The 57,671-nt window shown below is 38.2% G+C and carries 43 protein-coding genes, 1 tRNA gene and 1 pseudogene (2 of these 45 only partly in view); 17 read left to right on the top strand and 28 right to left on the bottom strand.

Going from position 1 to position 57,671, the window contains the following annotated elements; translation table 11 throughout:
- From dnaX to proQ, 11 genes are all read right to left on the bottom strand, one after another.
- On the bottom strand, positions 1–1,286 hold the 5' portion of the coding sequence (gene dnaX, locus KP712_RS01605) for a DNA polymerase III subunit gamma/tau (protein ID WP_111407272.1). It extends 781 nt beyond the left edge of the window; only the first 1,286 of its 2,067 coding nucleotides appear in the window; the start codon lies at positions 1,284–1,286; its stop codon lies beyond the left edge, outside the window.
- Positions 1,287–1,297: 11 nt separating this feature from the next.
- Positions 1,298–1,840, bottom strand: a complete 543-nt coding sequence (gene apt / locus KP712_RS01600; RefSeq protein WP_065264653.1) for an adenine phosphoribosyltransferase — start codon at positions 1,838–1,840, stop codon at positions 1,298–1,300.
- Positions 1,841–1,999: 159 nt separating this feature from the next.
- Complete coding sequence (gene odhB / locus KP712_RS01595; RefSeq protein WP_111407271.1) at positions 2,000–3,229, bottom strand: 2-oxoglutarate dehydrogenase complex dihydrolipoyllysine-residue succinyltransferase; 1,230 nt, start codon at positions 3,227–3,229, stop codon at positions 2,000–2,002.
- Between the two features lie 120 nt (positions 3,230–3,349).
- A complete protein-coding gene (gene sucA / locus KP712_RS01590) occupies positions 3,350–6,157 on the bottom strand; it encodes a 2-oxoglutarate dehydrogenase E1 component (protein ID WP_215770488.1) in 2,808 nt (935 codons plus the stop codon).
- Between the two features lie 200 nt (positions 6,158–6,357).
- Entirely contained in the window at positions 6,358–6,981 is a 624-nt protein-coding gene (locus KP712_RS01585) for a helix-hairpin-helix domain-containing protein (RefSeq protein WP_048954033.1), read from the bottom strand.
- A 91-nt stretch (positions 6,982–7,072) separates the two neighbouring features.
- A complete protein-coding gene (locus tag KP712_RS01580; RefSeq protein ID WP_118845046.1) occupies positions 7,073–7,705 on the bottom strand; it encodes an MBL fold metallo-hydrolase in 633 nt (210 codons plus the stop codon).
- Between the two features lie 9 nt (positions 7,706–7,714).
- Positions 7,715–8,470, bottom strand: a complete 756-nt coding sequence (locus KP712_RS01575) for a TatD family hydrolase (RefSeq protein ID WP_215770487.1) — start codon at positions 8,468–8,470, stop codon at positions 7,715–7,717.
- Between the two features lie 52 nt (positions 8,471–8,522).
- Positions 8,523–9,083, bottom strand: coding sequence for a YcbK family protein (locus KP712_RS01570; protein WP_215770486.1), 561 nt, complete (start codon positions 9,081–9,083; stop codon positions 8,523–8,525).
- 30 nt (positions 9,084–9,113) lie between these two features.
- On the bottom strand, positions 9,114–10,580 hold the full coding sequence (locus KP712_RS01565; RefSeq protein ID WP_215770485.1) for a L,D-transpeptidase family protein: 1,467 nt from the start codon (positions 10,578–10,580) through the stop codon (positions 9,114–9,116).
- Positions 10,581–10,648: 68 nt separating this feature from the next.
- A complete protein-coding gene (prc, locus tag KP712_RS01560; protein ID WP_215770484.1) occupies positions 10,649–12,724 on the bottom strand; it encodes a carboxy terminal-processing peptidase in 2,076 nt (691 codons plus the stop codon).
- Positions 12,725–12,750: 26 nt separating this feature from the next.
- Positions 12,751–13,389, bottom strand: coding sequence for an RNA chaperone ProQ (gene proQ / locus KP712_RS01555; protein WP_181153989.1), 639 nt, complete (start codon positions 13,387–13,389; stop codon positions 12,751–12,753).
- Positions 13,390–13,568: 179 nt separating this feature from the next.
- On the opposite strand from proQ, the gene KP712_RS01550 reads away from it, so the two are divergent.
- Together KP712_RS01550 and KP712_RS01545 are read left to right on the top strand one after the other, a co-directional pair.
- Positions 13,569–14,819: a PqiA/YebS family transporter subunit gene (locus KP712_RS01550; protein ID WP_140524620.1), complete on the top strand. Its 1,251-nt coding sequence runs from the start codon at positions 13,569–13,571 to the stop codon at positions 14,817–14,819.
- Entirely contained in the window at positions 14,803–17,445 is a 2,643-nt protein-coding gene (locus tag KP712_RS01545; protein ID WP_215770483.1) for a PqiB family protein, read from the top strand. The genes KP712_RS01550 and KP712_RS01545 overlap by 17 nt, the downstream gene beginning before the upstream one ends.
- Positions 17,446–17,488: 43 nt before the next feature.
- On the opposite strand, the gene KP712_RS01540 is transcribed toward KP712_RS01545, so the two are convergent.
- From KP712_RS01540 to lptF, 3 genes are all read right to left on the bottom strand, one after another.
- Positions 17,489–18,331, bottom strand: coding sequence for a patatin family protein (locus KP712_RS01540; protein WP_215770581.1), 843 nt, complete (start codon positions 18,329–18,331; stop codon positions 17,489–17,491).
- Between the two features lie 86 nt (positions 18,332–18,417).
- Positions 18,418–19,494 (bottom strand): LPS export ABC transporter permease LptG, encoded by a 1,077-nt coding sequence (lptG, locus tag KP712_RS01535; protein ID WP_048954042.1) that lies wholly within the window; start codon positions 19,492–19,494, stop codon positions 18,418–18,420.
- A 5-nt stretch (positions 19,495–19,499) separates the two neighbouring features.
- Positions 19,500–20,594, bottom strand: a complete 1,095-nt coding sequence (lptF, locus tag KP712_RS01530; protein WP_111407268.1) for an LPS export ABC transporter permease LptF — start codon at positions 20,592–20,594, stop codon at positions 19,500–19,502.
- 107 nt (positions 20,595–20,701) lie between these two features.
- Here lptF and KP712_RS01525 point away from each other — a divergent pair, with 107 nt between their 5' ends.
- Complete coding sequence (locus KP712_RS01525) at positions 20,702–22,177, top strand: leucyl aminopeptidase (protein WP_111407267.1); 1,476 nt, start codon at positions 20,702–20,704, stop codon at positions 22,175–22,177.
- Positions 22,178–22,227: 50 nt separating this feature from the next.
- On the opposite strand, the gene KP712_RS01520 is transcribed toward KP712_RS01525, so the two are convergent.
- Positions 22,228–22,644 carry a hypothetical protein gene (locus KP712_RS01520; protein ID WP_111407266.1) on the bottom strand — a complete coding sequence of 139 codons (417 nt, stop codon included), beginning with the start codon at positions 22,642–22,644 and terminating at the stop codon, positions 22,228–22,230.
- A 106-nt stretch (positions 22,645–22,750) separates the two neighbouring features.
- On the opposite strand from KP712_RS01520, the gene KP712_RS01515 reads away from it, so the two are divergent.
- From KP712_RS01515 to KP712_RS01505, 3 genes and pseudogenes are all read left to right on the top strand, one after another.
- Positions 22,751–23,263 (top strand): DNA methyltransferase, encoded by a 513-nt coding sequence (locus KP712_RS01515; RefSeq protein WP_243583115.1) that lies wholly within the window; start codon positions 22,751–22,753, stop codon positions 23,261–23,263.
- Positions 23,264–23,380: 117 nt separating this feature from the next.
- Positions 23,381–24,899, top strand: a pseudogene (locus KP712_RS01510) (Eco57I restriction-modification methylase domain-containing protein).
- Between the two features lie 179 nt (positions 24,900–25,078).
- Positions 25,079–27,574 (top strand): DEAD/DEAH box helicase, encoded by a 2,496-nt coding sequence (locus KP712_RS01505; RefSeq protein WP_111407265.1) that lies wholly within the window; start codon positions 25,079–25,081, stop codon positions 27,572–27,574.
- Positions 27,575–27,645: 71 nt separating this feature from the next.
- Here KP712_RS01505 and modC read toward each other — a convergent pair whose 3' ends face one another.
- The 7 genes from modC to ettA form a co-directional block, all read right to left on the bottom strand.
- On the bottom strand, positions 27,646–28,701 hold the full coding sequence (modC, locus tag KP712_RS01500; RefSeq protein WP_111407264.1) for a molybdenum ABC transporter ATP-binding protein ModC: 1,056 nt from the start codon (positions 28,699–28,701) through the stop codon (positions 27,646–27,648).
- Positions 28,688–29,416, bottom strand: a complete 729-nt coding sequence (gene modB / locus KP712_RS01495) for a molybdate ABC transporter permease subunit (RefSeq protein WP_165818717.1) — start codon at positions 29,414–29,416, stop codon at positions 28,688–28,690. Before modB ends, modC begins: the two co-directional genes overlap by 14 nt.
- 134 nt (positions 29,417–29,550) lie before the next feature.
- Entirely contained in the window at positions 29,551–30,315 is a 765-nt protein-coding gene (gene modA, locus KP712_RS01490; protein ID WP_111407262.1) for a molybdate ABC transporter substrate-binding protein, read from the bottom strand.
- A gap of 121 nt (positions 30,316–30,436) precedes the next feature.
- Positions 30,437–30,610: a DUF5363 family protein gene (locus tag KP712_RS01485; protein ID WP_165818716.1), complete on the bottom strand. Its 174-nt coding sequence runs from the start codon at positions 30,608–30,610 to the stop codon at positions 30,437–30,439.
- Complete coding sequence (locus KP712_RS01480) at positions 30,607–32,451, bottom strand: tRNA(Met) cytidine acetyltransferase TmcA (RefSeq protein WP_111407261.1); 1,845 nt, start codon at positions 32,449–32,451, stop codon at positions 30,607–30,609. The genes KP712_RS01485 and KP712_RS01480 overlap by 4 nt, the downstream gene beginning before the upstream one ends.
- Before the next feature lie 3 nt (positions 32,452–32,454).
- Positions 32,455–32,796, bottom strand: coding sequence for a SirB2 family protein (locus tag KP712_RS01475; RefSeq protein ID WP_111407260.1), 342 nt, complete (start codon positions 32,794–32,796; stop codon positions 32,455–32,457).
- A gap of 61 nt (positions 32,797–32,857) precedes the next feature.
- The gene (gene ettA, locus KP712_RS01470; protein ID WP_111407259.1) at positions 32,858–34,528 is read right to left on the bottom strand and encodes an energy-dependent translational throttle protein EttA; all 1,671 of its coding nucleotides are present in this window, start codon (positions 34,526–34,528) and stop codon (positions 32,858–32,860) included.
- A gap of 328 nt (positions 34,529–34,856) precedes the next feature.
- Between ettA and zevA the strand changes: the two genes are divergently transcribed.
- Together zevA and zevB are read left to right on the top strand one after the other, a co-directional pair.
- Entirely contained in the window at positions 34,857–35,477 is a 621-nt protein-coding gene (zevA, locus tag KP712_RS01465) for a zinc transporter binding subunit ZevA (RefSeq protein WP_111407258.1), read from the top strand.
- 2 nt (positions 35,478–35,479) lie between these two features.
- The gene (zevB, locus tag KP712_RS01460) at positions 35,480–36,448 is read left to right on the top strand and encodes a zinc transporter permease subunit ZevB (RefSeq protein WP_111407257.1); all 969 of its coding nucleotides are present in this window, start codon (positions 35,480–35,482) and stop codon (positions 36,446–36,448) included.
- A 102-nt stretch (positions 36,449–36,550) separates the two neighbouring features.
- On the opposite strand, the gene KP712_RS01455 is transcribed toward zevB, so the two are convergent.
- Positions 36,551–36,626 (bottom strand) — tRNA-Asn (locus tag KP712_RS01455).
- A gap of 435 nt (positions 36,627–37,061) precedes the next feature.
- Here KP712_RS01455 and uvrB point away from each other — a divergent pair.
- Complete coding sequence (gene uvrB, locus KP712_RS01450) at positions 37,062–39,101, top strand: excinuclease ABC subunit UvrB (RefSeq protein ID WP_111407256.1); 2,040 nt, start codon at positions 37,062–37,064, stop codon at positions 39,099–39,101.
- Positions 39,102–39,131: 30 nt separating this feature from the next.
- Here uvrB and KP712_RS01445 read toward each other — a convergent pair whose 3' ends face one another.
- The 4 genes from KP712_RS01445 to aceE form a co-directional block, all read right to left on the bottom strand.
- Positions 39,132–41,057 carry an LTA synthase family protein gene (locus KP712_RS01445; protein WP_111407255.1) on the bottom strand — a complete coding sequence of 642 codons (1,926 nt, stop codon included), beginning with the start codon at positions 41,055–41,057 and terminating at the stop codon, positions 39,132–39,134.
- Between the two features lie 265 nt (positions 41,058–41,322).
- Complete coding sequence (gene lpdA, locus KP712_RS01440; protein ID WP_111407254.1) at positions 41,323–42,747, bottom strand: dihydrolipoyl dehydrogenase; 1,425 nt, start codon at positions 42,745–42,747, stop codon at positions 41,323–41,325.
- Positions 42,748–42,847: 100 nt separating this feature from the next.
- Positions 42,848–44,734: a pyruvate dehydrogenase complex dihydrolipoyllysine-residue acetyltransferase gene (gene aceF, locus KP712_RS01435; RefSeq protein ID WP_215770482.1), complete on the bottom strand. Its 1,887-nt coding sequence runs from the start codon at positions 44,732–44,734 to the stop codon at positions 42,848–42,850.
- A gap of 62 nt (positions 44,735–44,796) precedes the next feature.
- Positions 44,797–47,457, bottom strand: a complete 2,661-nt coding sequence (aceE, locus tag KP712_RS01430; RefSeq protein WP_215770481.1) for a pyruvate dehydrogenase (acetyl-transferring), homodimeric type — start codon at positions 47,455–47,457, stop codon at positions 44,797–44,799.
- A gap of 303 nt (positions 47,458–47,760) precedes the next feature.
- Here aceE and mgsA point away from each other — a divergent pair, with 303 nt between their 5' ends.
- From mgsA to KP712_RS01410, 4 genes are all read left to right on the top strand, one after another.
- On the top strand, positions 47,761–48,219 hold the full coding sequence (gene mgsA / locus KP712_RS01425) for a methylglyoxal synthase (protein ID WP_215770480.1): 459 nt from the start codon (positions 47,761–47,763) through the stop codon (positions 48,217–48,219).
- A gap of 279 nt (positions 48,220–48,498) precedes the next feature.
- Positions 48,499–49,506: a DUF1388 domain-containing protein gene (locus tag KP712_RS01420; protein ID WP_215770479.1), complete on the top strand. Its 1,008-nt coding sequence runs from the start codon at positions 48,499–48,501 to the stop codon at positions 49,504–49,506.
- Positions 49,507–49,931: 425 nt separating this feature from the next.
- A complete protein-coding gene (locus KP712_RS01415; protein WP_252346397.1) occupies positions 49,932–51,080 on the top strand; it encodes a surface lipoprotein assembly modifier in 1,149 nt (382 codons plus the stop codon).
- Positions 51,081–51,112: 32 nt separating this feature from the next.
- Entirely contained in the window at positions 51,113–51,427 is a 315-nt protein-coding gene (locus KP712_RS01410) for a hypothetical protein (RefSeq protein WP_215770478.1), read from the top strand.
- A gap of 87 nt (positions 51,428–51,514) precedes the next feature.
- Here the strand turns inward: KP712_RS01410 and KP712_RS01405 are convergent, their stop codons facing one another.
- Entirely contained in the window at positions 51,515–52,957 is a 1,443-nt protein-coding gene (locus KP712_RS01405; RefSeq protein WP_215770477.1) for a YdgA family protein, read from the bottom strand.
- Between the two features lie 268 nt (positions 52,958–53,225).
- On the opposite strand from KP712_RS01405, the gene dnaK reads away from it, so the two are divergent.
- The 4 genes from dnaK to upp form a co-directional block, all read left to right on the top strand.
- Positions 53,226–55,133: a molecular chaperone DnaK gene (gene dnaK, locus KP712_RS01400; protein WP_048954060.1), complete on the top strand. Its 1,908-nt coding sequence runs from the start codon at positions 53,226–53,228 to the stop codon at positions 55,131–55,133.
- 233 nt (positions 55,134–55,366) lie between these two features.
- Positions 55,367–55,771, top strand: a complete 405-nt coding sequence (locus KP712_RS01395; protein WP_048954061.1) for a GyrI-like domain-containing protein — start codon at positions 55,367–55,369, stop codon at positions 55,769–55,771.
- 62 nt (positions 55,772–55,833) lie between these two features.
- A complete protein-coding gene (gene dnaJ, locus KP712_RS01390; RefSeq protein WP_048954062.1) occupies positions 55,834–56,982 on the top strand; it encodes a molecular chaperone DnaJ in 1,149 nt (382 codons plus the stop codon).
- Positions 56,983–57,161: 179 nt separating this feature from the next.
- Positions 57,162–57,671, top strand: the 5' portion of a protein-coding gene (gene upp / locus KP712_RS01385) for a uracil phosphoribosyltransferase (RefSeq protein WP_215770476.1). Its footprint extends 117 nt past the window's final position; only the first 510 of its 627 coding nucleotides appear in the window; it begins with the start codon at positions 57,162–57,164; its stop codon lies off the right edge, out of view.

Genomic DNA, 57,671 nt, shown 5'->3' with positions numbered 1-57,671 from the left:
TCGAGTTGTGTTAAATGTTCAAGCGCATCTAAAGCTGAAAAACTTGCCAAATTTGGAATGCCTGTTTTATTTGATTTTGCTTGAGAATAAGCTGATTTGATACTTTGCGACAGTACTGGCACATTGACATAATTACCTGCATTTTCAACCGCACTTGGAGTTGATGGCGGTGGAATAATTGTAGTGTTAGCCTTTTGTACTGCCGTAAGGAACTTTGGGTGGAATGCCAATGCCCTCAATAATGTCATTTCTGTGCCAATTCGACGGTTTGGCGCATTTGATAAGTCTTTTCTACCAGAAACAATCACTTGATAAAAAAACTGAACATCTTCTGGAGAGATATGTTTGGCTAAAAATGAAAAATGTTCATTGTCATCTGAAGATTTTTGTGGAAGAAGTTGCATGAGTGCAATTTGATGTAATTTTTCTGCACATTCACCAAGTAATTTATCCCAATCACCTGCCGCATCTGCAACTTTTTGCAGTGTTCGCATTAATAGTTCACCATTACCCTGGTGTAAAGCGTACAAAATGTCAATAGAACAGTTATCATCAAGCAACCCTAACATATTGCTTACAACATTATTCGTAACTTGTCGGTCACCCATAGCAATGGCTTGATCGGTTAAACTTAAGCTATCACGAATACTTCCTTGCGCCGCTTTTGCAAGTTTAATTAATGCAGGCTCTTCAAAAGGAATATTTTCTTGCGTCAGAATATGGGCAAGATGCTGGGAGATTTGGGTTTCATCTAATGCTTTGAGATGAAATTGTAAACATCGAGAAAGAATAGTTACAGGTAATTTTTGTGGATCCGTTGTCGCAAGTAAGAATTTTACATATTCTGGTGGTTCTTCCAACGTCTTGAGCAATGCATTAAATGAATGACGAGATAGCATATGGACTTCATCGATTAAGTAAACCTTAAATCTTCCGACAACAGGTTTATATTGCACGTTATCCAATAATTCGCGCGTGTCTTCAACTTTTGTGCGTGATGCCGCATCAATTTCGATTAAATCAATGAAATTGCCTTGCTCAATCGCTTTACAATTTTCACATTCACCGCAGGGTGTTGCGGTTACACCATGTACGCAATTTAATCCTTTTGCAAATAATCGGGCAATAGAGGTTTTCCCTACACCACGGGTGCCTGAAAAGAGGTAAGAGTGATGTAGTCGATTATCTTTTAATCCATTTGCTAATGCCGTGATAATGTGTTCTTGCCCAACGACATCAGCAAATGTTTTTGGTCGCCACTTTCTGGCTAAGACTTGATAGCTCATCGAATCCTTAATTAATGACCTTCAAAATTGACGAGTGTATAGCAATCAATACCCAAATTATTTAAGCGTTTTTCGCCACCTAATTCAGGTAAATTAATCACAAATGCAGCGTGTTTTACCACTCCACCTAAACGTTGCACTAATTTTACCGTTGCTTCAACGGTGCCACCTGTTGCTAATAAATCATCAATGATTAAAACATTATCACCTTCTGAAATTGCATCAACGTGCATTTCCAAAGTATCTTGACCATATTCTAATTGATAAGATTGAGAAATGGTTTCACGTGGTAATTTTTTAGGTTTACGTACTAATTCGAAAGGTAAACCTAGTGCTAAGGCAACGGGTGCGCCAAAAATAAAACCACGAGATTCAGTTCCAAGCACTTTGGTGATTCCTTTGTCGCGATATTGTTCCACAATAAGATCAACCGTTGCTTTAAAAGCTGCTGGAACTTCTAAAAGGCTGGTAATGTCACGAAAGATAATCCCTTCTTTTGGATAGTTAGGAATTGATTTGATAGAAGATTTTATTAAATCAAGTTGTGTAGTCATAAATATTGCTCACAAAGTGCGGTTAAGAAAATAAATATTTTTGGATAGGCATTCTATCATAAAAACGCAAAAAATATGCGTCACACCAAAATTTCATACAACCAAAGTTGAATTTAAATAAAGTATAACGCATATCTGTATTTAACGTTTTTATAAAAACTAAATTTCCAATAATAATCTTGTTGGGTCTTCCAATAATTCTTTAATCGTTACCAAGAAACCAACAGATTCACGGCCATCAATTAAGCGATGATCGTAAGATAAAGCAAGGTACATCATCGGACGAATCACAACTTGACCATTAAGCGCAATAGGACGTTCTTTAATTGCATGCATTCCTAAAATCGCACTTTGTGGTGGATTAATAATTGGAGTGGACATAAGAGAACCAAATACACCGCCATTTGTGATAGTAAAATTACCCCCAGTAAGATCTTCTACAGTCAATTTGCCATCACGACCTTTTTCAGCTAATGCTTTAATTTGTTTTTCGATCTCTGCCATACTGAGCTTATCGCAATCGCGAAGCACTGGGGTGACTAATCCACGTGGAGTGGAAACCGCAATACTAATATCAAAATAGTTATGGTAAACAACATCATCACCATCAATAGAAGCATTAACCTCAGGATAACGTTTTAATGCTTCCACAACCGCTTTGATATAAAAAGACATAAATCCTAAACGAACACCATGCTGTTTTTCAAATTTTTCGCCGTAGGTTTTACGCAAAGTCATTATCGGCTGCATATCCACTTCATTGAAAGTAGTAAGCATTGCTGTACTATTTTTGGCTTCAAGTAAACGTTCAGCAATACGTTTACGCAAACGGGTCATTGGCACACGTTTTTCAGAACGTGCACTATAAGCTACCGTACTAATTGTATTTTGCTCAGTGGCAACTTCTTGTTTCGCTTGCAGTGCTTGTCGTTTTGCGATTTCACGTTCAATATCTTCACGTGTTAAACGACCGCCAACACCCGAACCTTGAATTTGATCTGCTTGTAAATCATGTTCTGCCAATAAACGGCGAATCGCAGGGCCTTGATCCGCATTATGATTATGACTATTTTCAATCGCTGCATGTTGACGATCAGATGGTGTAGGTTCATTCGTTGCTTTTAACGTCGCGGAACTGACATCCCCTTCTTGAGCCGTAGAAATTTTTCCTAGCAGCTGTTTACTCACCACAGTTTCGCCCTCAGCTTGAACAACTTCTGCCAGTACACCATCAGAAAGTGCGGGTACTTCTAGCACGACTTTATCCGTTTCAATTTCTACAATAACTTCATCACGTTTCACAGTATCGCCTACTTTTTTATGCCAAGTAGCAACGGTTGCATCCGCAACTGATTCAGGTAGGTCTGGAACAAGAATTTCAATAGTCATTTTATTTTCCTTATCTCTTAAAGTGCAACTTATTGCACAGAATTACTCTTTTACTTTTTATCCACGATGCAACAAGTACACCTGTAAATTTATAAAAATATCTTAATTTTTAACCGCACTTTATAGGGTTAACGCATCTTCCACTAACTGCTTTTGCTGTTTAGTGTGAAGCGACATATAACCCACAGCAGGTGAAGCCGAAGCTGGACGCCCTGCATATTTGAGTTTAACGGATTCTGGAATTGCTGATTCAAAATTATGTTTGCTGCAATACCAAGCCCCTTGGTTAAGAGGTTCTTCTTGGCACCATACATAATCAGTCACGTGCGCATAAGGCTCAAGCGCTTTCTTCACATCCTCATGCGGGAATGGATAAAGTTGCTCGATGCGAATAATCACCACATCTTTTTGATTATTGGCACGACGTTGTTCAAGTAAATCGTAATAAACTTTACCTGAACACATTACCACACGTTTTACATCTTTAGGAGCAAGCTCGTCAATTTCTCCAATTACCGTTTGGAAAGCCCCATTAATCAACTCATCTAAACTGGATACAGCCAATGGATGGCGTAGCAGAGATTTTGGAGAAATGGCAATCAATGGACGGCGCATTTTACGTAACGACTGACGGCGCAACATGTGATACACCTGTGCTGGCGTTGATGGCACGCAGACTTGCATATTTTGTTCAGCACAAAGTTGCAAATAACGTTCAAGACGTGCGGAAGAATGTTCTGGGCCTTGTCCCTCATAGCCATGAGGCAATAACATAACTAAACCACACATTCTGCCCCATTTTTGTTCGCCGGAGCTAATAAATTGGTCGATAACAATTTGTGCACCATTAGCAAAATCGCCAAATTGAGCTTCCCAAATGGTTAAAGTTTTTGGATCCGTTGTTGCATAGCCATATTCAAAAGCAAGTACGGACTCTTCTGAAAGTACAGAATCCCATACTTCAAAACGACCTTGGTTAGCATGTAGATGTGTCAATGGTACATACCCCGTACCATCATTTTGATTATGCACCACGGCATGACGATGGAAAAAGGTTCCGCGCCCTGCATCTTCACCTGATAAACGGACATTAACACCTTCATCAAGTAAGGTTGCATAAGCCATGGTTTCAGCCATCCCCCAGTCGAGCAATTTTTCGCCTTGATACATTGCTTTACGATCATTATAGATTTTTTCTACACGAGGATGCGCACGTAAACTTTCTGGATATTCACACACACGTTTAGCAAGCGTTAAAAAACGTTCCTGTGAAAACTTGCTTTCATACGGCGCTGTCCAATCATAGTTGAGATATTGCAACCAATCCATTTTTGCCGTATCCATTTCTCGCCATTCAGATACGACTCGATCACCATTATCTAGCGCATCGCGATAATCATTCGCCATCTCGGTGACTTGTTCTTCAGTCATCACGCCTTCTGCAACTAAGCGATCTGCATAAACTTTACGAGGTGTAGGATGTTTTTTGATGATGCTATACATCATTGGCTGAGTAGCTAATGGCTCATCGGCTTCGTTATGACCATGACGACGATAAGAAATCAAATCAATAAAAATATCTCGTTTGAATAAATTACGATATTCCACCGCCATACGCGCAGCAAAAGCCACCGCTTCAGGATCATCACCATTAACATGAATAATCGGCGCTTGAATCATTTTCGCAATATCGGTGCAATACTCTGTAGAACGCGTGTCATTCGGGTTAGATGTCGTAAAACCAATTTGGTTATTAATCACGATACGAATGGTACCGCCCACACTGTAACCACGGGCATTTGACATATTCAATGTTTCTTGAACAACGCCCTGCCCTGCTACAGCGGAATCACCATGTACTGTAATCGCTAAAACTTGACTACGCGTTGTATCATTAATGCGAGTCTGTCTTGAACGAACAGAACCCACCACTACTGGACTTACAATTTCCAAATGAGATGGATTAAATGCCAACGTTAAGTGAACTCGCTTATCATCCACTGCGAAATCAGAAGAAAAACCTTGATGATATTTCACATCCCCTGTACGTTCACTCGAATGTTTACCCGCAAATTCATCAAATAAATCCTCAGGCTTTTTACCTAATACATTCACGAGCATATTCAGACGCCCACGGTGTGCCATTCCCATTACCACATCATTTACGCCTTGGCGACTAGCATGACGAATAATTTCTTTCATCAATGGAATAAACGCATCACTTCCTTCTAAAGAAAAGCGTTTCGCCCCTGGGAATTTTGCCCCTAGATAGCGCTCTAAACCGTCCGCAGCTGTCAGTTCACGAAGAAAATTAACACGTTCTTCAGATGTAAAAAGCGGTTTATCTAACACACTTTCCATTTTGCTCTGAAGCCAAGTTTTCTGTGCCATATCTTGCACATGCATAAACTCTAAGCCAATTGAGCCACAATATGTCTCTTTCAACATTTGAGCTAACTCACCAAACTTAATGGTATCGCGTTTGTAAACGTAATGATTAATATTGAAGGTTTCGTTGAGATCTTGTTCAGTAAAACCGTGATGACGATAATCTAATTCAGGGACGGAAGAGACTTTCCAACGATAATAATTGAGGGGATCTAAATTAGCCTCTAAATGACCACGAAAACGATAGGCATTGATAAATTGTAGAACTTTTACCAATTTTGCACCAGCAGCAGGATCTATCACTGTCACCGATTCATTATGATTTTCTCGTGCTAAGCGACGAAAATAATCTCGCACTGGTGTATGGGGCTGTTCAAGTGCGGTCATTTTTGGTAAAGAATCAAAAGTGGCTCGCCAGCTTTCCTCCACAGACTGCGGATCACTCAAATAGCTTTCATAAAGTTCTTCTATATAAGATTGATTTGCACCGCCTAATGCTGTGCTAGCTAACCAATCATCAAATGCCTTGTTTTGTTGCATAATTACCTCTTAATTATCAGTGATGTCTCACTTGTTTTTTCATTATACATAGGATTTCATTAGAAATAATCCCCAAAATCGAAATTGTTATAGATTTATTAGCCAATTCAAATATTTAGTCTAGTAGATTTCTATAAAATACTCATATAACGAAAAAGGCGGAAAATCCGCCTTTTATAATTTAGTCTAGTAATATCTGCTTAAAAACTTAAGAATGGTGCTATTTTTTCAATGGTGGTTGAACCTAAGCCATCAATTTTTGACAATTCTGCCATATCTTTAATTTTGCCAACCTTATTACGATAATCGATGATTGCTTGCGCTTTTTTCTCACCGATACCAGAAAGCTGTTGTAATGTTTTAGCATCCGCTTTATTAATATTAATCTTAGCAGAATCTACAACAGATTTAACGTTATCTTTTGCACTATTCATTTTTTCTGCGGCTTTTTCTTTCGTTTCTTTCACTTTCTCCGCAGCTTTGTGTTTTAAAGCTTTGTGACTATCTTCTGATGAAGAATCTTTTAATGATTTTGCTTTATCTTTTACTGAATCAACTTTTTCTTTCGCTGCAGCCATTTTTTCTTTCATAGAAGAAACGCCTTCGGTCGCTTTTTCTTTTGTTGAAGAAACTTTTTCTAAAACATTTCCTTTCTCAGCTGACGCAGAATCTTTTACTGATTTCACATTTTCTGACACGGTTGTTTTAACATTATCTTTCGCCACATCTTTTAATGTGGCCAATGGATTTTCATTTGCTAATGCAGAACCTGAAATAGCAAGGGTAAGTGCGGTAACACTTAAAAGAGATTTTAAAGATTTCATATAAACTCCTATTATAAAATTTGCCAGAGGCACGCTTAAGACTCCCTCTCTGGCAATTAGTTCAAAAATACCATAAAAATTCACCGCACTTTTAACGATTTAAAAATGGGTTTGTCTGTTTTTCTCGGCCAATGGTTGTATAAGGCCCATGCCCAGCAATAATAATCAGATCATCATTCAACGGTAATAGTTTTGTTCGAATTGAAGAAATCAATGTTTCATAATCACCACGAGGGAAATCAGTACGACCAATTCCGCCTTGAAATAATACATCGCCTGTAAATGCCACTTTTTTCTCATGTTCAATAAAACCAATATGCCCTGGTGTATGCCCTGGTAAATGTAAAATCTCGAAACTAAAGCCATCTAATTTTAAGATTTCTCCTTCTTGATTAAACCAACGATCAGGTAAAAAGGCTTCAATATTTGGTAAACCAAAACGTTGCGCTTGTTCTGGCAAACTCTCAAATAAAAATTTATCTTCTTCATGAGAACCCCAAATTTCAACGCCAAAATGTTGTTTTAACTGCATCGCTGCGCCAACATGATCTAAATGACCATGGGTAAGCAAAATCACTTTGAGATTTAAATCCAGTTCTTCAATACGTTGAATTAGGCGTTCGGCTTCGCCACCCGGATCAATAATTGCTGCATTTTTCTCGTCATCCCAAATCAAAGAACAGTTTTGTTGGAATGCGGTAACAGGGATAATTTCGATATTCATGTTTGCTCCTTATAATCGATAAAATTCTTGAGTATTCAAAAAAATTTGCTCTTGAACATAATCTAACGGCAAAAATTTTAATTCAGCCACTTTCTTTACTACGGCAAATAATTGCTCAGAAATTACCGCACTTTCAAATCCTTCATGTGGCCAAGGACTATCCGTTTCAATCATCAAACGGTTTAACGACAAATATTGAGCAACATATTGCGTTTTAGGATTCCATAAAATATCAGGCGTTAGACTAGCAAAATATGGTGTAGATAAAAATTTCTGAAAAGATTTTTCATCTGTCTTAAACCAATGAAAATGGGCTCGTTGGATATTATGTTTCTGCAATAATTCAAGCGCAATATCCACATCATTATGCACAATATGTAAATTTAACGGCAAATCCCATTTTTTCGCTATCAGAATAAATCGTTCTAGTAATGCAATATAAGGTGCGTAATCCAAATTTGAATTTTCACGTTTAGAATAATGTGGCAAGCCCACCTCGCCAATCGCAGAAATTAAGGAATGATGTTCATCAATCCATTGAAATAATTCTTCTTGCTCTTCTAAATTCAGCAATAGCTGCTCAGGATGAAAACCAGCTGCAATATAAAGTTTCTCGGGATAATCCTGTTTTAAATTCAATAGTTTTTTAGCACTTTTTAGATTCGTACTTACTGCAAGCATACCTGTAATTTTTGAATCACCAAGTGTTTTCTGAATATTATCATCAGAGAGTTGATCAAAATGAAGATGACTGTCAAATATCATAGTATTTTCCAATGAAAAACCGCACAAAAGTGCGGTCAATTTTAAATTTATTTTATACCCCTTTCCAGGTCCTAACAGGGCCAGTATCCACATGAATAAAATTACTTGTCGGATAATATCCTACCCCACCATTACTTAGGTTTTCTGCAGCAGCTTTTACTTTAGCCAAAGGCACGCCTGCAATACGAAAATCAATGGCTTTTCCTTTAATATGATAACTATTACTTGCTACTCCGCTACTTTGACGATGGCGCATTGCATTAGTTGCAGCAGAACGATACCCACAAATGACTTCAATTTCAGCATTGCGTAACCCTAAATTGCTTTGAATGTTATAAAACTTGTGGAATAAATTTGGATCCATTCTATGAACTTGGTTTGTTCGTTTATCGCGCATAAAATGGTCCAATTTTTTTAATGTGGCAGTTGCGAAACCTTTTTGAGCAGAAAACTCACCACTTAATCGCTCTCCCGTATTAATGTTACGGAACGTCAAAATACGCGGTTTAGGTGTTGAAACCATTGCAAATACATAATTTGGTAAAACTGATGCGCCTAAAACAATGCCACCGAGCGACAGCCATTTACGTTTCTGTTTATCAACCTTGTGCATCATCTCTCCTTTCTATTTTTTGATGGATTATTAGAGATATTTTTTGACGACATTCCAGTTAATTCCACTGAAATTCATCAATCCATCATATTTATAAATATCTGGCAATGCCTGAATTTTTCCATTCTCAACCCAAGACGTCACATAGTATATAAATACTGGGTTTTCCGAACGAATTGGGGTAGAAACCGTTTTTTTACTCTCTAAAACATTCTTTTTGCGTTCATCTGACCACCCTGCTTCTTTCAATAAGATACTAGCAAGTTGATCGGATTTTTCCACACGTACGCAACCAGAACTTAATGCGCGATCTTTACGGCTAAACAGCCCATGATTTGGCGTATCATGCAAATAAATGGCATCTGAGCTTGGCATATTAAATTTATAATTCCCCAGTGCACTATCGCCAGCGGCTTGTCGAACTCGATAAGGGAATTTATTACCAATAGACGCCCAATTTATCGAATAAGGATCAATCACATTGCCAGCACTATCCAAAATAGAATAATTATGAGCTGCAATATAACTTGGATCAGCTTTCATTTTTGGCAATAAATCTTCATTAATTAAGCGAGTGGGCGCATTCCAAGGTGGATTAACAACAACACTACTTAATTTACTATACATCACTGGCGTACGACGTTCATCCTTACCAACAATAACACGAGATTCCAAAGTTAAATTACCATCACGATAATACTGCAATTTATAACTTGGAATATTCACGAAAATACCATTATGAAAATCAGGAATCACCCGTAAACGTTGCGCGTTAATAGCAAGCTTTTTACCTACTTCTGACAGTCCTGATGCAGATACCATTGATGATAAGGCTTTAACAGTTTGATGATATAAGTGATTATCGCCCGATAAACTTTGTACAAAACCTAAAAGTTGACCATTTTCTACCGCACTTAACCAACGCTGAATATGCTCATCTGCAGGTTGTTGAACTTGATAAGTGCTAGATGAATACAACCAACGTTGAGCTTGCACGCCTACATTTTGAGTATAATACAAATAATCTAGCAATATATCGCTCAATAAAACATCATAAGCTAATCCGCCTTGTTGTTCGATCAACTCAAAGGATTCTAAGGATTTTGCTGAACGTTTAGAAATACCGCTAGCCACCATCGCGGCATACCCCTGTAATAATTGGCGAGCCGCAGCATTATCTTTCCATAATGGTGTATATTTACGTTCTGCATATAAACGAGCTAACAAAGGTTTAAACTGTAAAGCATGCTCGCCTATTTCATGGGTTAGCGACATTTCTAAAATCGCTTGCTTTTCCTTGGCTAAGCGAGCTTGATCTAATTTAATTTCCTCTTCAAGCTTTTGTTTTTCTTCTGGAGATAAATGCGAAACATCAACGCCATGAAGTTGCGCCGATTGTCCATTTTTTACAAAATCTGCTAAAGCGCATCCTGAAGTCATCATTGACAATGACAACGCAAATACTGAGAGCTTTGCAGTGCTTTTAAACATAGCCATTCCTTAAACATTCCCTAAAACAACCGCACTTTATTTAAGTTCTAAAACAAAGTGCGGTTAAAATAATTTTATTTTTTCTCTTCTACTGTTTCTGTTAGTTTCTGAGTTTCTTTGCTAACATCTTGCTCAGTTGAATTCAACATAACAAAATCCGCAGCCATTTTTTCTGCTTCTTTTAAGAAGAAATCTGGCGCTTCATAATCTTTCGGTAAATCATCAATATCATTTAATGCTTTTTTACCTTCGCGTTTAAAACGCTCATTAATATCTTTTAAACGTCTTGCATCATCTTTGTCATTTTCAGCTTTACGCGTTTGATAATTCAATGATAAGAATTTTCGATCACGGCGCTCATTACGAATTTTTAAATCTTCATTCAATGCAATAAATTCAGGATCTTTAGCAATACGCTCAAAATGCTTTTTATTTAATACATCAACATCTTTGCGAGCATTGCCAACTTCAGTATAAGTTGCAGATGGAATTTTATCCCATGGCAATGCATTATCTTCCTTATCTTCACCGTACTCTTTCGCATCGATAATTTCAGGGAAATTAATATCTGCAGCAACTCCTTTTAACTGAGTTGAACCACCATTAATACGATAGAACTTTTGAATCGTATACTGTAATAAACCTAATGGTGTTTGATCTAAATCATAGGTAAAATTTAATGAGCGACTTTGCTGAACCGTACCTTTACCAAAAGTATTCTGACCAATGATAATACCACGATTGTAATCTTGCATTGCGGCAGCAAAAATCTCAGATGCTGATGCACTATAACGATTAATCATCACCAATAAAGGCCCTTTATATTGCTGTGCTGAATCATCATCTTCATGTACCCGAATACGCTGATAAGCATCCCTTACCTGAACTACAGGCCCATCTGTAATAAACAGACCACTTAATGCAACGGCCTCTGTTAATGCGCCACCACCGTTCTCACGCAAATCAACAATTAAAGCATCCGCCTTTTGATTTTCTATATTAGTGAGTAATTTTTTTACATCACTTGTTAAACCGATATAAAAACCAGGAATTTTAATCACTGCAATATTTTTACCATCAATTTTATTCATGGTTAATTTTGCAGCTTGATCTTCAATACGAACTTTATCACGTACTAAAGTAATAATGCGGGATTTTCCACCTTTAGACGGTTCAATTTCCAACCGCACTTTTGTGCCTTTTTTACCCTTAATTTTCTCAACAATATCTTCTAAACGCCAGCCAACGATATCTTCAATCTCGCCTGTTGCTTGCCCCACACCAATAATTTTATCTCCAGGATGTAATTTTTTGCTTTTTTCAGCTGGTGCGCCAGGAACAAGCGACTTGATGCTTGTTTCATCATCTTCTGATTGTAACGTTGCCCCAATCCCCTCAAGAGAAAGATTCATGCTTTCATTAAAACTTTTCGCGGTTCTTGGTGCAAGATAGCTTGTATGTGGATCAATTTCGCGAGCAAATGCATTTAAATAAGTTTGAAGAATATCATCTGCCTTAGTTTGAGTTAAACGGCGAATGGCCAAATTATAACGTTTGGTGAGTTTTGACTTAATTTCTGACCATTTTTTATCTTTTAATTTAAGATTGATAATGTCATTTTTTACTCGTTCTTCCCAAAGTTTGTTGGCTTCCTCTTCGTTTTTCGGAAATGCCGCTTTTTCACGATCAATTTCAATTTGATCCTGGCCATTCAAATTAGGCTCTTTATCTAATAAAGACAACGCATAAGCATAGCGTTCATAACGACGCTTCATCATTACATCATAAATATCAAAAGCAGCAGAAAGATCACCTTGATTTAACTGGTCATCCAACTTAGCACCATATTTTTGACGAAGTTCATCTACATCAGATTGCAAAAAGGTGTTATGGCTAAAATCAATATTTTTAATATAACGATCAAAAATCTTCTCAGAAAAATCATCATCTAATGAGATCTTTCGATAATGCGATTGGGTTAATCGAGTCGTTGCACGCTTAGTCGCCAACTGATTCTCTTCGCTTGCTGTTGGAATAGTAATATCGCTCAGTTTTAATTTAGGCTGCACAGCAAAAGCAGGCACAGAGCCGATTAACAATGCCGATAACAATGCGCTAGTAATCACATTTTTTGAAATATTAGATCTCATAACCTTTCCCGAGTAGAATTAAATCATTATGCAAATAAACGATCTGCAGCTACGCTCATAACCAAACCGTTTTCAAGCTCAACACGTGCTGAATCTTTTAGCACTTCCACTACTGTTGCTTTTTTCGCATGATCGCCAGCTTTCACTTTCACCACAGAACCAACAGAAATTTGTGAAAAATCAACCGCACTTAATGACGGCTTATTGAAATGTTTAGTATTTTTATTTGCAGGTTTACGTAGGCGTTGTTTTTGTTGTGCTTTTTTAGCTGCAGCTTCGGCTTTACGCTTTTCAGCAACACGCGCTTTAGCATCTGCAAGCTGTTGAGCTGCATGGGCTACATGCTCCGCTTCTAATACTCCGGCTGGATTACCGTGTAAATCTACGCGCACTGCGCCTTCGCGACAGCCATGTAAATAACGCCAATTTGATGTGTATTGACGAAGAGCCTGACGCAACTGAGTTTTGCTTACACGCTCATCATCTTGTAATGCTTCCGCTAAATCTTGGAACAGACCAATTTTTAATGGTTTTGCTTCGCCTTCTAAAATAAAGCAAAGAGGGAATTTTTCAGCCAAATACGCAATAATATCTTTTGTATTGGTTAATTTTTGTGAATTTACTTGCGCATCAGTGGTCTGAACGCCAGATTGAGAATCAGTCATGTTAATTATCCTAGGGTAAATATAAACCGACCTAGTTTATCGCACTTTTTACAAAATTTACAATGAATCAAAACATTGTGAATAAATTTTGCACAAAAATAGTCAAGAACACTTCCCATATATACTTAAACAAGGCTAAAATGCCCCGTTTTTAACAACCGAATAAAAGATAATCTTTCGTGCAAGAATCAAACCTCACACAAAAATCATTTCAAATTATAAAATGCGAAGAATGTGATGCTAGCGTAGAAACACCTTTGATATTAAATAAAGATGAACAAGCTGAATGTCCACTTTGTCATCACCATTTAGCTACAGGTGGGCGTTGGTCTGTTCATCGTTGTGCTATGGTTGCTTTATCGATCCTTATTTTGATGCCATTTGCCTTGGGTTATCCCCTATTAAGTCTTCATTTGTTAGGTGTAAAAATTGACGCATCTATTTGGGAAGGTATTTGGAAAATGTCAGTGGCAGGCTATGAATACACTGCCTTTATGGTGTTTATCTGTGCCGTTGTGATGCCAATTACCTTTGCAATTTTAGTCATTATGCTCTGGATTGCAAAAATTTTGCATATTAAACCACGTAGTGTTTTGCTTTTTTTAGGTTATATAAAACCTTGGGTTATGTTTGATGTTTATTTAGTTGCGCTAGGCGTGACGATGTTCAAGGTGCGTGAATATGCAACACTGGAAATTAATGTTTATTTAATTCCCTTTATTTTCACCGCACTTTTGACAACCTTACTTTTTATCAAATTAAACCTTAAAGAATTGTGGAAAGAGTTTTATCCAGAAAATGAACCAGCTTATGATGCAAACAACATTGAATTATGTGATGCTTGTAACTATACATTTTCAAAAAATGGGATTCATTACGATAAAAAGAACAACCCACGATGTCCGCGCTGTTTATCGCCTGTTCATATTTCAGATAATATTAAATTACAACGCACTTGGGCAAGTCTAATTGCTGGAATTATTATGCTCTTCCCAGCAAATTTATTACCCATATCAGGCATTTATTTAACAGGAGCACTCTCTGAAGATACATTAATATCTGGTGTTATTTCTTTTGTTAACATGGGCAGTTATTTTGTTGCTTTCGTGGTATTCTTTGCGAGTATTTTTGTCCCAATCAGTAAAGCGGCAATTTTACTTTATTTACTAAGTTGTGTTCATTTTAAATGGCGACACTCTATAAAATGGCAAATACGTTTATTGCATATCGTGCATTTCGTTGGACGCTGGTCGATGCTAGATTTATTTGTATTAGCCTTAATGATGTCTCTAGTAACACGCGGTGAAATTATTAATTTTACCGTTGGTCCTGGCGCATTTTACTTCGGCGCTGCCGTATTTTGCAGCATGATTTCAACCTCACAATTTGATAGTCGATTAATTTGGAAAATTTATGACAGAGAAAAATAGTTCTTCAATGAAAGATCAACATACAGAAATGACAGCGGCAGTACGAAAAACTCGTCGTATTTCTCCATTTTGGTTACTTCCCTTTATTGCATTATGTATTGGGGCAATTTTATTCTTCCAAATTGTTAAGGAACGTGGCACAAGCATCACGATTACCTTTACCAATGGTTCTGGTATCGTTGCGGATAAAACACAAGTTCGCTACCAGGGTTTGCAAATTGGTGTAGTGAAAAAAGTAAATTTCACAGATAACATGCAAAAAGTGGAAGTTGTTGCCAATATCAATCCTGAAGCATCAAGTATTTTGCGTGAAAATACAAAATTCTGGCTTGTTCAACCAAACGTTTCACTTGCAGGAATTTCAGGTTTAGATTCTCTCGTATCAGGCAATTACATCACTCTTCAACCAGGTGATGGCGATCGCGAAGATGAATTTATTGCGGAAGAACAAGGCCCTATTGCCCAAGTTTCGCCTGGAGATTTATTGATTCACTTAATTTCTGATGATTTAGGCTCAATTTCTATCGGTGCATCCGTCTATTTTAAAAAACTACCTGTAGGAAAAATTTACGATTACCGCATTAATAAAGACAATAAAGTGCAAATAGATGTGGTGATTGATAAAGCCTATGCACAATTTGTGAAAAAAGATTCACGTTTTTGGAACATAAGTGGCATTAACGCCAACATTAGCCCATCAGGCTTAAATCTAAATGTAGAAAGTTTAAATGCGGTTGTACAAGGTGCCGTTTCTTTTGACTCTCCAGATGACAGCCCAAAGGCAGATGAAAATAGTCATTTCACGCTCTATACCAATTTAAAAGCCGCAAAACGTGGGATTGAAGTCAACGTAAATATCCCTGCATCTGCTGGTCTCGTTGCAGGACAGACCGAAGTTTATTCTCAAGATAATCCTATCGGGATTCTTTCTAAAATAAGTGCGGTTGAAAATAACGATGAAATTTTAGAAGGCAGTTTATTGATAGATCCAAACCAAGCCTCTTTATTTAAAGCAAATAGCAAAATCGTACTTCGCAATAAAAAAACGGATCTTGGTAATTTAGCAGATCCTAAAAAATTCTTTCGTGGCGAATATTTTGATGTCATTGCTGGAGATGGTGAAACTAAGCATCAATTTGATGTCATTAAAGAAAATGAGTTATTACTCAATGCACCTAATACATTAGTTTTAACACTCACCGCACCAGAAAATTATGGTGTAACTGAAGGTCAAAATGTGTTTTATAACAACATGCCAATCGGACAAATTGTTTCACAAAAAGTGGATATAAATGGCGTGCAATTTAAAGCAGCGATTGCATCCGAATATCGCAATTTAATTCATGAAAACACACAATTTGTCGCAGCAACCAACTTTGATATCAGCGTTGGACTAGACGGATTGCGTTTTGAATCCGCGACACCAGAAAAATGGTTACAAGGTGGCGTACGAGTATTAACGAAACAAGGTCAGGGAAAAGCTAAAGATAGCTATCCGCTTTATCAAAATATCAGCAATGCTGAACATGGCATCATAGGAAATATTCTTACGCCAACGATAACCTTACACACCCAAACGTTACCAAGCATTGATAAAGGTTCTCTCGTACTATATCGTCAATTTGAAGTGGGGAAAATTTTAAATATTAAACCTAAAATTAATAGCTTTGATGTAGAAGTTTATATTTACCCTGCCTATCAACATTTGCTGACAGATAAAAGCCGGTTTTGGGTAGAAAGTGCGGCGAAAATTGATATCACACCGAAAGGAATTAGCATTCAAGCGACGCCACTTGCGCGTTCATTAAAAGGTGCGATTAGCTTTGATAATAGTGGTTCGGGCAATAATCAAACACTTTACGCAAATGAAAGTTATGCAAAATCCATCGAACTTGCAATCACCTTAACGGCAGATGATGCAACCAATCTGAGTAAAGGCATGAGTCTGCGCTATTTGGGTTTAGACGTGGGGCAAATTGACAGTATTCAGCTTGATGCCAAATCTAAACGCATCACTGCTAAAGCGTTAATAAACCCGAATTATATGAATATGATTGCAAAAGAAGGTTCTAACTTTACGATTATCTCACCACAAATTTCATCCGGTGGAATAGATAACCTGGATAGCTTATTACAGCCTTATATCGATATTGAAATTGGGAATGGTAAACCAAAAACACAATTCAATTTAGCGCAAATAGCTCCGCAACGTAATAAATTTAGTAATGGTACGCCATTTATTTTAGAAACACGTGATGCAATGAATTTAAGTGAAGGTTCACCAATTCTTTATCGAGGCGTAGAAGTGGGTACCGTGAAAAAATTTGAGCTTAACAGCCTTGGTGATCGCGTCTTAGTGCATATTGCAATCATACCTAAATATAGTCATCTTGTTCGACAAAATACAGAGTTTTGGATTGCATCAGGTTATGACTTCACCTTAGGCTGGAAAGGTGCGGCATTTAACACAGGAAGTGTTCAACAGTTGCTAAAAGGTGGTATTTCTTTCTCCACACCAGCAGAAAAAGAAATTCAACCACAGGCGCAGCCAAACAAACGTTTCTTACTTCAGATAAAACGCCCTGAAGAAGTGCAAACTTGGGGAAGCGGTGCATTACCACAATAAATAAAAAATGGATTAAACGGTAAAAGGTTTAATCCATTTTTTATTATCGATTTAAATAGTCCAATAAGTTTTTCCACTGTAATTGCATATCTTTTATACCCAACTCATACATTGCCTGCAATTTATTGGGATCTTTTTCAATGCGCTTAATCTTCAAATCAACAGAAGGTCGAATAACAAAAATATCGCCTTCTTCTGCTAACTTAATCACATTTTCAACTTGTTGATTATACATGGCATAACGCTGATTTACGGCATCTGCAAAATGTGGATAACGTCGATAAAACCATTTGGCAATCCAAGTCATTGGCTTAGATTTTCTATAATCTAAAGTGCGGGTAAGAATGACAATGATTTTATCGTATCCTAACTTCTGCATTTGTTCGACAGGAATAGAATCCGCAATAGCGCCATCCAAATAAGGAATCCCGTCTATCTCAACAGGACGAGAAACATAAGGCATGGCGGAGGTAGCACGCAACACCTCCATTTGGGCCAAAGGATCTATTAATTTGACATATTCTGCTTGCGCAGTTTGTAAGTTAGTTACAGCTACATAAAAATCGATATCTGATTCTTTAAACGTTTTATTATCAAACACATCATATTTGAAAGGTACTTCATAAAAAGCAAAATCTTTATTCACGATATTGCCTGTGCTCACCAAACTTTTAAAACTGATATAACGCTTATCTGATATAAATTTCTTGTTATAACGAATTGCACGCCCTTTTTGCCGAGAAGGATAATTAACACCAAACAATGCACCTGCGGAAACAGAAATGATACCATTAACCCAAAAATCTTTATCTAAGAAGGTATCTAGTACACCCGCGGTGTACATGCCTCGCATCGCCCCACCTTCTAATACCAAGCCAATTTTCATTGATTTTTTAACTTCTTCCATTTGAAAACAACACATAAAAATATTGCGTGCCATTTCTGAACACGCAATTATTTGAACAATCTGGATTAATCCCGTTTCCGACTCAGCAACCACCAAATCATCACAACAAATAGCAAACTTGGCATTAGCGCACCGAAAACAGCAGGCATGTTATAAACAACGCTCATTTGCCCGAAAATTTCATTTACAACATAGAACAAAAAGCCAAAACAGATGCCCGTTACAATTCTAGCGCCCGCTGTCACACTGCGTAGAGATCCAAAAATAAAAGATAATGCCAATAACATCATCACACCAACAGATACAGGTTGAAAAATTTTCCGCCAGAATGTGAGTTCAAAGCGACTCACATCCTGACCTGTTTCACGTAAAAATGAAATGTAATTATACAAACCTGAAATAGACAGTGATGTAGGGCGTAAAGAAACCGCACCTAATTTATCTGGCGTTAAATTTGTTTCCCATTTTTCCGATAAGCGATTACTTGTCTTGATTTCATCTTTGCTAATCATAGAATGGTTCACTTGACGTAAAGTCCATTTACTTTCATCTTCCGAATAACTTGCTTGGTTAGCATGCTTCAACTCCGTCAAATTACGATGCTGATCAAAAGTATAAATATAAATATCGTTTAATTTTGCGTCATCAGTAACACGTCGAACAAACACAAAATTATTACCATCTTTTGCCCAAACCCCATTTTTCATGGAAAGCATTGAACCACCAGAAAGTGCTCGAGCACGCATATCACGTGCGAACTGTTCTGTTTGTGGAATCCCCCACTCACCAATCACCATGGTTAACAACACTAATGGTAATGCGGTTTTCATCACTGCCATACCAATTTTAAAACGAGAAAATCCAGCAGCTTGCATCACAACGAGTTCGCTTCGACTTGCAAGGTTGCCCAAAGCCATTAGCGCACCAAGCAATGCCGCCATAGGAAAGAAAGTTTCAATATCTTTTGGAATGGTTAACCCAGTAAAAGCCACCGCTTGCCAAATATCATAAGTACCTTTACCCACGCTACGAAATTGTTCCACAAATTTGATAATGGCAGAGAGCCCAACCAATGTAAGCAAAGTGGCAAAAATTGAGCCAAGAATACTTTTTCCAATATAACGATCGAGGGTATTCATCATTTTGCTTATCCTTTTCTACTGAATAAATGGCGGAATTTATACATGGCAGCGCTATCCCAACCGTTTAACACGATACCAAGCAACAAAAAGCCAATATTAACAAGAGGCATAAAAATAGCCACATCTAATTTTCCTGCTGCCCCCGCAGATTTAAAGGAGCTTTGTAATAAAAAATAAATTAAATAGAGTAAAAGTGCGGGTAAAATTTTGGCAAATCTACCTTGTCGAGGATTGACACGACTTAATGGCACAGCAATTAACGCCATTAGAGGAACAGCTAGGATTAATGTAATACGCCAATGCAATTCGGATTTCGCAGAAGGAGAATCTAAACCGATAAGTTGCGATAACGTTAATTCCGCTACTTCATCATTCGTATTTTCTGTTTCCTGATGACCTAAATAGGCTTGATATTCATCAAAATGCGTAATGCGGAAATCAGGCAAAACAGACGTGCCTTCAACTCGTTGCGTATTTTGTAAATTCAGAATTTGATCGCCATTTGGCAACGCTTTTAATTCGCCTTTTTCAGCAGTCACAACTGATGGTTTCGTTTGTCCTTTTGGAGCAGTTTGGAACAAATACACGTCATTAATTTGATTTCCCTTGATACTATCAATAAATAAAACAAAATTGTTGTTATTCGTTGCTATAAACTGACCAGAAGCAAGCGCCCCCATTGTTGGATTCGCTTTTGCATCTTCCACAATTGCAGCTTGTTTTTGAATTGACCAAGGCGAAAGCCATAAGACGTTATAAGCAGCAAGTCCCGCAGTAACCAATGAAAGCATTAACGCCACACGCACTAAAACACGTTGCCCGACACCACAAGCACGCATCACCGTTATTTCACTTTCAGCGTAAAGACGACCAAAAGTGAGTAAAATCGCAATAAACAAACATAATGGCAACATTAATTGTGCCATAGCAGGCATGCCTAGCCCAAGCAAGGAAAATACCAAATCAGCTGGTACTTTACCATTAGCCGCAGATCCAAGTACGCGCACTAACTGCTGAGAGAAAAATATCAGCAATAAAATGAACAAAATGGCGACTTGGCTCTTAAATACTTCTTTCGTTAAATATCGAATTAAAATCATCTTATATCGTTTGTTTTTCTAAATCTAAAGCGGAGGAAAACTGGATAAAATCGGTCGCGTATGATACCTTATTTTCGCTGAATTAAACAGAAATTTAAGGACATCAAATGAAATATCAAGCAAAAAACACCGCACTTTCTCAAGCCAGTGATTGCATTGTTTTAGGCGTATATGAAAACAATAAATTTTCAAAAAGTTTCCATGAAATCGATCAATTAACCCAAGGCTATTTAAACGACTTAGTGAAATCAGGTGAGCTAACTGGCAAATTAGCCCAAACTATTTTACTTCGAGATCTTCAAGGTTTGGCTGCCAAATGCCTATTAATCGTTGGCTGTGGCAAAAAAGGAGAACTCACGGAGCGTCAATATAAACAAATCATCCAAGCTGTATTAAAAACACTAAAAGAAACCAACACGCGTGAAGTCATTTCTTATTTAACTGAAATTGAATTAAAAGATCGCGATCTTTATTGGAATATCCGCTTTGCCATCGAAACAATTGAACACACCAATTATCAATTTGATCATTTCAAATCTCAAAAAGCAGAAGCCTCTATTTTAGAATCCTTCATCTTTAATACGGATTGTGATCAAGCACAACAGGCTATTGCTCATGCCAATGCGATTAGCTCAGGTATAAAAGCAGCACGCGACATCGCAAATATGCCACCAAATATCTGCAACCCCGCTTATCTTGTTGAACAAGCAAAAAATTTAGCAGAAAATTCTACCGCACTTTCTTTGAAAGTTGTGGATGAAGAAGAAATGTCAAAACTTGGAATGAATGCTTATCTAGCCGTCTCAAAAGGCTCTGAAAACCGTGCTTATATGTCTATTTTGACATTCAATAATGCGCCAGATAAAAACGCCAAACCCATTGTACTTGTAGGCAAAGGATTAACCTTTGATGCTGGCGGTATTTCACTTAAACCTGCCGCTGATATGGATGAAATGAAATATGACATGTGTGGTGCAGCCTCTGTCTTTGGCACAATGAAAGCCATTGCAGAGTTGAATTTGCCATTAAATGTTATTGGTGTTTTAGCTGGTTGTGAAAATCTGCCTGATGGCAATGCTTATCGCCCAGGCGATATTCTCACTACCATGAACGGTTTAACCGTAGAAGTGCTCAATACCGATGCGGAAGGTCGCTTAGTCCTTTGTGATGCCCTTACTTATGTTGAGCGTTTTGAACCAGAACTCGTTATTGATGTTGCCACCTTGACGGGTGCTTGTGTCGTTGCCCTTGGTCAACACAATAGTGGCTTAGTTTCTACAGATAACGATCTCGCCAATGCACTGCTTCAAGCCGCAACAGAAACCACTGACAAAGCGTGGCGTTTACCATTAAGCGAAGAATATCAAGAGCAACTTAAATCGCCTTTTGCTGATCTTGCCAACATTGGCGGGCGCTGGGGTGGCGCAATTACAGCGGGTGCATTTTTGTCTAATTTCACGAAAAAATATCGCTGGGCACATTTAGACATTGCAGGTACGGCTTGGCTACAAGGCGCAAATAAAGGCGCAACCGGTCGTCCTGTTTCGCTATTAACCCAATTTTTGATTAATCAGGTTAAATAAAACAGTCATGAAAATAACCGCACTTTTAAAAAGTGCGGTTATTATTCATATTATTTCCCCGAACGATATGCCTTATCCATCGCCATAATCACCTCACGTACCACTTTTTTCTGCTCTTGTGGCAAATTCAAGAACATCTGAAAAAGCGTCTGATCCTGATAACTTGCCGCACTTTCCCAAGTATACTTGTTTGATTCTTTTTTCTTCTCTAATTTTGCAACTTGATAGGCCTTTTCATCTGATACTAATTCTTGAATATCAATTTCAAGCCATTCAGCAAGAGTTTGAAGCCGTGCAAGCGAAGGTAAGCCCTCACCTCTTAACCTGCGAGCAACAGCGTGTAAACCGATCGGTTTACTATAATGGCGTAAGTTAAATTCACGTTCAATTACAGAAGCTTTGGGGTCATAACCTTTTGCTAATAAAGTTGTACGTAATTTTTCCGCAAAATATTCTTTTTCATTCATTCCTCTAAGCTAGCTAACGGAAATTTATTTAGCGTAACTTTCAATGAAAGTTACGTAAATATCTGTGACAGTTGATAAATTGTCAAAAAACTCTCTTTAGCTAAATATGACCAAACAAATTAAATCAAAACAGCGTGTTGCGGATCACGGGGAAGTGTTTACTCGTGAGCAAGAAGTAAATGCGATGTTAGATCTTATTGAACAAAGACCGTTACAAGATGAAGCAACTTATCTAGAACCGACTTGTGGTGATGGGAATTTCTTAATTGCCATTTTGAAAAGAAAGTTGGCAAAGGTAGAAAGATTATACAAAAAGCATCAACGTAAATATGAATTTTATGCTATCCGAGCTTTGTATTGCCTTTACGGGATTGAACTGTTGGAAGATAACGTCAACGCTTGCCGAATGCGCTTATTTCATTATATGCAGCAAGAGTATGAACGGCTTTATCAAGAGATTAATGAAAAATTCTATGCAGTGCTGAAATATATCTTAGAACTAAACATTGTTCATGGAAATGCACTTTCGATGACCTATGCCAAACCTAATCAGCATGGTGAATATGAAATGCTAACTTTTCCTCATTGGACAGCACAAGAAATGGGGGGGGTTATTTGAAATGGAAAATTAAACGCCATGATTTCACCTTCAAAAATTTAGTAGTTCAAAGGGAACAATCTTACCAATCACTTTCAAAACAAGAATTCTACTCACACTATTTTCTAGATATACAAAATGCAAAACCCATCGATAAACTATAACCCTGACGTGCTTTCTTGCTTGGCAAATTTATCGAACGATGAAGTGTTTACCTCGCCTGCACTTGCCAATCAAATGTTGGATTTATTGCCGCAAGAATTATTCCGTTCATCAAAAACAACATTTCTCGATCCTGCCACTAAATCAGGCGTATTTTTACGAGAAATTGCCAAACGGTTATTGGAAGGGCTGAAAGACGAAATTCCCGATTTACAAACCCGAATCAACCATATTCTAACTAAACAAATTTTTGGCTTAGGTATCACCGAACTCACTGCCTTACTTGCCCGCCGCACACTTTATTGCAGCCGTGAAGCCAATGGAAAATTTTCTGTTTGTGAGGGATTTAACGATCCACAAGGCAACATTTTTTATTCTCCGCTAAAACACCAATGGGAAAATGGACGTTGCGTAAAGTGCGGTGCAAGCGAACAAGTTTATGAGCGTGGCGATGAATTAGAAAACCATGCCTATTCCTTTATTCATCAATGATTTAGCCAATATTAATGAGAAATTACCCGTGAAATTTGATGTCATTATCGGCAATCCGCCGTATCAGTTGAGTGATGGTGGTGCACAAGCCAGTGCCAAACCGATTTATGATCAATTTGTGCAACAAGCCATTAAATTACAGCCGAAATACCTTTCGATGATTATTCCGGCAAGATGGTTTACCGGTGGGAAAGGTTTAGATGATTTTCGTGATCAAATGCTCAATGACCGACGAATTTCAGAAATTCATGATTTTCCAAATTCAAATGATTGTTTTACGGGTGTAGAGATTAAAGGCGGCGTTTGTTATTTCCTTTGGGAAGAACAACACAACGATGATTGCTTAATTGCGACCCACGAAAAAAATTCGCAAATTTCTGAAATGAAACGACCGCTTAAAGAAGAAGGATTAGATTTTTTAATTCGTTATAACAGTGCAGTTCACATTTTAAGGAAAGTAAAAGAAAAAGAAGAAAAAAGTTTTAGTGATTTAATTAGCGGAAGAAAACCATTTGGATTAGCAACAAATTTTAAAGGAAATTCTGTACCTTATAAATCATCAGCTCATAATGTAAAACTTTATCAAAATAAAGGCATTGGTTATGTAAAACAAGAAAATATTCCTGTTAATAAGCAATGGATTCATGCCCATAAAGTTATTGCACCTTATGCCGTAGGCTCTGGAGATAGTAAAACTGACTGGGTAAAACCGATTTATGCCGAACCCAATACAGCTTGTACAGAAACTTATCTTGTTATGGGACCATTTGAAGATAAACAAACTTGTGAAAATGTGATGAGTTACATTAATACACGTTTTTTCCATTTTATGCTTACGCTCAAGAAAAATACCCAACATACCACTAAAAAAGTCTATGAACTTGTTCCAATGCAAGACTTCTCTAGACCATGGACAGACAAAGAACTCTATGAAAAATATCAATTAACCCAAACAGAAATTGAATATATTGAATCAATGGTTCGCCCTGTTTCTAATGAATAATGCTCAAGATCCCCCTCTTTAGAAAAGAGGGGGTAGGGGAGATTTGATTGCGATCTTAATTTCTCATGAACTTCGTTTTCACGCCTGCCAAATCTCCCCCCTGCCCCTCTTTGCTAAAGATGGGAGTTTTTGAGAAAAATTTATACTTTATATGCCTGTAATATCACAAAGGAAAAACAATGAGCTACCTTTCACCGCTACGCCGTCCAAGAATTTATGCCTACGCTGACAGCCGTTATCCCAATTGCCTAAAAGTCGGTTACACCACAAGAACCGTGACGGAACGCTTAAAAGAACAATATCCTGTTGCATTACCTTCTCAAAGCTACCGTGTTGAACTAGACGAAGAAGCAATCCGTGAAGATGGTTCATTTTTTACTGATCACGAAGTGCATCAAGTACTGCTTAAGCATGGCATAGAACGTCTTGATGGCGAATGGTTTAAATGTGATTTAAAAGCAGTACAAGCGGCATTATTAGAAGTAAAAACGGGCATAGTGCAGAAACGCCAAGCGATTTTTAACTTCGGCATGCGGCCTGAACAGCAAAGTGCGGTGGAAAAAGCGGTTGATTATTTCCAAAATTTTGCAAATGACCCACTTAATCAAGATAAAATTCCCCATTTTCTTTGGAATGCCAAAATGCGTTTTGGGAAAACCTTTGCAGCGTACCAATTAGCAAAAAGAATGGGATGGAAGAAGGTATTAGTACTAACGTTTAAACCTGCAGTACAAAACGCGTGGCAAGAAGATTTGGAAAATCACCTTGATTTCCAAGATTGGGCGTTCGTGACGGAAGAAAAAGATTGGCAAATGAATGCCAATTTTCCGCAGGTTTGTTTTGGTTCGTTCCAAGATTATTTGGGTAAAAGCAAAGCGGGCGGGATTAAGCTCAAAAATGAATGGGTACACACCATTAATTGGGATTGTGTGGTTTTTGATGAATATCACTACGGGGCGTGGCGCGACAAGGCGAAAGATCTCTTTGCCGATAACGATTGGGAGAAAGAGCAATCCAAGCAACAGAAAGCTGAAGAGCACGAAATGGAGCTTGATTCGCCCAACTACTTTGATGAAGAATTGTTACCAATTACCACCGATCACTACCTTTATTTATCGGGTACGCCATTCCGTGCCATCAATTCGGGCGAGTTTATTGAAGAGCAAATTTTCAACTGGACGTATTCCGATGAACAAAAGGCAAAAAATACGTGGGAGGGTGAAGATAACCCATATTTAGCCTTGCCGAAAATGGTAATGCTGACTTATCAATTGCCCGATGAAATTCGTGAAGTTGCCTTAAAAGGAGAGTTTGCTGAGTTTGATTTAAACGTATTTTTCTCTGCTACAGGTGAAGGAGCAAAAGCGAAATTTAAATACCAAAATGAAGTGCAAAAATGGTTAGATCTCATTCGTGGGCAGCTGCTTTCTACTACGGTGGATAATCTCAAAATGGGGACAGATCGCCCACCAATGCCCTTTAGTGATGCCAATCTATTAGGTAGTTTGTTGCACACGCTTTGGTTCTTGCCAAATGTCGCAAGTTGTTATGCGATGCGGAATTTATTGGCTCAACCACAAAATACGTTTTATCACGATTATCGCATTATTGTCGCTGCAGGCAATGAAGCAGGCATGGGGGCTGATGCATTAATTCCTGTGAAAAAGGCGATGCAAGATCCGCTTAAAACCAAAAGCATTACGCTTAGCTGTGGTAAATTAACGACAGGTGTATCCGTTGCACCTTGGGCAGGGATTTTTATGTTGCGAAACCTTGCCAGCCCGGAAACCTATTTCCAAGCAGCCTTCCGTGTGCAAACGCCGTGGGTATTACGTGGACAAGATCCGAATAATCCCAATGCGCAATGTATCTTAAAAGAGAATTGTTATGTGTTTGATTTTGCACCTGATCGCGCATTACGCCAACTTGCTGATTACAGTTGCCAACTGAATACAGACAACATAAACCCAGAACGTAAAGTGGCGGAATTTATCCAATTTTTGCCTGTGTTGGCATATGATGGCAGTTCAATGCGAGCGATTGATGCCTCGGGCATTTTAGATATGGCGATGAGTGGCACAACGGCAACACTTTTGGCTCGCCGTTGGGAAAGTGCGTTGTTAGTGAATGTGGATAATGACACACTTAGAAAATTGAAAAATAACGATCAGGCAATGAAAGCCTTAATGGGTATTGAGGGCTTCCGCCAGCTAAATTCGGATGTAGAAGCCATCCTCAATAAATCAGGAGCGGTTAAAAAAGCGAAAAAAGAGGCAGGCGATAACCCGACACCGCAAGAGAAAAAAGCGATTTCGGAGGAAGAAAAAGCGGAGAAAAGTTTGCGGAAACAGATTCAAGAAAAATTGATGAAATTTGCTACCCGTATTCCTATTTTTATGTATTTGACCGATTACCGCGAATATATGTTAGAAGATGTGATTCGTCAGCTTGATACAGGTTTGTTCCAAAAAGTGACAGGATTGAACCAATCCGATTTTGATTTGTTAGTGAGTTTAAATCTGTTTAACAAAGGCTTGATGAATGATGCGGTGTTTAAATTTAAGCGTTATGTGGATAGCAGCCTTAAATATACAGGCATTGAGAAACATAACCCAGAGCAGATCGGGCTTTATGATACCACTGTGGATATTCGGGAATACCGCGGGACGTATTAGTTTTAAAAACGGTGAATATATCGATTATTCACCGTTATCAATAACATTTAACAATCAATAAGACGCGATATTCACATAACCGACACTGCTTTAATTTGAACATAGACATCTTGCCCAACAGAAAAACGCAGTTCATTTTGGGCCCATTTACTGATGCTTGCCCAAATCTTATGTCCATCCACCAGCACCGCAAGATCCACTCGAGAATCTTGTATCTCAATTTGTGCAACTTGGCCACGTAAAATATTACGAATGCTTGTTTGTTCTGGCTTTTGCAGTGTGATAGAAACATCTGAACTATAAATACAAACTCGCACTCGCTCGCCTACATTCGCAGGCACTTGATGAATCCAAAGTACTTGTTCACCTAACGAAAGTGCGGTTATTTTATAAGGAGGATTATGCAAATGAACGGGCAAGGCAAGTACACTACTCTGTTCGCTTTCTCCTTTCCAAGGGGCAAAAATAGGACTATTCCAAATTTTTTCTACGCTGTCATAGGCTTTCACAATGCCGTTTTCCATCAGCACAACACGATCCGCTAAACGCAACAGCTCATCTAAGCTATGTGTAACATATAAAATCGGGATATTAATTTCTTTAGAAAGACGTTCCAAATATTGCATTAGCTCGCGTTTACGGGGAATATCAAGGGCAGAAAGTGGTTCATCCATCAGTAAAATATCAGGTTCTGCCAACAATGCTCGACCGATTGCTACACGCTGCTTCTCACCACCTGAAAGCGTGAGGGGATAACGCTTTAATAAATGAGTAATACCAAGAAGATCGACAATATAGTTAAAATCATCTTGCGAGACATTTTTCATGCCATAGCGCAAATTGCCTTTCACAGTGTAGTGAGGAAATAAACGCGCATCTTGGAACACATAGCCAATTTTACGCAAGTGGGTCGGCAATGATTCTTGAGTTTCCATATCCACTAAAGTGCGGTCATTTAAACGGATGAATCCTTCGTCAGGTTGTATCAAGCCACTCACGAGATTAATCAGCGACGTTTTGCCTGAGCCAGACAAACCAAAAATTGCGGTTACACCTTGATCTGGCACTTGTATATTCGCTTGCAAGGCAAGTTGCCCGAGCTGTTTTTTCACATTAATTTTCAACATTTCCTTGTCCTAATTTTTTCTGCATTCGCTTGCTCAACCACTCTGACAATAGCAAAGAAATCAATGATAAAATGATAGCAAATAAACATAAGCGAGCGGTTTGTTCTTCTGCTCCTGGTGTTTGAATAAAAGAATACATCGCAAGTGGAATCGTTTGAGTTTCGCCTGCAATGTTCGATACAAAGGTTATAGTCGCGCCAAATTCCCCTAATGATCGCGCAAAACCAAGCACTAGCCCAGCTAAAACCCCTGGTAAAGAAAGCGGCAAGGTTATTGTAAAAAATACACGCCAAGCGGAAGCGCCGAGTGTTTGCGCAGCTTGCTCCAATTTAATATCAATATTTTCTAAAGAAAGTCGAATCGCACGAACAACCAATGGAAAAGCAACCACTGCAGAAGAAAGCACCGCCCCCTTCCAACTAAAACCAAAAGATAAGCCAAACCACTGATATAAATACTTGCCAATGAAACCATTACGCCCCATTGCCACAAGCAATAGATAACCGATAACCACAGGTGGCAACACTAAAGGCAAATGAATCACGCCAGTAATCAGGGATTTTCCATAGAAGTTTTTGCGCGCTAAAAGCCACGCCACAAAAATGGCTAAAGGCAAACTCCAAAGCATAGAACTGACGGCGACACTCAGGCTTAAATTAATCGCTGAGATTTCCATTGGAGTCAGATTGAAAAATGAAAAAAATTGGGTAAGCAAAATGAATCCTTATCTGAATAGCCTCTCTTTAAATCCCTTGTTTATGGGAATATCCCATATTGATGAGAGGTAAGGTGCTCTATAATAACAAAAGGGCAGAAATATCCGCCCTTCATGACTATTAAGATTCTATCTTATTTTGCAGAGAAACCATACCCTACAAGCACTTTCTTCGCAGCATCTGATTCTAAATATTTCAAGAAGTCACGAGAATCTGCATTATCATGCCCTTTCACAATAGAAACGGGGTAAACAACGGGTTTATGGCTATCAGCTGGGAAAATACCAACCGTTTTTACTTGTTGGCTTACTTTTGCATCAGTGCTGTACACAATACCGTAAGGTGCTTCTGCACGTTCCACTAAAGCTAATGCACCACGCACATCTTTTGCACGTGCTAAACGGTCTTGTACTTTATCCCATAAATTTAATTTAGTTAACGCTTCTTCTGCGTATTGACCAGCAGGCACGTGCGCAGGATCGCCAACAGATAAATAACTATCTTTTAATGCATTAATCCACTCGCCTTTTGCAATATCCACCGAATTAACTGCACTTTTTGCTGGTGCGATTAAGACTAAATCATTGCCTACTAACACTTTTTCAGTTTCTTTCACGGTTAAATCTTTTTCAGAAAGGTATTTCATCCATTTATTGCTTGCAGAGACAAAAATATCCGCTGGCGCACCTTCTTCAACTTGTTTTGCTAAAGTTGAAGAAGAAGCGAAAGAAAACACCACTTCATTTTTCGGATTTTGTTTTGCGTAATCTTTTGCTACTTGTTGTAATGCATCGGTCATTGAAGCCGCTGCAAATACAGTCACTTTAGCGGATGCTGCAAAAGAAAATCCTAATCCTGCGATTAAAAGTGCGGTTGAAATTTTAGTTAATTTTTTCATGAATCATCTCCTATGATTATCGGTATCTAATTTATTATATATCGATTTTAATATATAAAGAAGTAGCAAAGATAAAAAATAACTAATCATTTCAAGTGATTCACCGTATATAAAAAGGTATTTACTGATTAAATTTATCTTCTGTTTTCTTCAAATTACCATTTTCATCTTCTTTTGCTGACATAGGCACGCAGCTACAATTAGGTTGATCTAATCCCCATTCTTTAATGAAATTATCATATTTTTCAAGTGCACGTTTAAACCAACATTTGGGTTTCTCAGTTTGTTCTGTCATAAAGTTCCTCGTTCTAAATATTGTTTAATTTCTAAACGTAACCATTCTACGCCTTTCCTCTTGTTAATAGGAAGTTGTTTTTTTGTTAAATAAGCAGAAATTAATGGAAAATTTTCTTTGCCCACTAATTTTAATAAACGCCTTATCGCAGGAATACTCGAAAATAAAGTGCGGTGAAAATTAGCGAAGTTTTTTAAGCTCATCCAATCGAACTCATCAATCTGCCAATCAAGCTGATTTTGCTCAAAATTTATGGCGAACGGATGAAAAGATAAAGGGAGATTACGCTGAAATTGTTTGTGCGCAGTATCAATTAAAGCCAAGCCTTCTTTGGAAAGACCTTTAAGAGCAATCGCTGAATAACAACCACTACTCGCTTCTTGATGTTCGCCTAAATGCACCAAAACAAAACCGCACTTTTGCCAAAATTTTGCGAGTTCGTCAGTGTAACCAAAACTTACCGAAAGAAAATCCACTTCTGAATTTTCCATAAATTTCATTAGATTTTGACCAATACCCTGTTTTTGCCAATTTGGCTGAACCGCGATACGAGAAATGCGTAAAGATCGTAATTTACAGGATTGGGACAGATTTTCATGGAAACATAATGCCTGTGGAACCAGATTCCCTTTCGGACGGCGTTTGCCTTGTTGAATTTGAATAATCAACTCATTATCAGCCATATTTCCTTCTTCTAATGCCCAAATTGCACCGAGCAAATTCTGCTGATATTCGGCAAAATAAAAGCGTTGATTTTCCCCATCCAGTAAACGACGAAGATCAAGTGGCGAGGTTCGATAATGCGCCAATGTCATTAAGCCATAAAACTCTGCAATATGATGTGGGTTTTGCACTTTTCGAATTTGATAAGGGAGATGAGGCTGAAAAGGAAATTGCTGAAACTCATCTTCGACATTTAGCAACAAAAGATCATCAATAAAATGTTCTAACGGATCATTTTCTTGCCAACGTAGGGGCTGCTTAAGCTCAAAATGCTGAAAAGTGCGGTGAATTTTTCGTTTAAATTTTAATTCAAAGCCACGTCCCGTTCCTTCGTAGCTATGAATTGTAGTACTGAAGACAATATGTTGAAAATATTGAGAATATTCTTGCAATAACGGCAATGGGATCATCGCTGCTTCATCTACGAGCAACCAAGCGGATTGACTAAATTCGGGTTCATGTTGTAACCGAATAGTCAGTTCATCGGGGGCGATAAATTCTATCTCTCGTTCTGAAAATTCAATAACTGAATGCACCGCACTTTTATTCGGTGCGGTGAGATAAACTGGCGCTTGAATTTGATTAGCGAGCATCCCCAATAATGCTGATTTCCCTCTTCCCCGCTTGGCGGTTAGAAAATAAATATCCTGCTCGGTTTGTAAAATAGTCTCAATAATTTGCTGCTGAGCTAACGTGGCATTTTTGTGATGCTCGTTAGAATAAAAAACCGTAGGAAATTCAACCGCACTTTTATCTCTTAAAATAGGGAAATGGTAGCGTTCAATGCAATGTTTGAAATGATAAATGAAATTAGGCGTAGCAATCGCTGCCTGATTACCATTCCAACGTAAACTATCTTGATCAACTTGCAGAGATAAATTTTCCCAATCGGATAACACTAAACAAAGTGTGCCGCCCATTTTCAGTGTTCCAGCTACAATGGCTAGCGCTTCAAGATGAATGCCATTTCGCGCATCAAATAAAATATGTTCAAATTCTTGTCCGAGCAAATTCGTTGCTTTAGAAAAAGCAATGCCGCTTTCACCGATAATTAATACGTTATCAGGCACAAGCAGCAAAGTTTTGCTGATTAAAATTTGAAGCTGGCGAGATGGCATCTTTTATTTTAAATAGGCAATTAACATCGATCCAATAAAACTTACGCAAGCAAGCCAAAAGAAAATGCTTTTGGGTTGAGAAACTTTTTTACTGAAAAATTTCGCTGCAAACACGATATATAAAATCAGTAATGCGAATTTAGCTATTAACCACCATTCAATATCAAAAACAAAGAGATATAAAATGACGACACCAGAAACAATCAACAGGGTATCTGATAAGTGCGGTAAAATTTTTAATAATTTTATCGAACGCCAGTTTTTGCCAGTAAGCTGCATTACACCACGAATCACCAACAAGGCAAAACTTAAAAAGGCGAAAAAAATATGTAAATAAACTAGCATAATCACTCCCAAAAAAGTAAGAAAAGTGCGGTTAACATCAACCGCACTTTCTCAATATAAATTACTTCGCAATACGTTTATATTTAATACGATGTGGCTGAGTTGCTGCATCGCCTAAGGTTTTCTTTTTCCACTCTTCGTAGTCTGAGAAGTTACCTTCGTAGAAAGTCACTTTACCTTCATCACCGTAATCTAAAATATGCGTTGCAATACGGTCTAAGAACCAGCGGTCATGGGAAATCACCATTGCACAGCCTGGGAATTCTAAAATCGCATTTTCTAAGGCACGCAAGGTTTCAACGTCTAAGTCATTGGTTGGTTCGTCTAATAACAACACGTTGCCACCGCGTTGTAAAAGTTTTGCCAAGTGTAAACGACCACGTTCACCACCCGATAATTCTCCCACGCGTTTTTGTTGATCCACGCCTTTGAAGTTGAAACGCCCTACATAAGCACGGCTTGGAATTTCAAAGTTACCAATGGTCAGAATATCTTGTCCGTTAGACACTTCTTCCCACACTGTTTTCTTGTCATCCATTGAATCACGGAACTGATCTACCGAAGCAAGCACAACGGTTTCGCCCATTGTCACAGAGCCTGAATCAGGTTGTTCTTGACCTGACAAGATACGGAATAAGGTTGATTTACCCGCACCATTTGCCCCGATAATCCCAACGATTGCACCTTTTGGAATACTAAATGATAAATCATCAATTAAAGTGCGGTCGCCATAAGATTTGGTTAAGTTTTGCACTTCAATCACTTTATCACCCAAACGTGGACCAGGTGGAATAAAGAGTTCGTTAGTCTCGTTTCGTTTTTGATATTCGCCAGAGTTCAATTCATCAAAACGAGCCATACGTGCTTTGCTTTTTGCTTGGCGACCTTTCGGGTTCTGACGAACCCACTCTAATTCTTTCGCAATGGATTTTTGACGCGCATTTTCAGCTGCTTGTTCTTGCTCTAAACGTTTCTCTTTTTGCTCTAACCAAGAAGAATAGTTGCCTTCCCAAGGAATACCCTCGCCACGGTCAAGCTCTAAGATCCAGCCTGCTACATTATCTAAGAAGTAACGGTCGTGGGTAATTGCCACAACAGTGCCTTCATAATCATGTAAGAATTGCTCTAACCATGCCACAGATTCCGCATCTAAGTGGTTAGTTGGTTCATCTAATAAGAGCATGTCTGGTTTTTCGAGTAATAAGCGGCAAAGTGCCACACGGCGACGCTCACCACCAGATAAATGTTCAATTTTGGCATCCCAATCTGGCAAGCGTAACGCATCTGCAGCACGCTCTAATTGGTTATCTAAATTATGCCCATCATGCGCTTGAATAATGGCTTCAAGATTGGCTTGTTCTGCGGCTAATTTATCGAAATCCGCATCAGGATCCGCATAAAGTGCATACACTTCATCTAAACGAGTTAGTGCATTTTTTACTTCTGAAACCGCTTCTTCTACCGCTTCACGCACTGTTTGTTGCGGCTCGAGTTTTGGCTCTTGCGGAAGATACCCAATTTTAATCCCAGGTTGTGGACGAGCTTCCCCTTCAAATTCTTTATCTACGCCCGCCATAATGCGTAAAAGGGTTGATTTACCCGCACCATTTAAACCTAAAACCCCGATCTTTGCGCCTGGGAAAAAGCTTAAAGAAATATCTTTCAAAATATGACGCTTCGGCGGCACCACTTTACCGACACGATGCATCGTATATACAAATTGAGTTGACATATTTATCCTTTATCTAATAAAAAAGTGCGGTCATTTTACTTGAAGTTTCTTTATTTGCCTAACAATAGGCAAATAATAGATAAAAAAAACCACCCGAAACGGGTGGCAGGAAAGTAGTTTAGCTATATTTATGATTATTTTATTTAGGAACTTTATGAATATCAAGCAATCACTTGACGGGAATTATGTTACTGAACATTAAGTAATAATGGAAACGTTATCATTAATTTTATTGATATAAATCAATATTTTTCAGTGATTATTTGTCATTTGTGTGTAAAATGAGCAAATTTCTATTTCCATAAAATGAATTTAATAAGGATTTTTTGTGAAAACATATTCATTATTACTCGGTCTATTCTTTAGTTGCAGTGTTTTAGCTCACCCCCATGCATTTATAAATATGCAAACCACGCCTATCATAGAAAATAATCAACTCGCCGGTTTATCAATGAAATGGACGCTCGATGAACCAAGTTCGTCCGCGGTTATTTATGATATGAAACAGGCTAAAACAAAAAATGATCAGCAAAAACTTATCGATGATGTTATGGGTAATGTTGTGAGCGAACATTATTTTAGCTATCTATATGACGCTCAAAACAACAAAATTAAATATTCTTCACACCCCAAAAATTACGGCGTAAAAATCCAAGGATTACAACTGCAATATTATTTTGATGTGCCACTCGCCCATTCTCAAAAGTTAGAAAAAAACACATTTAGCTTGCAAACTTACGATCCTACTTATTATGTGGCAATGACTTACTCCTCAAAAAGTGCGGTAGATTTTTCCGCACTTCCGAAAAATTGCCAAGGAAAATTAATTGAACCTAATGTGGATGAAAAAATCCAAGCCTACGCATCTTCACTTGATAAATCCCAAAAGAACGAAGATGATTCCTTAGGTGTGATGTTCGCACAAAAAATAATAATTCAATGTGAGTAGAAATGAAAAAATATAAAACTGGGCTCGTGTTATTAGTGATTGCACTTGCCTTACTTGGCTATTTTTCCCCTTGGTTTTTCTTACATATTGCTGCATGGCAAAAAGATTTTAATCAACTTATTTCGGAAAATTTACATCAAATTCAAAATAATAGCATCAAGGCAGGCATCACGCTTATTTTTGCTAGCTTTATTTACGGAGCACTCCATGCCCTCGGACCGGGACACGGCAAATTTATTATCGCTAGCTATCTTTCCACTCATGAAAGCCAATTAAAACAAAGTACTATCTTGAGCTTACTTTCTTCCTTAATGCAAGGCATTGTCGCTATTACAGCAACCACATTGCTCGTTGTGGTACTTAATCTATCATCACGTTATTTCAAATTAAGTCAGCTTTGGTTAGAACGTTCTGCCTTGCTATTATTAGTATTTCTCGGCTGTTATTGGGTTTGGCAAGGTTTACGTGTCTATCGTAAAAAAGCTAAATTAGCCATTAAATCCCTAAATCCCCTCCCCCTATACGAAAAAAGTGCGGTGAAAAATAACCGCACTTTTCAACCAAACACTTGTAGCTGTAGACACCAACATTTGCCAAGCCCCACGCAAACTGCACAAGCAACCAATCTAAAATCACAATTTCTCGTCATTTTAACAATTGGTATGCGCCCATGTAGCGGTGCAATTTTCGTATTATTTTTAGCTTATATGCTTGATCTTTATGGCTGGGGAATTTTAGCTGTATTGGCCATGTCTTTCGGCACAGGACTTATGCTGTCAGCCTTCGCGGGAATTGTACGTTATGCACGAAATACCGCAATTCACTTAGGGCATTGGTATAGTTCAAAACATACGAAAGGAAAAAGCGAAAGTATCGTGAAATTAATCGCAGGTGGAATAATGCTATTTTTTGCCTTGAGCCTGTTATACGGCACAACCATCTCAACTGGCGGAAGCAAAATCCTATTTTGAAGCTAAAAATAAAGCCCATCAACATGATGGGCTCAAAATCTTTTGGTTGCTAATTTAGAATCTGTAAAAGGAGACAAACAAACTCTAAACCAAAAGAAAAATTGGCTCCTCCTGCTGGACTTGAACCAGCGACATATGGATTAACAGTCCACCGTTCTACCGACTGAACTAAGGAGGAATAAACTTTGTATCACAAGGAATAGGGCGCGAATTTTAATGGTCGTTCGGTAGCTTGTCAATGCAAAATTAAAAAAATTTCATAAAAAAACAAAAAATTTTCTCATCTTTTATATACCACCTAATATTTATTTTTCTATCCACAGAGCCTGTGGATAACTTTGTGGATTAACTTTTTAAAATTTTGCGGATCCCTTGTTCTTACAAGGATTATACGATCTTGATTACAGATTAGCCTAAAATTAAATTTTGATTTAAAATCAATAAGTTAAGTTTTGTCTAGTAAAAAATTAAAGTTTTTTTAATGAATTTGTGACATCTTCCTCTTGACATCACTAAGTCTGTGTAAAACTTAGATTTTTGCCTGATCAATTTTACACATTAAATATGCTAAAATAGACATTATTCAAAACTATGGAAAAACCGACCGCACTTTATGTCTGAAAAAATCAACACAAAACCATTCATTCTGCATTCTGACTTTCGTCCCTCTGGCGATCAGCCACAAGCTATCGAAAAATTATCTGAAAATTTAACGGATGGTTTGGCACATCAAACTTTGCTCGGTGTAACTGGCTCTGGAAAAACGTTTACTATTGCCAACGTAATTGCCCAATTAAATCGCCCCGCCATGTTACTTGCACCGAATAAAACCCTTGCAGCCCAGCTTTATGCAGAAATGAAAGCCTTTTTTCCAGAAAATTCGGTGGAATATTTTGTATCTTACTATGATTATTATCAGCCAGAAGCCTATGTGCCCAGCAGTGATACCTTCATTGAAAAAGATGCATCTATTAATGATCAAATCGAACAAATGCGTCTTTCAGCAACAAAATCTTTTCTAGAACGTCGAGATACCATCGTGGTAGCTTCCGTTTCTGCAATTTATGGTTTGGGCGATCCTGATAGCTACTTACAAATGATGTTGCATTTACAACAAGGTGCCATTATCGATCAGCGCCAAATTTTAGCGAAGTTAGCAGAATTACAATATACCCGCAATGATCAAGCATTTCAGCGTGGAACTTTCCGTGTTCGCGGCGAAATTATTGATATTTTTCCTGCGGAATCTGATGATCGTGCTGTGCGTATTGAATTATTTGATGATGAAATTGAGCGTTTAAGTTTATTTGATCCGCTCACAGGCAGTAGTTTTGGTGCGGTCCCACGTTTTACGATCTATCCTAAAACTCACTATGTGACGCCAAGAGAACGTATTTTAGATGCGATAGAAAACATCAAAAAAGAACTCGTATCACGCCGTGAATACTTCATTAAAGAACATAAACTTTTAGAAGAACAACGTATCAGCCAGCGTACCCAATTTGATATTGAAATGATGAATGAATTGGGTTATTGCTCGGGCATTGAAAACTACTCTCGCTATTTATCGGGAAGAAATGAGGGCGAACCACCACCAACATTATTTGATTATATGCCCTCTGATGCTATTTTAATTATTGATGAATCTCATGTAACTGTGCCTCAAATTGGTGGAATGTATCGTGGCGACCGTTCACGTAAAGAAACCTTAGTCGAATATGGATTCCGTTTGCCGTCCGCATTAGATAATCGTCCATTACGCTTTGAGGAATTTGAACGCTTAGCTCCACAAACTATCTATGTTTCCGCGACACCTGGGCCTTATGAATTAGAAAAATCAGGCAGTGAAATCATCGATCAAGTGGTTCGTCCGACGGGTTTGCTTGATCCGCTCATTGAAATTCGTCCAGTCTCAATTCAAGTGGATGACTTACTTTCCGAAGCTCGCCAAAGAGCGGATAAAAATGAGCGCGTTTTAGTGACAACACTCACCAAGAAAATGGCGGAAGATTTAACGGATTATTTAAATGAACACGGGATTCGTGTGCGTTATCTACATTCTGATATTGATACCGTGGAACGCGTCGAAATTATCCGTGATTTGCGTTTAGGCGAATTTGATGTATTGGTGGGAATTAACTTATTACGTGAAGGTTTAGATATTCCGGAAGTGTCTCTTGTGGCGATTTTAGATTCCGACAAAGAAGGATTCTTACGTTCCGAACGTTCTTTAATCCAAACCATAGGCCGAGCTGCGCGAAACTTAAATGGTAAAGCGATTTTATATGCGGATAGCATCACAAAATCGATGGAAAAAGCCATTACTGAAACCAATCGTCGTCGTGAAAAACAAACCAAATACAATGAAGAACATGGCATTGTGCCGCAAGCATTAAATAAGAAAGTCGGTGAATTGTTAGATATTGGACAAGGTGCAAACCAAAAAGCGAAAGCCAATAAACAACGTGGGAAAATGGTGGCAGAACCAACCGCACTTTATAATGCACCGAAAAATGCTAAAGAATATCAACAACAAATCAAAAAACTGGAACAACAAATGTATAAATTTGCCCAAGATTTGGAATTTGAAAAAGCCGCAGCAATTCGCGATCAATTACATCAATTACGTGAACAATTTGTTTTTGATAACTAAAAGAAACGCCAGCTTAAGCTGGCGTTCTGTTTATTTATTTTCACCTGAAGAATACAAGCGATTTTTATATAAATAACTGCCTAATAAAGCGTGAGCTAATGACTCTTTTTTCATCGCATCAGGCACATCTTTTGGCGTTAAAGTTTCTGTTGATTTATCATAATGATAACCTTGCGCCGCTTTATTTGGCATTTGAATCACCACATCATTATTGCCTTTCATCATTGCTTGAGTTTGATCGTATTGCATAAAGGCACGATCTGGGTTTACATCTTGCGTTAAATCAAAGCCAATCATTGGATAATTGCCACTTACGCCTGCTAAAGAAAGCAATGTGGTTGGCATATCAATTTGGCTCACAAGACGGCTGTCACGGCGCGGCGCAATGCCATCACCAAGAATCAAGGCTGGAATATGAAAATGCTTAATTGGCACAAGACTTGCACCGCCTACACGAGAATCGTGATCCGCAACAATTAAGAAAATCGTATCTTTCCAATAATTAGATTGTTTTGCCATTTTAAAGAAATGACCTAACGCATAATCCGCATATTTTGCTGCGTTATTACGAGTGGCTTTTGGTTGCTCATAAAGTTCAATCTTGCCATCTGGATATTCAAATGGATCGTGATTGCTGGAACTAAACACTAAACTAAAAAACGGTTTACCTTCATTTTGTAATTTCGTGAAAGTTTCATTGGCTTTATCAAATAAATCCTCATCACTCACCCCCCAAGTGCCAGTAAATTTGGGATTTTGGTAATCTTGTTGATCCCAAATATCTTTAAAGCCATTGCCATAGAAAAAGCTCGCCATATTGTCGAAGTGCTTTTCACCGCCATAAATAAACGACGTGTTATAACCTTGTTTATGTAATAAATCCGCAATAGTAAAGAAACCACTTTGGGCATTATTAAGTTTCACGACTGCACGAGCTGGCGTTGGCGTAAAACCGGCCGTTGTTGCTTCAATACCGCGTACTGAACGTGTGCCTGTTGCATAAAGATTTTCAAATAACCACCCTTCTTTTGCGAGCTGATCCACATTTGGAGAAAGTGGTTTACCACCAAGTGTGCCAATAAATTGAGCACCGAGACTTTCTTGTAACAAAATCACGATATTTTTAGGTTTACCCTGATAAGTCGCGACATTTTTCGTTAAAGTTGGGTATTTATCTGAAATGTAATCGCTGTCTGGACGGCCACGGCTGGCTTTAACAATGCGAAACATTTCGTCTGCATCCATTTTTCCGTACATTTCTGAAGATTTTTCCTCATCTTTAAATTGCTGTGCGGCATAAATGACGGAATAGCCCGAATTAAGCACCAAAGAATTCACTAACGCATCAGAAGAAAATGCCACCATGGCGGGATTAATACCACGGTGTTGAAAACTTGAACGCGCGCCAAGGAAGCTCACTACAATAACAAGCAAAGCAATCACAGGGCGAAGTTTCCAACTCATTGAACGTAAATTTTTGACTGCCGAACCAGAAATTTTCCAATAAATCAAGGCAGATAAAACTGTGAAAACAAGGCTAAAAATCACTGCACTTAAATGCCCTTCAGCAAGCATTGAAAAAACTTCTTTCGGATAAATCAGGTATTCGATAAATAAACGATTTGGACGGTAATCGTAGGTTTCAATAAAAGCAGGCGTGGCAATTTCCATAAAGATAATAAACACACTGCCAAGCGTTAACCAAAGGCGTAAAATTTTTACCCAAACTTTGCTGCTATGGAACAATGTTGTGAGCAATGCTGGCACACCAAATAAATAACAGAGAGCTACAACATCCATTCGTACTCCTTGCAAAAATAATTGCAACCAGCCATCTACGGCGGATACACGCTCTGATTGCCATATAGCAAGTCCCAAACGGGATAAGGAAAGGATGATGAGATTAATCAACACGAATGTGAAGATGGGGAATAAAGGGGAATGCGCTTTTTTCATTGTAAAAACCACTAATGCAACGGCATCCAAGCCGTATTAAATTAAAGAAAGATAGGCAACTGTCTATCGGTCGGTTCCTTTTCGACACGACAAAAGTCTTAAAGTGCGGTCAATTTTCGCATAGTTTTACTTAATCTCAAATGTATTCATAGATTATCAATCAATTTCACCATTAAAATTTTAACTCCCATGTTAGAAAATAACATTTGTTTTACTAATATAAAAAAAGCGAGTTTAACACTCGCTTTTTCTTGTACTTAGAAAATTATTTTTTCTTCGCTTTTGCATTTGGAAGGTCAGTGATTGAGCCTTCAAATACTTCCGCAGCTAAACCAACAGACTCGTGTAAAGTTGGGTGAGCGTGGATAGTTAATGCAATGTCTTCTGCATCGCAACCCATCTCGATAGCAAGACCGATTTCACCTAATAATTCCCCACCGTTAGAACCCACGATTGCACCGCCAAGTACACGATGAGTATCTTTATCAAAGATTAACTTCGTCATACCTTCTGAACATTCAGAAGCAATCGCACGGCCTGATGCTGCCCAAGGGAATTTAGCGACTTCGTAGTTTAAACCTTCTTGTTTACATTCTTTTTCTGTTTTACCTACCCAAGCCACTTCTGGTTCGGTATAAGCAATGGATGGAATTACTTTAGGATCGAAGTAGTGTTTTTGTCCCGCAATGACTTCTGCAGCAACGTGGCCTTCGTGAACACCTTTGTGCGCTAACATTGGTTGACCAACAATATCGCCGATTGCAAAGATATGTGGCACATTGGTGCGCATTTGTTTATCAACATGAATGAAACCACGATCATCTACTTCAACACCTGCTTTACCAGCATCGATCAATTTACCATTTGGTGTACGGCCAATCGCAACAAGTACTGCATCATAACGTTTGGTATCATTGCATGCTTTGCCTTCCATTGAAACGTAGATACCATCATCTTTTGCTTCAACAGCAGTCACTTTGGTTTCAAGCATTAACTTGAATTTTTTCTCGATTTGTTTGGTGTAAATTGCTACAACATCTTTATCCGCGGCAGGGATAACTTGGTCGAACATTTCTACCACTTCAATTTCTGAACCTAATGCATGGTAAACCGTCCCCATTTCTAAACCGATAATACCACCACCCATAATAAGAAGTTTTTTAGGTACTTCTTTTAATTTAAGTGCATCTGTTGAATCCCAAATACGCGGATCTTCATGTGGAATGAAAGGTAATTGAATTGGACGAGAACCTGCTGCAATAATAGCATTATCAAATTTGATTGTTGTTGGGTGACCATCACGATCACGCGCCACTAAAGTATTAGGATCAGTAAATGCTGCTAAGCCTTCAACAACAGTGACTTTGCGTGCTTTTGCCATACCCGCTAAACCACCGGTTAATTTAGCGACAACCGCTTCTTTACCGGCACGGACTTCATCTAAATCAATTCTTGGCTCACCAAAGTAAATACCATTTTTACTTGCGTGTTTTGCTTCTTCAATCACTTTTGCTACGTGCAATAATGCTTTAGATGGGATACAACCTACATTTAAACATACCCCACCAAGAGTTGAATAACGTTCAACTAATACAGTTTCTAAGCCTAAATCCGCACAACGGAACGCTGCTGAATAACCTGCTGGTCCAGCACCAAGTACGACGACTTGGGTTTTAATTTCTTTACTCATTTTTACCTCGTAAAAACGTTCAAAATATTGACCGCACTTTTTGCGATCATAAGGAATTTGCTAAAACGCCCTTTCTTCTAATTAGAAGAAAGGGGCGTTATTACATAATCAAACGGCGTAAATCTGCTAATACAGCACCGATATAGCTAATGAATCGTGCACCATCCGCACCATCAATGACACGGTGATCGAATGATAATGACATTGGAAGAATTAAGCGTGGTGCAAATTCTTTACCATTCCATACTGGTTCCATCGATGATTTAGACACACCAAGGATAGCAACTTCTGGCGCGTTTACGATTGGTGCAAAGTGAGTTGTACCAATACCACCAAGACTTGAAATGGTGAAACAGCCACCTTGCATATCAGATGCAGTCAATTTGCCTTCACGTGCTTTTTTCGATACTTCCATTAATTCACGCGAAAGTTCGATAATGCCTTTTTTGTTCACATTCTTGAATACAGGCACGACTAAGCCATTTGGCGTATCTACTGCGACACCAATGTTAATATATTTTTTCAGGATTAAGCGTTGTGCATCTTCGGTAATTGAGCTGTTGAAACGTGGATACGCTTCTAATGCTTTTGCCACCGCTTTCATAATGAACACAACTGGCGTGATTTTTACGCCAAGTTTTTGTTTTTCTGCTAACGCATTTTGTTCTTTACGGAATGCTTCTAAATCCGTGATATCTGCTTTATCGAAGTGAGTAACGTGTGGAATCATTACCCAGTTACGATGTAAGTTAGCGCCTGAAATTTTATTAATACGGCTTAATTCGACTTCTTCAATTTCGCCAAATTTACTGAAATCAACTTTTGGCCATGGTAATAAGCCTAAGCCAGCGCCATTCGCTACGCCATTGCCAGCAGCTTGTGCTGTTGCACCACTTTCATAAGCTTTAACTGCTGTTTTCACATAAGCTTCGATATCTTCTTTAACGATACGACCTTTACGACCTGTACCTTTTACTTTATCTAAGTTTACGCCAAATTCACGTGCTAAACGACGAATAACTGGAGTAGCATGCGCATAGCCAGCGCTTGCCACCACTTGTTCTTGGCTTAAGCCAGATACATTGCCAGATTGAGCTGGTTGTGTCGCTGGCGCAGGCGATGCAACTTGTGGTGCTGGAGCAGATGTTGACGCAGCTGGCGCTGCACCTGCTACTTCAAAGCGCATAATTAGTGAACCAGTCGATACTTTATCACCTGATTTCACGAGAATTTCTTTTACTACACCGCCGAATGGAGCAGGAACTTCCATTGAGGCTTTATCGCCTTCAACGGTAATTAATGATTGATCTTCTGAAACAGTATCACCAACGGCAACCATAATTTCAGTCACATTGACTTCATCACCACCAATATCAGGCACATTCACATCTTTAATTGCAGATGTTTTGGCAGCAGGCGCAGCTGTTTGAGCTGGTACAGCCGCAGCAACTGGAGCAGATGATGCAGTTTCAAATTTCATGATGAGTTTGCCAGTTGAAACTTTATCACCAACATTAATTAAAATTTCTTTTACCACACCTGCGATTGGTGCTGGAACTTCCATTGAAGCTTTATCGCCTTCAACATTGATGATTGATTGATCAACTTCAACACTATCACCCACTTTAACCATAATTTCAGTCACGTTTACTTCATCAGAACCGATGTCTGGTACGTTTACTTCAACAACAGCCGATGCAGTTGGCGCGGTAGCGGCTACTGGTGCAGTAGGTGCTTCAGCCGCTGGTGCAGCGCCTGCAGCTTCTAAAACGAGCATTGGGGTGCCTGTTGTGACTTTATCACCGACTTTGACTAAAACCTCTTTTACAACACCCGCTTCTGGTGCAGGCACTTCCATTGAAGCTTTATCACCTTCAACGTTAATGATAGATTGATCAACAGAGATGGTATCGCCTACGTTTACCATGACTTCTGTTACTGTAACTTCATCACTACCAATATCAGGAATTTGAATTTGTTTTGACATTTTTTGTTCCTTTTAAAGTGCGGTCATAAAACACGATATTTTTTGACCGCAGTTTTCATCAATTACGCGTAAAGCGGATTGATACGATCTACATTCAAACCGAATTTCGCAATCGCATCTGCAACAACTTGGTTAGATACTGTACCTTCTTTCGCTAATTGAGAAAGTGCAGCAACCACAACATAACGTGCATCAACTTCGAAGTGTTCACGTAAGTTTACACGGCTGTCTGAACGACCGAAACCATCTGTACCTAACACATGATAATGACGACTTGGTACGAATGCACGGATTTGATCTGCGTATGCTTTAACATAGTCAGTTGAAGCAACGGTTGGTAAATCAGCTAATACTTGAGCAACGTATGGTACGCGTTGTGTCTCTGTTGGGTGTAATAAGTTCCAACGTGCTGCATCGTGACCTTCACGGGCTAATTCATTGAATGAAGGCGCAGAGAATACATCTGAGGTGACACCATAATCTTTTGCTAGAATTTGTGCCGCTTCACGAACATGACGCATGATAGCACCAGAACCTAACAATTGAACGTGGCCTTTGCCTTTTTTACCTTCCACTGTTTCAAATTTGTATAAACCTTTACGGATACCTTCTTCCGCACCAGCAGGCATAGCCGGTTGATCCATGACTTCATTTAATGTTGTCATGTAATAGAATACATCTTCTTGTTTTTCGCCGTACATGCGGTTAATACCGTCTTGCATAATTACAGCAACTTCAAATGCAAATGATGGGTCGTAAGTGACACAGTTCGGAATGATACCTGCTTGAATATGGCTATGACCATCTTCGTGTTGTAAACCTTCACCGTTCAGGGTTGTACGACCAGAAGTCCCCCCCACCATGAAACCACGAGCTAATTGGTCACCAGCCGCCCACATCATATCACCCACACGTTGGAAACCAAACATTGAGTAATAGATGAAGAATGGAATCATTGGTTGGTTATTGACAGAGTATGAATTCGCTGCTGCTAACCAAGATGCGGTTGCACCTAATTCATTGATACCTTCTTGTAGCACTTGACCATCTTTTGCTTCGCGGTAGTAAGCAACTAAGTCACGATCTGAAGGAACATAGTTTTGGCCATGTGGGTTATAAATACCGATTTGACGGAATAAACCTTCCATACCAAACGTACGTGCTTCATCCGCAATCATTGGAACGATGGTTTTACCAATGTTTTTATCTTTTAATAAGATATTTAGTGCGCGAGTAAACGCCATTGTGGTTGAAATACCACGAGGTTGTTCTTCTAATAATGCTTTAAATTCCTCTAATGCAGGAACTTTATATTCTACATCAAATTTAGCACGACGAGCAGGAACATAACCATTTAATGCTTTACGGTGTCCATGTAAATATTCGTATTCAGGGGTGCCTTCAGCAAATTTAATGTATTCTAATTTTTCTACTTGATCATCAGTCAATGGTAAATCGAAGTAGTCACGGAAACCTTTAAGGCTTTCGTAAGACATTTTTTTAGATTGGTGAGCGGTATTTTTACTTTCCGCTTCAGGAATTTTATAACCTTTAACTTGATGCGCTAAAATTACAACTGGTTTCGTTGCATTTTGTGCTTTTGCATAGGCTGCATATAATTTTTCGCTATCGTGCGCACCACGGCGTAATGCCCAAATTTCATCATCAGTCATATCAGCAACTAATGCCGCAGTTTCTGGATAACGACCGAAGAAGTGTTCACGAACATAAGCACCGTCTTTAGATTTAAAGGTTAAATAGTCACCATCAACCACTTCCATCATTAACTGAGTTAATTTACCTGAAGTATCTTTAGCGAATAATTTATCCCAGTCGCTGCCCCATAATACTTTGATTACTTCCCAGCCCGCACCAGTAAACAATCCTTCTAATTCTTGAACGATTTTACCGTTACCATTAACCGGGCCATCTAAACGTTGTAAGTTACAGCTGATAGTGAAGATTAAGTTATCTAATTTTTCACGAGCCGCAAAAGTTAATGCTCCTTTAGACTCGATTTCATCCATCTCACCATCACCTAAGAATGCATAGACTTTTTGATCTTTGGTATCTTTTAAACCACGGTTATCTAAGTATTTTAAGAAACGCGCTTGGTAAATTGCGTTCACTGGGCCTAAACCCATAGAAACCGTAGAGAATTGCCAGAATTCAGGCATTAATTTAGGGTGTGGATATGAAGATAAACCATCGGTAAAGGCTTCTTGACGGAAGTTATCCATTTGTTCTTCAGTTAAACGACCTTCTAAGAATGCACGCGCATACATACCCGGAGCAGCATGGCCTTGGAAGAAAATTAAGTCGCCACCGTTTTTCTCGGTTGCTGCTTTGAAGAAGTGGTTATAGCAAACTTCATACATGGTTGCAGCAGATTGGAAAGTTGAGATATGACCACCTAAGTCAAGATCTTTCTTCTGACTACGCAATACCATAGCAATAGCATTCCAACGCACAGCAGAACGAATACGACGCTCAATAGCATGATCACCTGGATAAGCAGGTTGTTCAGAAGCAGGGATAGTATTGACATAATCGGTCGTTACACCTGTCGGTAATGAAACACCGTTGGTGCGTGCTTGGCCGATAACTTGCTCAATAATATATTGTGCACGCTCTACGCCTTCTTCACGAATCAAAGAATCTAATGATTGTAACCAATCTTGAGTTTCGATTGGATCAACGTCATTTTTTAAAATCTCAGACATAGGTTTTCCTTATCTGTTAATTAAGTGAACATTAGTTTAGTAAACACTAAACACGAATATCAGAAATGCTTGCTTTTTTACAAACATTTAACAAATCTTGTAAATTTTAGAAGATTTTTTGAGATAAAGATAGTAAATTTTTATCAAATATCCCTGTTGAGTACTGTGTTAATCGGTAATCTTTTGAAAGTGCGGTAATTTTTCTCGCCTTTTGTAAAGCCTATTAAAATCATAAGTAAAACATTGCATTCTATAGGGCTTTGCTTTAAAGTTTTTCAAACTTATTTCAAAAAGGAATCAATCATGCATATAACAACTCGAACGCTCACTCAACACAAACGTATTGCACTTGTGGCTCATGATAGCTGCAAAAAAAATTTACTGAATTGGACGCAAAAACACAAAGATGCACTTAAGCCCCATATACTTTATGCAACAGGTACGACAGGGCATATTTTAGAACGAGAAACAGGTTTAAGCATTCAATCTTTATTAAGTGGTCCGATGGGCGGCGACCAACAACTTGGTGGATTAATCGCAGAAAAGAAAATCGACATGATGATCTTCTTTTGGGATCCAATGAATGCCGCACCACATGATCCCGATGTGAAAGCCCTCATGCGTATTGCAACAGTGTGGAATATCCCTGTTGCCATTAATCAAAGCTCCGCAGATTTCATGTTAACTTCAGTTTTATTTGAACAAGATGTGGAAATTGAAGTACCTGATTATGACGGGTATTTAGAAGAGCGGTTAAAATAACATTCATATTTTTCCCCTTGATAAACGTACTTTCTAGTACTCAGGGGGATTTTTCTCTCCTTATTTTTCTTTTTCTCCTCTCTATTTTGTCAATCCGCCTAAATTATCAGAAAGAAATAAAAATTTTTTATTTTTTAATCATTTTAGCTTGCTTTTTTTTTTTTTTAGAATGGGAAAGTTTTTATTGGTGTTTTTATAAATAGATTTTTCATTTATAAAGTCTCTTGTTCCAATAAAAGCATTCCTCTATTTTTTATTCAATTCAAAAGGAAAAAAATTATGAAACCAAACTTTAAAACAACCGCACTTGCGATTTTAGTTTCATTGGGTGCTGTGGCTTGTTCTTCTAATTCATCTCATGATGGCGCTCAACCGGTTAAGGTGACTAAACCAGCTGAAGCGACTAAACCAGCTGAAGCGACTAAACCAGTTGAAGCGACTAAACCAGTTGAAGCGACTAAACCAGTTGAAGCGACTAAACCAGTTGAAGCGATTAAACCAGTTGAAGCTGCTAAATTTAATTTTAAAAAAGAGGCGACTTTAGCAAACGGCAAAGAATGGCGTTATATTGATTTTTCAGATACTTCTATTGCTTCTATCGTTTCTGGTCTTAAGGATGGAATCGACAGACACATCACTGGTTCACACGGTGTTGGTGCTGGGATAATTAATTTTAACAAATTATCTAATTATTCTACGGGAGAATTTACTGGGTTAGACAAAGATGAAACTTATTCATTAGACAATAATGTTTTTATTAATGGTTTATATTATCATTTTATCAATCAACCATATTCAACCTATGGATTTTTTTCTAACAAAAAACTAAGTGAATTGACGGAACTAGGTTCATCAGATTCTTTTTATGTAGCTAAAAAAAATAGTGATGTTGATCAATTTGAGGGAGTATATTCAGGCGATGTAATTGCTAAAATTACAGTTGAAGGGGCCGGTGATATAAAAGAAATCGTGAAAAATGATGGTAAAGTCACACTTAATGTAAAGCATAATTCTACAAATGATAAGTTCATGGTATCGGGTTCAATTAACAGTAATACTGTAGGTGAAGTTAAATTACTAGCAACTGACTTTGAATATGGTAGTGCTAAAGGTATTGCTACATTGCAAGGCGTAAGTGGTGATTATTCAGTTTCTTCCGCTAATAATTACAAAGAGGTTGTGGGTGACGTTAAGATTCATGCAGGTAGTGTTCTCAGAAGCGATGTTGCCTCTGAAAACACCGAAGTTATTGGTTATGATGCTGTCTTTGGTGGACAACTTAAATAATTATGGCTCATTGGCGGACTTTAGTCCGCCATTCTATCTAACCTATCTTAAACTGTAAGCTAAAATCAGCCTTAAGTTCCAAAATTTATTCTTATGAAAAAAATAACTTTTTCGCTCGTCACCATATTCCCAATGTTTGTCTTAGCTCAAACACCTATAGCAAATATCACACAGAATATTAACGAACCTCAGTTCAAAACCGAACTTGACCACAAATTAATGTCGCCAAACTTGAAAAACGCGAACAAAATTTACCGCAGTTAGGTACAGAACAAGCCGAACAAATTCAAATTACCCTTGAGCAACTTAAACAAAACCCAGCTTTAACCCACGAATTATTAAGCCGTGCCATTTATGCCAGAAATCCAAAAATGATTAAAAAATTGCTGGAAATTTACCGCACTTTTCCAAATCGTGACCCGATTATGGAACGCTTTGCGGAAGGAAAATTGGCTGCGCTAACAGAAAACTATACTGTAGCTATTGAGCATTACCGTGAAATACTGGCAAAAAATCCAAATTTAAACCCTGTACGAATTGAACTGGCTATCGCTTTATTCAATCAAAAACAAGATGGAGCCGCCAAAGACCAATTTGAAAAAGCGCAAACCGCAGAGGATTTACCGCCTCAAGTTAAGCATTTAATGGATGCTTATTTAGAGGCTTTAAAAGAACGTGACAGCTGGAATGTGGATTTTTCTTTTAATTATGTACGTGATACCAATGTTAACAATGTCGGCGAAGGCAAAACGGTCGTATTAAATAATGGTGGCACCTTAACGCGTTCTGAATCAATGATGCCACAAACGGCCCATGGCTTGGCGTACTCACTCGATATTTCCAGAGATTTCAATTTATGGGGTTCTCATTATCTCACGGTGGGCAATGAGTTTGGGGGTAAGAGTTATTGGGATAATCATGAATTTGATGATATTTCCAACCGCACTTTTATTGGCTATGCACATAAAACCGCAAAGCAAAATTTCCGTATTAAACCCTTTTATGAAAAACGTTGGTATGGCGGCGAAAGTTACCGTTGGTCTAATGGGGCAAGGGGGGAATTTTCTCGTTGGTTAAGCCCGAACTGGCAACTTTCTACAGCAGGAGAGTTTTCAAAACAACGTTATTTAGACAGTACATCACAAAACGGTAATAACAAACTGATTTCCGCGACCTTACTGTGGGCAAGAACACCAAAACAGTTTTTCTACCTCGGTTCTGATTTCATGGCAGAAAGAACGAAGGTTCGTCAATATGGTTCAGACAGTAAAAGCCTACGTTTAGGTTGGGGACAAGAATGGAATTGGGGAATTTCCTCACGTCTTGGCTTATCCATAATGAAACGTGAATTTAAAGATATTGCCAAACTCGGTAATATCAATTGGCTTTCTTTTGGAAAACGTCGAGAAGATAAAATTTATGGCGTGAATTTATCTCTATGGAAACGTGACTGGCATATTTGGGGAATTACACCAAAACTCCAACTAAGCTGGCGTAAACAAGATAGTAATATTCCAGAAATGTATTCTTACACACAGAAGAATGTGAATATGTTGTTTGAGAAAACGTTTTAAATCTTTTATTAACCAAAAATAAGGAAAATCTTATGAAAAAATTAGCATTATTATCTCTCTCTACAATTATTCTTTCTGGTTGTGTTGGTCAGTCAACACTTGAAAGAAAAACCTCTTTTGAATTTGGTTATGATCAAAATCAAGTACAAGTTTCTAACATTTCTCATGGTTTTTCAGAAACTACTTATAATGCAATAATTAAAGGTAAAAAACATAACTGTACCATTTTAGGGGGCGGATTCTTTAGCTTTGGATTGAGCGCTGCACCAAGATGTACCCCAATTGATGGTGGTACAACTAAAGGAAATTGTGATGTTTTCAGTAATACAATCGGACTTTGTAAGTAATTGAATTCAAAGCATATTCATTAATTACAAGAGTTAATCTGACAGATGTGAAAGCATACTGTCAGATTTCCTTTTGGTTTCTAAAAATTATCTCCCAAATCCCCCCATTGCAAGCATAAAGAGTACCATTTTCAACTGTTCTTCTGGAATTGGCTTACCGTTTAGTTTCAATTCGTTATTTTCTAAAGCAAGCGTTAATGTGACGGTTTTGTCCGTGTTTACGATAATGCCATTCACTTCACCATCAACAACTAATTCATCAAATCGGTGAACTAAATCTTGCTTTTGGTTTTCTGGTGTAAATTTAGATAATAATGAAATTGCAGTTTCTTTATTCACATCAAAATTGATCGAAAAATCTTTGAATTGTTTGTATAAGCCGCTGCGCATTAAATCAAATTTAGGGTTTGGCACTAAAGCAATATTTACATCCAATGCCACTTTACCTTTTTCGTCAGAAATAGAAAGAGGGGCAAATTTAATTTGAGGCTGATTATTTGCAATGGTCATGCCTGCTTGTTGTAATTTTTGCACCAATGCTTTAGATAACGGCGTATCTGAGTCGGCTTTGCCTATTGCAACTAAAATATTTAAAAGTTCTTGTAATGCGTTGCCATCAATATGGTTGAATTCTACATTATTGGTCACTTTACCTAAGTTGTTACCGTTAATATGTAATTCATCCAGATTTGTTTTATTGATGATATTTACTGTATCACCCTGAACTTGTGTAGTTAAATTTGCTTGGCTGTTTTTCTGAATAAGAGAGAATTTTTCCCCAGTCTCTGCAGATTCGGTATTTTGCTCAAAATAGCCTATTTTACTATTGATATTTCCACTATAAATAAATGGCCATTTTGTGCTTTGTAGTGAGCCTTGTACGACAAGATCTTTTATTTTAATTGATGAAGCCGTTGAAACTGCACGATTAGGGTCATTTGAATTAAATGCATCTACAGATAGCGTATAATTGCTTGGTTCATTTTTGTCTAAATCAACATTTAATACGACATTTGACCAATCAAAATCAGCCTTGGATTGCTCATTGTGATATTGTCCCGATGCAAGTTTTAATTCCGCATTACCGCTTAATGAATAATTCATTGCGACATTTAGTTGTAACGGTTTCTCTGATTTTGTGATATCAAAGAGTACCTGAGTTGTTGCATTTTTTCCTAACAAGGTTTGGCTTGAAAAAATGGTTGGAACGAAATTCAGTTTCGCCACACGATCAAGCGGCAAAGGCCCGTGATAAAGCGTTGATGATAAAGGAATAATGATCGTTTCATTTGCCTTGTGAATTTCTATTTGATCTTGAATATGAGACGCAAATAATCCTCTATCAAATTTTATATTTTTATAAAAAATTTTACTTTCTTCTAATACATCTGTTTTGGCAAATAGTTGATTTAACTGTTTTAGCTGATGTAAATATTCGTCCTCAGCTTTTTTCCCTGTAAACCATGCACCTGTACACCAAACGGCAGCAAGAGCAACGACTATGCCTGCAGCAATTTTTGATTTTTTCATTTATTTCTTTCCTATTTTAAAGTAAAAATTTTCGCCAAATTTATCACAAATCCCTTTTTCTTGCCTGAAAATTTTTGTTTTCCCCTTGAAGTTCACCATTTGAGACTTATCTTGAAAACAAGAACGGAAATCACCGCACTTTAAGAAATAAAAAATTTTTAAAATTTTCTCTTGAAATGCGAAAGAATATCCACATCTTACAATTCGTAATAAATGGGTCTAAAAGCCCTCCCCCCCCGAATTTTAAAATTTTTACTAGGAGTACAAAATGGGAAAAATTATTGGTATTGACTTAGGTACAACAAACTCTTGTGTAGCTGTAATGGACGGCGACAAAGCGCGCGTAATTGAAAATGCAGAAGGCGCACGTACTACCCCTTCAATTATTGCTTATACAGATAATGAAACCTTAGTCGGTCAGCCAGCAAAACGTCAAGCAATCACTAACCCAAAAAATACATTATTTGCTATTAAACGTTTAATTGGTCGTCGTTTTGAAAGCGAAGAAGTTCAACGTGATATTAAAATTATGCCTTTCGAAATTACTCGTGCTGACAACGGTGATGCTTGGGTAAATGTAAAAGGTGATAAGTTAGCACCACCACAAATCTCTGCTGAAGTATTGAAAAAAATGAAAAAAACCGCAGAAGATTTCTTGGGTGAATCTGTAACAGAAGCAGTAATTACGGTTCCTGCATATTTTAACGATGCACAACGTCAAGCAACTATCGATGCAGGTAAAATTGCAGGCTTAGATGTAAAACGTATCATCAACGAACCAACAGCTGCTGCGTTGGCGTTTGGTTTAGGTTCAAGCAAAGAAAACCAAGTGATCGCGGTTTACGACTTAGGTGGTGGTACATTCGATATTTCAATCATCGAAATTGATAACTTTGATGGTGAACAAACTTTCGAAGTGTTAGCAACTGGTGGTAACACTCACTTAGGTGGTGAAGACTTCGATAACCGTGTAATTGATTACATTATTGATGAGTTCAAAAAAGAACAAAACATCGATTTACGTAATGACCCAATGGCATTACAACGCGTAAAAGAAGCAGCAGAGAAAGCAAAAATTGAACTTTCATCAGCGCAATCTACTGAAGTAAACTTACCTTATATCACTGCAGATGCGACAGGCCCTAAACACTTAGCATTAAATATAACTCGTGCAAAATTAGAAGCATTAGTAGAAGATTTAGTGGCAAGCTCAATTGAGTCTTTGAAAGCTGTATTAAAAGATGCAGGTAAAAGCGTGAGTGAAATTCACGATATTATCCTTGTGGGTGGCCAAACTCGTATGCCACTTGTTCAACAAAAAGTTGCAGAGTTCTTTGGTAAAGAAGCTCGTAAAGATGTTAACCCTGATGAAGCGGTGGCAATCGGTGCGGCAGTTCAAGGTGGTGTATTAAAAGGTGATGTGAAAGACGTCCTTTTATTAGACGTTACTCCGTTATCACTTGGTATCGAAACCATGGGTGGTGTGATGACCACTTTAATTGAGAAAAACACAACGATTCCAACCAAAAAATCGCAAGTATTCTCAACAGCGGAAGATAACCAAAGTGCGGTAACCATTCACGTTCTTCAAGGTGAACGTAAACGTGCATCAGACAATAAATCTCTAGGTCAATTCAATCTAGAAGGTATTAATCCTGCACCACGTGGTATGCCACAAATTGAAGTAACATTTGATATCGATGCAAACGGCGTAATCAACGTATCTGCAAAAGATAAAAATACGGGTAAAGAGCAACAAATTCGTATTCAAGCATCATCCGGTTTATCTGATGAAGAAATTCAACAAATGGTACGTGATGCAGAAGCAAATGCTGATGCAGACCGTAAATTTGAAGAAGTTGTTCAAGCGCGTAATCAAGCAGATGGCATTGCTCACGCAACACGTAAACAAATTGCAGAAGCTGGCGACGCATTGAGTGCTGCAGATAAAGAGAAAATTGAAGCTGCAGTCGCTGAGCTTGAAACAGTAGCAAAAGGTGAAGATAAAGCAGAAATTGAAGCGAAAATTGAAGCGGTAATTAAAGCCTCTGAACCATTAATGCAAGCAGCTCAAGCAAAAGCTCAACAAGCTGGTTGCGAGCAACCACAACAATCATCAGCAAAAGATGATGGTGTGGTAGATGCGGAATTTGAAGAAGTGAAAGATAATAAATAATTCACCGCTCTTCTTAGCATAAACAGGGGGCGTGGAAACACGCCCTTTTGGCGTATATAAATGATCCCCCTCTTTAGAAAAGAGGGGGTAGGGGAGATTTGATAGCGATATCAAATTTTCTTATGAGCTAAATTTACTTCTGCCAAATCTTCCCCCGCCCCTCTTTGCTAAAGAGGGGAATATGTTATAAGCGGTCAAATTTACCCAGAGTTTTGTAAATTTAAGGAATAGTTATGCCACTTACACTTTATCCACTTGCTACAATTCGTACGCATAACACAAAGGAAAATCCTGCTGAAAAGATTGGACAGCTTTGGCAGAATAATTTTGTAAAATTGCCTCAAAATGCCCCTTATTATGGTGTTTATCTGAATTACGAATCGGATTTTACGGGCTATTATGATGTTGCTGTTGCTCAAGAAAGTAAACCTAAAGGCAGTTTTTCAACCATTGAAATTGAAGATCTGACTTGGTATGAAATCTTCCCCACGACTTATGAATCAGTAGTTCAAACGTGGCAACGCATTTGGAATAAAGAAAAGCAAGGCTTATTAAAACGCGCTTATAAAGTGGATTTTGAGAAATATTATCCAAATGGAAAAGTGGATATTTACATTTCAATTTGCCCACATTGCTAAAAATAGCAAATGTAAGCGGTCAGAAATGACAAAATATTTGCAAATAAAAATACGGAAACACTATGGCAAAAAAAGATTACTACGAAGTCCTTGGATTGAAAAAAGGGGCGAGTGAGAATGATATTAAACGTGCGTATAAACGTTTAGCGTCTAAACATCATCCGGATAAAAACCAAGGCAGTAAAGAAGCGGAAGAAAAATTTAAAGAAATTAATGAAGCTTATGAAGTATTAGGCGACGATCAAAAACGCGCAGCTTATGATCAATATGGTCATGCAGCCTTTGAACAAGGTGGTGGCGCAGGTGGTTTCGGTGGCGGCTTTGGTGGTGCTGATTTTGGTGATATGTTTGGTGATATCTTTGGCGATATTTTTGGTGGCGGTGGCCGTGGTCGTCAGCGCGTTGTTCGTGGCGAAGACTTACGCTATGACTTAGAAATCACTTTAGAAGAAGCCGTAAAAGGTACAACTAAAGATATTCAAATTAACACCCTTGCACATTGTGATAGCTGTGGTGGTTCTGGGGCTGAAAAAGGTTCTAAAGTGGAAACTTGTCCGCATTGCCACGGTTCTGGTCGAATTCGTCGTCAACAAGGCTTCTTTGTATCTGAAAGTGTTTGTCCAACTTGTCATGGTAGTGGTAAGAAAATTGAAAAACCTTGTCGCAGCTGTCATGGTGAAGGGCGTGTGCATAAGAAAGAAAATCTTTCAGTAAAAATTCCTGCAGGTGTAGATACGGGCAATCAACTTCGCTTAGCAGGCAAAGGTGCTGCGGGTGAAAATGGCGCGCCAGCTGGAGACTTATATGTTGTGATTCACGTGAGAGAACATAATATTTTTGAACGTGACGGTAACAACTTATATTGTGAAGTACCAATTAGCTTTGCTACGGCAGCGCTTGGCGGTGAAATTGAAGTACCGACCTTAGATGGCCGAGTGAAACTTAAAATCCCAGCTGAAACGCAAACGGGAAAATTATTCCGCATGCGAGGCAAAGGTGTCGCATCGACACGTAGTGGCTATGCGGGCGATTTGATTTGCCGTATTGTGGTAGAAACACCCGTTAATTTAACCAGCGAACAAAAAGAATTACTTCAAAAACTTGAGGAAAGTTTACAAGGTAAAGATTTAAGTAAACATGCTCCAAAATCTTCAGGATTTTTGGACGGTGTGAAAAAATTCTTTGATAACTTGGGTAAATCTGACAAATAAAGATAATGAAAAAGTCCGCATTTTGCGGACTTTTTGCTTATAGCCTATCCAAATTATTATCGCTGTCCCTATTCCATTCTTGGTATTCTTTAAAATATTTTCATAAATTGCTACCTTTTTTCTTTTTTTTAATCTAGAATTCGTCAATTTGTTTTTTAAATGCCAAAAGGAGAGTAAACATGAAACTGGTTGAAGTAAAACACCCACTTGTTAAACACAAATTAGGTGTGATGCGTGAAGCTGAGATTGATACAAAAAAATTCCGTGAACTGGCAACAGAAATCGGTAGCCTATTAACCTACGAAGCAACGTCAGATTTAGAAACTGAAAAAGTAACGATCAACGGTTGGAATGGCCCAGTAGAAATCGACCGAATTAAAGGTAAAAAAGTAACGGTTGTCCCAATTTTACGTGCAGGTTTAGGTATGATGGATGGTGTACTTGAACATGTACCAAGCGCACGCATCAGTGTTGTGGGGATCTACCGTAATGAAGAAACCCTTGAACCAGTCCCTTACTTCCAAAAATTAGCTAGCGATTTAGAAGAGCGCCTTGCCATTGTTGTTGATCCGATGCTTGCAACGGGCGGTTCTATGATTGCTACCCTTGATCTTTTAAAAGCAAAAAGTTGTAAGCATATTAAAGTATTAGTTTTAGTCGCTGCGCCAGAAGGTATTAAGGCTCTTGAA

It is taken from the genome of Haemophilus sp. SZY H68, from assembly GCF_018829685.1.
GTDB lineage: Bacteria > Pseudomonadota > Gammaproteobacteria > Enterobacterales > Pasteurellaceae > Haemophilus > Haemophilus haemolyticus_K.
Note: the sequence above shows the minus strand (reverse complement) of the source record. Positions and strands in the feature narration are given on the sequence as shown.

Excerpts from the sequence above, each read along its gene's own strand:
- KP712_RS01405 (WP_215770477.1), bottom strand. The coding sequence starts at position 52,957 with ATGAAAAAATCAAAAATTGCTGCAGGCATAGTCGTTGCTCTTGCTGCC.
- zevB (WP_111407257.1), top strand. The coding sequence starts at position 35,480 with ATGAAAAAATATAAAACTGGGCTCGTGTTATTAGTGATTGCACTTGCC.
- modC (WP_111407264.1), bottom strand. The coding sequence starts at position 28,701 with ATGTTGAAAATTAATGTGAAAAAACAGCTCGGGCAACTTGCCTTGCAA.
- apt (WP_065264653.1), bottom strand. The coding sequence starts at position 1,840 with ATGACTACACAACTTGATTTAATAAAATCTTCTATCAAATCAATTCCT.
- aceE (WP_215770481.1), bottom strand. The coding sequence starts at position 47,457 with ATGTCTGAGATTTTAAAAAATGACGTTGATCCAATCGAAACTCAAGAT.
- KP712_RS01480 (WP_111407261.1), bottom strand. The coding sequence starts at position 32,451 with ATGCCATCTCGCCAGCTTCAAATTTTAATCAGCAAAACTTTGCTGCTT.
- dnaK (WP_048954060.1), top strand. The coding sequence starts at position 53,226 with ATGGGAAAAATTATTGGTATTGACTTAGGTACAACAAACTCTTGTGTA.
- KP712_RS01420 (WP_215770479.1), top strand. The coding sequence starts at position 48,499 with ATGAAACCAAACTTTAAAACAACCGCACTTGCGATTTTAGTTTCATTG.
- KP712_RS01520 (WP_111407266.1), bottom strand. The coding sequence starts at position 22,644 with ATGAATGAAAAAGAATATTTTGCGGAAAAATTACGTACAACTTTATTA.
- KP712_RS01570 (WP_215770486.1), bottom strand. The coding sequence starts at position 9,083 with ATGCACAAGGTTGATAAACAGAAACGTAAATGGCTGTCGCTCGGTGGC.
- KP712_RS01475 (WP_111407260.1), bottom strand. The coding sequence starts at position 32,796 with ATGCTAGTTTATTTACATATTTTTTTCGCCTTTTTAAGTTTTGCCTTG.
- KP712_RS01395 (WP_048954061.1), top strand. The coding sequence starts at position 55,367 with ATGCCACTTACACTTTATCCACTTGCTACAATTCGTACGCATAACACA.
- KP712_RS01445 (WP_111407255.1), bottom strand. The coding sequence starts at position 41,057 with ATGAAAAAAGCGCATTCCCCTTTATTCCCCATCTTCACATTCGTGTTG.
- sucA (WP_215770488.1), bottom strand. The coding sequence starts at position 6,157 with ATGCAACAAAACAAGGCATTTGATGATTGGTTAGCTAGCACAGCATTA.
- KP712_RS01415 (WP_252346397.1), top strand. The coding sequence starts at position 49,932 with ATGGAACGCTTTGCGGAAGGAAAATTGGCTGCGCTAACAGAAAACTAT.
- KP712_RS01585 (WP_048954033.1), bottom strand. The coding sequence starts at position 6,981 with ATGAAATCTTTAAAATCTCTTTTAAGTGTTACCGCACTTACCCTTGCT.
- KP712_RS01565 (WP_215770485.1), bottom strand. The coding sequence starts at position 10,580 with ATGGCTATGTTTAAAAGCACTGCAAAGCTCTCAGTATTTGCGTTGTCA.
- lptF (WP_111407268.1), bottom strand. The coding sequence starts at position 20,594 with ATGATTTTAATTCGATATTTAACGAAAGAAGTATTTAAGAGCCAAGTC.
- prc (WP_215770484.1), bottom strand. The coding sequence starts at position 12,724 with ATGAGATCTAATATTTCAAAAAATGTGATTACTAGCGCATTGTTATCG.
- modA (WP_111407262.1), bottom strand. The coding sequence starts at position 30,315 with ATGAAAAAATTAACTAAAATTTCAACCGCACTTTTAATCGCAGGATTA.
- mgsA (WP_215770480.1), top strand. The coding sequence starts at position 47,761 with ATGCATATAACAACTCGAACGCTCACTCAACACAAACGTATTGCACTT.
- KP712_RS01410 (WP_215770478.1), top strand. The coding sequence starts at position 51,113 with ATGAAAAAATTAGCATTATTATCTCTCTCTACAATTATTCTTTCTGGT.
- dnaJ (WP_048954062.1), top strand. The coding sequence starts at position 55,834 with ATGGCAAAAAAAGATTACTACGAAGTCCTTGGATTGAAAAAAGGGGCG.
- uvrB (WP_111407256.1), top strand. The coding sequence starts at position 37,062 with ATGTCTGAAAAAATCAACACAAAACCATTCATTCTGCATTCTGACTTT.
- KP712_RS01545 (WP_215770483.1), top strand. The coding sequence starts at position 14,803 with ATGACAGAGAAAAATAGTTCTTCAATGAAAGATCAACATACAGAAATG.
- KP712_RS01540 (WP_215770581.1), bottom strand. The coding sequence starts at position 18,331 with ATGAAAATTGGCTTGGTATTAGAAGGTGGGGCGATGCGAGGCATGTAC.
- KP712_RS01580 (WP_118845046.1), bottom strand. The coding sequence starts at position 7,705 with ATGAATATCGAAATTATCCCTGTTACCGCATTCCAACAAAACTGTTCT.
- ettA (WP_111407259.1), bottom strand. The coding sequence starts at position 34,528 with ATGTCAACTCAATTTGTATATACGATGCATCGTGTCGGTAAAGTGGTG.
- KP712_RS01515 (WP_243583115.1), top strand. The coding sequence starts at position 22,751 with ATGACCAAACAAATTAAATCAAAACAGCGTGTTGCGGATCACGGGGAA.
- KP712_RS01505 (WP_111407265.1), top strand. The coding sequence starts at position 25,079 with ATGAGCTACCTTTCACCGCTACGCCGTCCAAGAATTTATGCCTACGCT.
- odhB (WP_111407271.1), bottom strand. The coding sequence starts at position 3,229 with ATGACTATTGAAATTCTTGTTCCAGACCTACCTGAATCAGTTGCGGAT.
- KP712_RS01485 (WP_165818716.1), bottom strand. The coding sequence starts at position 30,610 with ATGACAGAACAAACTGAGAAACCCAAATGTTGGTTTAAACGTGCACTT.
- lpdA (WP_111407254.1), bottom strand. The coding sequence starts at position 42,747 with ATGAGTAAAGAAATTAAAACCCAAGTCGTCGTACTTGGTGCTGGACCA.
- KP712_RS01575 (WP_215770487.1), bottom strand. The coding sequence starts at position 8,470 with ATGATATTTGACAGTCATCTTCATTTTGATCAACTCTCTGATGATAAT.
- KP712_RS01525 (WP_111407267.1), top strand. The coding sequence starts at position 20,702 with ATGAAATATCAAGCAAAAAACACCGCACTTTCTCAAGCCAGTGATTGC.
- lptG (WP_048954042.1), bottom strand. The coding sequence starts at position 19,494 with ATGATGAATACCCTCGATCGTTATATTGGAAAAAGTATTCTTGGCTCA.
- proQ (WP_181153989.1), bottom strand. The coding sequence starts at position 13,389 with ATGACTGATTCTCAATCTGGCGTTCAGACCACTGATGCGCAAGTAAAT.
- aceF (WP_215770482.1), bottom strand. The coding sequence starts at position 44,734 with ATGTCAAAACAAATTCAAATTCCTGATATTGGTAGTGATGAAGTTACA.